The 56,856-nt window shown below is 61.4% G+C and carries 53 protein-coding genes and 1 pseudogene (1 of these 54 only partly in view); 33 read left to right on the top strand and 21 right to left on the bottom strand.

The window, feature by feature from the left end:
- Positions 1-394 carry the 5' portion of a LysR family transcriptional regulator gene (locus AKL28_RS14075; protein ID WP_050468786.1) on the bottom strand. Its footprint begins 563 nt before the window's first position, so 394 of the gene's 957 nt are visible here — the first part of the coding sequence; the start codon lies at positions 392-394; the stop codon falls past the left edge of the window.
- Between the two features lie 207 nt (positions 395-601).
- Between AKL28_RS14075 and AKL28_RS14070 the strand changes: the two genes are divergently transcribed.
- From AKL28_RS14070 to AKL28_RS14025, 10 genes are all read left to right on the top strand, one after another.
- Positions 602-847, top strand: coding sequence for a FeoA family protein (locus AKL28_RS14070; protein ID WP_050468785.1), 246 nt, complete (start codon positions 602-604; stop codon positions 845-847).
- Entirely contained in the window at positions 844-2,670 is a 1,827-nt protein-coding gene (gene feoB, locus AKL28_RS14065; RefSeq protein WP_050468784.1) for a ferrous iron transporter B, read from the top strand. The genes AKL28_RS14070 and feoB overlap by 4 nt, the downstream gene beginning before the upstream one ends.
- Entirely contained in the window at positions 2,667-2,951 is a 285-nt protein-coding gene (locus tag AKL28_RS14060) for a DUF6587 family protein (protein WP_050468783.1), read from the top strand. Before feoB ends, AKL28_RS14060 begins: the two co-directional genes overlap by 4 nt.
- A 265-nt stretch (positions 2,952-3,216) precedes the next feature.
- Positions 3,217-3,900, top strand: a complete 684-nt coding sequence (locus tag AKL28_RS14055) for an RraA family protein (RefSeq protein ID WP_050468782.1) — start codon at positions 3,217-3,219, stop codon at positions 3,898-3,900.
- A gap of 81 nt (positions 3,901-3,981) precedes the next feature.
- On the top strand, positions 3,982-5,136 hold the full coding sequence (locus tag AKL28_RS14050) for a pyridoxal phosphate-dependent aminotransferase (protein ID WP_082221496.1): 1,155 nt from the start codon (positions 3,982-3,984) through the stop codon (positions 5,134-5,136).
- 119 nt (positions 5,137-5,255) lie between these two features.
- Entirely contained in the window at positions 5,256-6,071 is an 816-nt protein-coding gene (locus AKL28_RS14045; protein ID WP_050468781.1) for an ABC transporter substrate-binding protein, read from the top strand.
- 118 nt (positions 6,072-6,189) lie between these two features.
- Positions 6,190-6,882: an amino acid ABC transporter permease gene (locus AKL28_RS14040; protein ID WP_050468780.1), complete on the top strand. Its 693-nt coding sequence runs from the start codon at positions 6,190-6,192 to the stop codon at positions 6,880-6,882.
- Between the two features lie 10 nt (positions 6,883-6,892).
- Positions 6,893-7,633, top strand: coding sequence for an amino acid ABC transporter permease (locus AKL28_RS14035; RefSeq protein WP_050468779.1), 741 nt, complete (start codon positions 6,893-6,895; stop codon positions 7,631-7,633).
- Between the two features lie 57 nt (positions 7,634-7,690).
- Complete coding sequence (locus AKL28_RS14030) at positions 7,691-8,419, top strand: amino acid ABC transporter ATP-binding protein (RefSeq protein WP_050468813.1); 729 nt, start codon at positions 7,691-7,693, stop codon at positions 8,417-8,419.
- A gap of 39 nt (positions 8,420-8,458) precedes the next feature.
- Positions 8,459-10,096, top strand: a complete 1,638-nt coding sequence (locus AKL28_RS14025) for a methyl-accepting chemotaxis protein (protein WP_050468778.1) — start codon at positions 8,459-8,461, stop codon at positions 10,094-10,096.
- A 62-nt stretch (positions 10,097-10,158) separates the two neighbouring features.
- Here the strand turns inward: AKL28_RS14025 and AKL28_RS14020 are convergent, their stop codons facing one another.
- Complete coding sequence (locus AKL28_RS14020) at positions 10,159-10,656, bottom strand: winged helix-turn-helix transcriptional regulator (protein ID WP_050468777.1); 498 nt, start codon at positions 10,654-10,656, stop codon at positions 10,159-10,161.
- A gap of 137 nt (positions 10,657-10,793) precedes the next feature.
- Here AKL28_RS14020 and AKL28_RS14015 point away from each other — a divergent pair, with 137 nt between their 5' ends.
- Positions 10,794-12,020 carry an MFS transporter gene (locus AKL28_RS14015; protein WP_050468776.1) on the top strand — a complete coding sequence of 409 codons (1,227 nt, stop codon included), beginning with the start codon at positions 10,794-10,796 and terminating at the stop codon, positions 12,018-12,020.
- A 27-nt stretch (positions 12,021-12,047) separates the two neighbouring features.
- Here AKL28_RS14015 and AKL28_RS14010 read toward each other — a convergent pair whose 3' ends face one another.
- Positions 12,048-13,253: a threonine ammonia-lyase gene (locus AKL28_RS14010; RefSeq protein ID WP_050468812.1), complete on the bottom strand. Its 1,206-nt coding sequence runs from the start codon at positions 13,251-13,253 to the stop codon at positions 12,048-12,050.
- Between the two features lie 413 nt (positions 13,254-13,666).
- On the opposite strand from AKL28_RS14010, the gene AKL28_RS14005 reads away from it, so the two are divergent.
- From AKL28_RS14005 to AKL28_RS13995, 3 genes are all read left to right on the top strand, one after another.
- The gene (locus tag AKL28_RS14005) at positions 13,667-14,023 is read left to right on the top strand and encodes a hypothetical protein (protein WP_050468775.1); all 357 of its coding nucleotides are present in this window, start codon (positions 13,667-13,669) and stop codon (positions 14,021-14,023) included.
- 208 nt (positions 14,024-14,231) lie between these two features.
- A complete protein-coding gene (locus tag AKL28_RS14000) occupies positions 14,232-14,801 on the top strand; it encodes a flavin reductase family protein (RefSeq protein WP_050468774.1) in 570 nt (189 codons plus the stop codon).
- A gap of 94 nt (positions 14,802-14,895) precedes the next feature.
- Positions 14,896-15,468: a methylated-DNA--[protein]-cysteine S-methyltransferase gene (locus AKL28_RS13995; RefSeq protein ID WP_050468773.1), complete on the top strand. Its 573-nt coding sequence runs from the start codon at positions 14,896-14,898 to the stop codon at positions 15,466-15,468.
- 51 nt (positions 15,469-15,519) lie between these two features.
- Here AKL28_RS13995 and AKL28_RS13990 read toward each other — a convergent pair whose 3' ends face one another.
- From AKL28_RS13990 to AKL28_RS13970, 5 genes are all read right to left on the bottom strand, one after another.
- The gene (locus AKL28_RS13990; protein WP_050468772.1) at positions 15,520-16,386 is read right to left on the bottom strand and encodes an ABC transporter permease; all 867 of its coding nucleotides are present in this window, start codon (positions 16,384-16,386) and stop codon (positions 15,520-15,522) included.
- Positions 16,387-16,413: 27 nt separating this feature from the next.
- Positions 16,414-17,280, bottom strand: coding sequence for an ABC transporter ATP-binding protein (locus tag AKL28_RS13985; protein ID WP_050468771.1), 867 nt, complete (start codon positions 17,278-17,280; stop codon positions 16,414-16,416).
- Positions 17,261-18,268, bottom strand: a complete 1,008-nt coding sequence (locus AKL28_RS13980) for an ABC transporter substrate-binding protein (RefSeq protein WP_050468770.1) — start codon at positions 18,266-18,268, stop codon at positions 17,261-17,263. The genes AKL28_RS13985 and AKL28_RS13980 overlap by 20 nt, the downstream gene beginning before the upstream one ends.
- 1 nt (position 18,269) lies before the next feature.
- Positions 18,270-19,322, bottom strand: coding sequence for an ABC transporter substrate-binding protein (locus tag AKL28_RS13975; protein WP_050468769.1), 1,053 nt, complete (start codon positions 19,320-19,322; stop codon positions 18,270-18,272).
- Positions 19,323-19,403: 81 nt separating this feature from the next.
- On the bottom strand, positions 19,404-19,790 hold the full coding sequence (locus tag AKL28_RS13970; protein WP_050468768.1) for a hypothetical protein: 387 nt from the start codon (positions 19,788-19,790) through the stop codon (positions 19,404-19,406).
- Here AKL28_RS13970 and AKL28_RS13965 point away from each other — a divergent pair.
- From AKL28_RS13965 to AKL28_RS13915, 11 genes are all read left to right on the top strand, one after another.
- Positions 19,781-21,682: a potassium transporter Kup gene (locus AKL28_RS13965; RefSeq protein WP_050468767.1), complete on the top strand. Its 1,902-nt coding sequence runs from the start codon at positions 19,781-19,783 to the stop codon at positions 21,680-21,682. The two genes, AKL28_RS13970 and AKL28_RS13965, sit on opposite strands and share 10 nt — an antisense overlap.
- Before the next feature lie 120 nt (positions 21,683-21,802).
- On the top strand, positions 21,803-22,786 hold the full coding sequence (locus AKL28_RS13960; protein WP_050468766.1) for a LysR family transcriptional regulator: 984 nt from the start codon (positions 21,803-21,805) through the stop codon (positions 22,784-22,786).
- A gap of 49 nt (positions 22,787-22,835) precedes the next feature.
- Positions 22,836-23,351: a YbaK/EbsC family protein gene (locus tag AKL28_RS13955; RefSeq protein ID WP_050468765.1), complete on the top strand. Its 516-nt coding sequence runs from the start codon at positions 22,836-22,838 to the stop codon at positions 23,349-23,351.
- Positions 23,352-23,492: 141 nt separating this feature from the next.
- Positions 23,493-24,629, top strand: coding sequence for a LysR family transcriptional regulator (locus AKL28_RS13950; RefSeq protein ID WP_156226344.1), 1,137 nt, complete (start codon positions 23,493-23,495; stop codon positions 24,627-24,629).
- A gap of 1 nt (position 24,630) precedes the next feature.
- Positions 24,631-26,031 (top strand): aspartate ammonia-lyase, encoded by a 1,401-nt coding sequence (locus tag AKL28_RS13945; RefSeq protein ID WP_050468763.1) that lies wholly within the window; start codon positions 24,631-24,633, stop codon positions 26,029-26,031.
- A gap of 44 nt (positions 26,032-26,075) precedes the next feature.
- On the top strand, positions 26,076-26,900 hold the full coding sequence (locus AKL28_RS13940; RefSeq protein ID WP_050468762.1) for a transporter substrate-binding domain-containing protein: 825 nt from the start codon (positions 26,076-26,078) through the stop codon (positions 26,898-26,900).
- The gene (locus AKL28_RS13935) at positions 26,897-28,285 is read left to right on the top strand and encodes an MmgE/PrpD family protein (protein WP_050468761.1); all 1,389 of its coding nucleotides are present in this window, start codon (positions 26,897-26,899) and stop codon (positions 28,283-28,285) included. Before AKL28_RS13940 ends, AKL28_RS13935 begins: the two co-directional genes overlap by 4 nt.
- Positions 28,285-29,022 (top strand): amino acid ABC transporter permease, encoded by a 738-nt coding sequence (locus tag AKL28_RS13930; RefSeq protein ID WP_050468760.1) that lies wholly within the window; start codon positions 28,285-28,287, stop codon positions 29,020-29,022. The genes AKL28_RS13935 and AKL28_RS13930 overlap by 1 nt, the downstream gene beginning before the upstream one ends.
- Positions 29,019-29,783, top strand: coding sequence for an amino acid ABC transporter permease (locus AKL28_RS13925; RefSeq protein ID WP_050468811.1), 765 nt, complete (start codon positions 29,019-29,021; stop codon positions 29,781-29,783). Before AKL28_RS13930 ends, AKL28_RS13925 begins: the two co-directional genes overlap by 4 nt.
- 51 nt (positions 29,784-29,834) lie before the next feature.
- Positions 29,835-30,587: an amino acid ABC transporter ATP-binding protein gene (locus AKL28_RS13920; protein WP_269432189.1), complete on the top strand. Its 753-nt coding sequence runs from the start codon at positions 29,835-29,837 to the stop codon at positions 30,585-30,587.
- A gap of 75 nt (positions 30,588-30,662) precedes the next feature.
- Positions 30,663-32,252 carry a methyl-accepting chemotaxis protein gene (locus AKL28_RS13915; RefSeq protein ID WP_082221495.1) on the top strand — a complete coding sequence of 530 codons (1,590 nt, stop codon included), beginning with the start codon at positions 30,663-30,665 and terminating at the stop codon, positions 32,250-32,252.
- A gap of 46 nt (positions 32,253-32,298) precedes the next feature.
- On the opposite strand, the gene AKL28_RS13910 is transcribed toward AKL28_RS13915, so the two are convergent.
- The 8 genes from AKL28_RS13910 to AKL28_RS13875 all read right to left on the bottom strand — a co-directional run bounded on the left by AKL28_RS13910 (position 32,299) and on the right by AKL28_RS13875 (position 40,789).
- Positions 32,299-33,144: a DMT family transporter gene (locus AKL28_RS13910; protein ID WP_050468759.1), complete on the bottom strand. Its 846-nt coding sequence runs from the start codon at positions 33,142-33,144 to the stop codon at positions 32,299-32,301.
- 145 nt (positions 33,145-33,289) lie between these two features.
- Complete coding sequence (gene trmB, locus AKL28_RS13905) at positions 33,290-33,988, bottom strand: tRNA (guanine(46)-N(7))-methyltransferase TrmB (RefSeq protein WP_050468758.1); 699 nt, start codon at positions 33,986-33,988, stop codon at positions 33,290-33,292.
- A 127-nt stretch (positions 33,989-34,115) separates the two neighbouring features.
- The gene (locus tag AKL28_RS13900; protein ID WP_050468757.1) at positions 34,116-34,373 is read right to left on the bottom strand and encodes a BTH_I0359 family protein; all 258 of its coding nucleotides are present in this window, start codon (positions 34,371-34,373) and stop codon (positions 34,116-34,118) included.
- 641 nt (positions 34,374-35,014) lie between these two features.
- On the bottom strand, positions 35,015-35,764 hold the full coding sequence (locus tag AKL28_RS13895) for a response regulator (RefSeq protein WP_050468756.1): 750 nt from the start codon (positions 35,762-35,764) through the stop codon (positions 35,015-35,017).
- 112 nt (positions 35,765-35,876) lie between these two features.
- Positions 35,877-38,165 carry a sensor histidine kinase gene (locus AKL28_RS13890; RefSeq protein ID WP_050468755.1) on the bottom strand — a complete coding sequence of 763 codons (2,289 nt, stop codon included), beginning with the start codon at positions 38,163-38,165 and terminating at the stop codon, positions 35,877-35,879.
- Entirely contained in the window at positions 38,162-38,683 is a 522-nt protein-coding gene (locus tag AKL28_RS13885) for a DUF4390 domain-containing protein (RefSeq protein WP_156226345.1), read from the bottom strand. Before AKL28_RS13885 ends, AKL28_RS13890 begins: the two co-directional genes overlap by 4 nt.
- A 134-nt stretch (positions 38,684-38,817) precedes the next feature.
- Positions 38,818-40,149 carry a 16S rRNA (cytosine(967)-C(5))-methyltransferase RsmB gene (gene rsmB, locus AKL28_RS13880; protein ID WP_050468754.1) on the bottom strand — a complete coding sequence of 444 codons (1,332 nt, stop codon included), beginning with the start codon at positions 40,147-40,149 and terminating at the stop codon, positions 38,818-38,820.
- A gap of 1 nt (position 40,150) precedes the next feature.
- Positions 40,151-40,789, bottom strand: a complete 639-nt coding sequence (locus tag AKL28_RS13875) for a LysE family translocator (protein ID WP_050468753.1) — start codon at positions 40,787-40,789, stop codon at positions 40,151-40,153.
- A 157-nt stretch (positions 40,790-40,946) separates the two neighbouring features.
- Here AKL28_RS13875 and AKL28_RS13870 point away from each other — a divergent pair, with 157 nt between their 5' ends.
- Complete coding sequence (locus AKL28_RS13870) at positions 40,947-42,152, top strand: MFS transporter (RefSeq protein ID WP_050468752.1); 1,206 nt, start codon at positions 40,947-40,949, stop codon at positions 42,150-42,152.
- A gap of 117 nt (positions 42,153-42,269) precedes the next feature.
- On the opposite strand, the gene AKL28_RS13865 is transcribed toward AKL28_RS13870, so the two are convergent.
- The 3 genes from AKL28_RS13865 to AKL28_RS13855 all read right to left on the bottom strand — a co-directional run bounded on the left by AKL28_RS13865 (position 42,270) and on the right by AKL28_RS13855 (position 43,826).
- Entirely contained in the window at positions 42,270-42,614 is a 345-nt protein-coding gene (locus tag AKL28_RS13865) for a DUF1840 domain-containing protein (RefSeq protein ID WP_050468751.1), read from the bottom strand.
- 256 nt (positions 42,615-42,870) lie between these two features.
- Positions 42,871-43,398, bottom strand: a complete 528-nt coding sequence (locus tag AKL28_RS13860; protein WP_050468808.1) for a hypothetical protein — start codon at positions 43,396-43,398, stop codon at positions 42,871-42,873.
- Positions 43,398-43,826 carry a hypothetical protein gene (locus AKL28_RS13855; RefSeq protein WP_050468750.1) on the bottom strand — a complete coding sequence of 143 codons (429 nt, stop codon included), beginning with the start codon at positions 43,824-43,826 and terminating at the stop codon, positions 43,398-43,400. The genes AKL28_RS13860 and AKL28_RS13855 overlap by 1 nt, the downstream gene beginning before the upstream one ends.
- Positions 43,827-44,004: 178 nt before the next feature.
- Here AKL28_RS13855 and AKL28_RS13850 point away from each other — a divergent pair, with 178 nt between their 5' ends.
- Entirely contained in the window at positions 44,005-46,011 is a 2,007-nt protein-coding gene (locus AKL28_RS13850) for an OPT family oligopeptide transporter (RefSeq protein WP_050468749.1), read from the top strand.
- Between the two features lie 53 nt (positions 46,012-46,064).
- Here AKL28_RS13850 and AKL28_RS13845 read toward each other — a convergent pair whose 3' ends face one another.
- Positions 46,065-47,864 (bottom strand): methyl-accepting chemotaxis protein, encoded by a 1,800-nt coding sequence (locus tag AKL28_RS13845; protein WP_050468748.1) that lies wholly within the window; start codon positions 47,862-47,864, stop codon positions 46,065-46,067.
- Positions 47,865-48,087: 223 nt separating this feature from the next.
- Positions 48,088-48,774 (bottom strand): annotated as a pseudogene (locus AKL28_RS13840) (ATP-binding protein); the annotation flags it as partial.
- 81 nt (positions 48,775-48,855) lie between these two features.
- Here AKL28_RS13840 and AKL28_RS13835 point away from each other — a divergent pair.
- The 6 genes from AKL28_RS13835 to AKL28_RS13815 all read left to right on the top strand — a co-directional run bounded on the left by AKL28_RS13835 (position 48,856) and on the right by AKL28_RS13815 (position 56,116).
- Positions 48,856-49,539, top strand: a complete 684-nt coding sequence (locus AKL28_RS13835; protein ID WP_197091059.1) for a TnsA endonuclease N-terminal domain-containing protein — start codon at positions 48,856-48,858, stop codon at positions 49,537-49,539.
- 1 nt (position 49,540) lies between these two features.
- Positions 49,541-51,463, top strand: a complete 1,923-nt coding sequence (locus tag AKL28_RS13830; RefSeq protein WP_050468746.1) for a Mu transposase C-terminal domain-containing protein — start codon at positions 49,541-49,543, stop codon at positions 51,461-51,463.
- On the top strand, positions 51,460-52,368 hold the full coding sequence (locus AKL28_RS13825; RefSeq protein WP_050468745.1) for a TniB family NTP-binding protein: 909 nt from the start codon (positions 51,460-51,462) through the stop codon (positions 52,366-52,368). The genes AKL28_RS13830 and AKL28_RS13825 overlap by 4 nt, the downstream gene beginning before the upstream one ends.
- Entirely contained in the window at positions 52,365-53,453 is a 1,089-nt protein-coding gene (locus tag AKL28_RS25380; RefSeq protein ID WP_082221492.1) for a TniQ family protein, read from the top strand. Before AKL28_RS13825 ends, AKL28_RS25380 begins: the two co-directional genes overlap by 4 nt.
- A 608-nt stretch (positions 53,454-54,061) precedes the next feature.
- Positions 54,062-54,934, top strand: coding sequence for a hypothetical protein (locus AKL28_RS13820; RefSeq protein WP_050468744.1), 873 nt, complete (start codon positions 54,062-54,064; stop codon positions 54,932-54,934).
- A gap of 306 nt (positions 54,935-55,240) precedes the next feature.
- A complete protein-coding gene (locus AKL28_RS13815) occupies positions 55,241-56,116 on the top strand; it encodes a hypothetical protein (RefSeq protein WP_050468743.1) in 876 nt (291 codons plus the stop codon).
- Positions 56,117-56,856: the final 740 nt, after the last annotated feature.

Genomic DNA, 56,856 nt, shown 5'->3' with positions numbered 1-56,856 from the left:
GGTGCACGCTCAAGTCCACGTCGGGCTCGATCACCACACGCGGGTAGTGCTGGTGGATGCGCCTGACCAGGCGCGGCAGCCAGGTCATCGCGGTCAGTTCGGTCACGCCGATGCGCAGGCGGCGCTCGATCACTTCGGGCTTGCTGAACTGTTCGACGGCGATATCGCGCTGTTCCAGCAGGCGCCGGGCGATCAGCAGCATTTCCTCGCCTTTTTCCGTCAGGCGCGCCTGGCGCTGTTCGCGGTCGAACAGCGGGGTATCGAAACTGGTTTCCAGTTCCTTGATGCGTTTGGACACCGCCGATTGCGTGGTGTTGAGTTTGCGCGCGGCTGGCGCGAAACCGCCGAGGGTGGCGATCCAGTAGAGGGCTTCGAGTTGCTTGAACGAGAACATGGGTATTTCCTGGCTGGCCGCCGTGGCGCCACGGCGGATGGCGCATTGTAGTGCAAGCGGCGGCGGCTCCCGTGATTGGCGGCGGCGCGTTGCATTTTGCTGCGTCATATCGCCGCAGCTGGGCTCGATTCCGGTATTAAGCCCGGCGCGATCGGGGCGCGGCTTATATAATGAGAATGCTTATCGATTCATTATTTTCCTGAAGCCATGCGATTGACCGAATTAGCCAGGGGCGCCTCCGCCATCGTAGACCATGTCGCAGACAGCCACGCCGCCGATGCGGTGGCCGGGCGCCTGCGCGACCTTGGATTCGTCGATGGCGAACCGGTGCGCATCGTTGCCGTCGCGCCCTGGGGCGCCGACCCTATCCTGGTACAGATCGGTTCCACCCGCTTCGCCTTGCGCCGTGCCGAGGCCGACCGGGTCCGCATACGCGCTGAGGGCGCGCAATGAGCGCCGGGGCACTCAACATCGCCCTGGTCGGCAATCCCAATTGCGGCAAGACCGCACTGTTCAACCAGTTGACCGGCGCGCGCCAGAAGGTCGCCAACTATGCCGGCGTCACCGTCGAGCGCAAGTCCGGCAGCTTTACCGCGCCGTCCGGCCGCGCCATCCGCGTGGTCGACTTGCCCGGCGCCTACAGCTTTCGCTCGGTCAGTCCCGATGAGCGCGTGACCCAGGCCGTGCTGCAGGGGCGCTATCCGGGTGAAGCGGTGCCCGACCTGATCGTGTGCGTGGCCGATGCCACCAACCTGCGGCTGCACCTTCGCTTCGTACTGGAAGTGCGGCACCTCGGACGGCCGATGGTGCTGGCGCTGAACATGATGGATGCGGCCGCGCGCCGCGGCATCGCCATCGATATCGCCGGCCTGGCGCGCCGGCTCGGCATGCCGGTGATCGAAACCGTCGCCGTCAAACGCGGCGGCGCCCAGGCGCTGGTGGCCGCAATCGACCAGTCGGCACTGCCGGCCGTGGCCGGCGATATCGCGATCGAGGACTTGCACGCCGAAGTACGCGCCATCCTGGCCGACACGGTTTCCATGCCCACGCCCACCGACCGCCGCGACGACGCGCTCGACCGCGTGGCATTGCATCCGGTGCTCGGTGTGGTGCTGCTGGCCGTGGTGATGTTCCTGGTGTTCCAGGCGGTCTATGTAATCGGCAAGCCGCTCACCGATGCCATCGCCGACGGTTTCGGCGCGCTCGCCGGCGTGGTGTCCGAATGGCTGCCCGACGGTCCGTTGCGCGGCCTGGTCACCGACGGCCTGCTGTCGGGGCTGGGGACGGTGCTGGGTTTCCTGCCGCAGATCCTGGTGCTGTTCTTCTTCATCCTGGTGCTGGAAGAGTCCGGCTACCTGCCGCGCGCGGCCTTCCTGCTCGACCGCCTGATGGTCTCGGTCGGCCTCTCCGGGCGTTCCTTCATCCCGCTGCTTTCCAGCTTCGCCTGTGCCATTCCGGGCATCATGGGCACGCGCAGCATTACCGACCCGCGCGACCGCCTGGCCACCATTCTGGTGGCGCCGCTGATGACCTGTTCGGCGCGCCTGCCGGTGTATGCGCTGCTGATCGGTGCCTTCATTCCGCATCGGCTGGTGCTGGGTGTTTTCAACCTGCAGGGGCTAGCGCTGTTTTGTCTCTACTTCGCCGGCATCGCTGCCGCCATGCTGGTGGCGTGGGTCGCCAAACGCTTGCGCCGCAGCCAGCAGGAGCGCGCGCTGCTCATGGAATTGCCGGCCTACCGCCTGCCCAAATGGCGCGATGTCGGCATCGGCCTGTGGGAACGCGGCAGTATTTTCCTCAAGCGCCTGACCGGCGTGATGCTGGCGCTGACCGTGCTGATGTGGGCCATCTGCACCTTTCCCTCGCCGCCGGCGGGCGCCACCGAAGCGGCCATCGATTACTCCCTGGCAGGCTACATCGGCCACACGCTGCAATACGTCTTCGCGCCGCTGGGCTTCAACTGGCAGATCAGCCTGTCGCTGATTCCGGCCTTTGCCGCGCGCGAGACCGCCGTCGCCACGTTGGCCACCGTCTATGCGGTGGGTGGCGATGAAGGCATGGCGCTGCAGCAGGCGCTGGCCAGCCACATTTCGCTGGCCAGCGCGTTGTCGCTGATGGTGTGGTTCGCCTTCGCGCCGCAATGCATGTCGACGCTGGCCATCATCCGCCGCGAGACGCAGTCATGGCGCATGGTGGTGCTGTCGTTCAGTTATATGTTCGTGCTGGCCTATGCCGCATCGTTCGTCACTTACCAGGTAGCGAGGTGGCTGGCATGAGCGCGCTGTGGTGGCAATACGCGGTCATCGCCGTGCTGGTCGCGGCCAGCACGCTCTATATGTTGCGCAAGCTGGCGCCGTCGGCGGCCTGGCGCTGGCAGGCGCTCCTGGCGGCATGGGTGCTGCGGCGCGGCTCCGCCCGCTGGCAAGCGCTCGGCCGCCGCCTGTTGCCGCCGCGCGCATCAGGCGGTTGCGCTGGCGGCGCCTGCGATGGCTGCGGCGATTCGGGCGATGCCCAGCCGCCGCTGGAGCAGAAAGTCACCTTCCATCGCCGCCGCTGAAGCGGCGCAGCGTTTTTCTTTTCACCTGCCGGTGATCGCCGGCTCTGCCGCACTTCCTTCCGTTTTTCTCCATTTTCCTTAATGCATGAGAAGCCTCTCCCGGTAGCCGGGAGAGTGCGCGCGCTATAAAAGCCGTTTCATGCCGGACATGCAATACATGCTTAAAAGCGATGATTTCTCATCATTAAATATCGCTTTTTTTACGTTTTTATCGCTCCTATGATGCGGCCATTAACCAAAACAACATGCATCCGAGGAGATCAACATGGCGACAACCGCCCCTGTTCCCGCTTTGCCTTTCCAGATCAATCCCGTTTCCGCACCGGCCTCGGCCGACGTCGTCGCCGCGTTGCAGGACATCGTCGTTTCGCACCTCTCCGATAACCTCCAGCGCCTGTGCGGCATGGGTGGCCTGCGCCGTATCCACGGCAGCAAGAAGCTGGTCGGCACGGCCGTCACGGTCAAGACCCGTCCCGGCGACAACCTGCTGATCTACAAGGCGCTGATGATGATGCAGCCGGGCCACGTGCTGGTGGTCGACGGCGGCGGCGAGACCAGCAATGCGCTGGTCGGCGAACTGATCATGCTGTACGCGCAACAGCGCGGCTGCGCCGGCTTCGTGCTGGACTCGGCGGTGCGCGACACCGCTGCTTTCCTCGAGGCCGATTTCCCGTGCTATGCGCGTGCCGTCTCGCACCGCGGTCCCTACAAGAATGGCCCCGGCCACATCAACGTGCCAGTCACCATCGGCGGCCAGGTGGTCAACCCCGGCGACATCGTGGTCGGCGACGAAGATGGCCTGGTGTCCTTCCCGCAGGCGCAGGCCGAGTCGCTGATCGCCGCCGCCCGCAAGACCCAGGCGTACGAAGATGCCATCAAGGCTGAAATCGCGAACGGCCGCGTCGAGCAGGAATGGCTGGCCCGCGTGCTGACGCCGTTCGGCCTTTGAGAATCCGTTTTCACCACATTGGAGTTTGCATTGGATTTCCTGCCTGCCCACCGGCTTGACAGCGTCAAGCCATCCCCCAGCATGGCTGCAAAAGCTCGCGTCGACGCCTTGCGCGCCGAAGGGCGCAGCATCATCGATTTCACCATCGGCGAGCCTGACTTCCCGACGCCGCAACACATCGTCGAAGCCGGCATCGCCGCGCTCAGCGCCGGCCACACCCGTTACACCGCAGCGACCGGTACCCCGGCGCTGCGCCGTGCGATCGCCGACAAGCTGCAGCGCGAGAACTCGCTTTCCTACGGCGTCGACCAGATCGTGGTCGGCATCGGCGCCAAGCACATCATTTACAATGCCTTCGCTGCAACCTTGAACGAAGGCGACGAAGTCATCATTCCGACACCATTCTGGGTGTCTTATCCGGACATGGTGGCGCTCAACGGCGGCACGCCGGTCATCGTCGGCTGCGACGAAAGCTCCGGCTTCAAACTGACTGCCGCCGCACTCGAAAAAAGCATCACGCCGCGTACCCGCTGGCTGGTGCTCAATACGCCCAACAATCCCAGTGGCGCGGTCTACACCGCAAGCGAACTGAAGGCGCTGTGCGAGGTACTCATGCGCCATCCGCAGGTGTGGGTGATGACCGACGAGATCTACGAGCATTTCGTCTACGCAGGCGCGCAGCACGTATCGCCGCTGCAGGTGCAGCCCGAGCTGGCCGACCGCACGCTGGTGATCAATGGCGTTTCCAAGGCCTACGCGATGACCGGCTGGCGCATCGGTTACGGCGCCGGTCCGCGTCCGCTGATGCAGGCGCTGGGCTTGCTGATTACGCAGAGCACCACCTGCGCCACCGGCGTCAGCCAGGCGGCTGTCGTGGCAGCGTTGTCCGGTTCGCAGCAATGCGTGGCCGAAGGCGCCGCGCTGTTTGCGCAGCGCCGCGAGCGCATCGTCGCGCTGGTCAATGCCATCGACGGCATCCGCTGCCTGGCGCCGGACGGCGCCTTCTACATCTTCCCAAGCGTGCAGGGTCTGCTGGGCAAGAGCACGCCGCAAGGCAAGCAGTTGGCCAACGATGTCGACGTGATGATGTACTTCCTCGAACAAGCCGGGGTAGCCACCATTGACGGCACGTCCTATGGCCAGCCGGGTTACCTGCGGTTTTCGTTCGCGACTTCGCTGGAGCAGATCGAACAGGGATGCGCCCAACTCGCCGCAGCGGTTGCGGCGTTGAAGTAAGCGCGGGTTCAGCAAAACTTGCCGGCCGGTCTTTACCGGCCGGCTTCACACAGCGGTCATTCAAAGGCCGCGAATAAACCGGGAGCGTACATCACGCGCTCCACCTAACCGGAGGGATCATGATGAACTTCAAGAAAACCGTTCTGGCCGTCGCACTGCTGGCGGCGAGCTTCTCCGCTGCAGCTGACCAGCTGGCCGACATCAAGCAAAAGGGCACCCTGGTGTGCGGCACCTTGGGTACCGCTGAGCCGTTCAGCTTCCCCAATCAGCAAACGCGCGAGATCCAGGGCTATGACGTCGACTTCTGCAAGGCCATCGCCAAGAACCTTGGCGTGAAGCTGGAGCTGAAGATGATTTCGGTCGCGGCCCGCATTCCCGAGCTGCAGCAAAACCGTGTCGACATCGTGATCGCCAACCTCGGCTGGACCGCTGAGCGCGCTGAGCAGATCGCTTATTCCGACTCCTATTACGCCAGCCCGCAAAAGGTCGCCGTCAAGCGTACCTCCGGCTACAAGTCGCCAGCCGACCTGGGCGGCAAGCGCGTTTCCGCGACCAAGGGTTCCACTTCGGAACTGGCCGTGCGCAAAGCCATCCCGACCGCTTCCGTGACCACCTTCCAGGACCCGCCGGCGGCTTTCCTGGCGATGCAGCAGGGCAAGGTCGAAGGTTTCGCCGTGTCCGAACTGATGCTGTCGAAGTTCCAGGCGCAAGTCGAAAGCAGCTCGCCGATCGACATCCTGAACCCGCCGCTGATCAATGAGCTGTGGGGCGTAGGCATGCGCAAGGAAGAGGGCGGCCTGATCAAGCAAGTCAACACCACGCTGGAAGGCATGGAAAAGTCGGGCGAAGCGCAACAGATCTTCGACAAGTGGTTCGGCCCATCGACCCAGTACAAGCTCAAGCGCGACTTCAAGATCGAGCCCATCAAGGGCTGATGCCATTGAAGGCACGGCGCCGGCTTAGTCCGGGCGCCGGCATCACCGGACCGCGCAAGGCGGTCCCGACAGCACCGGGCCGAATCAGGTCCGGCGCAGCGCATTGCAGGAGTACTCCATGAAACTGGATTTTTCGGTGCTGCTGCGGGATGACTACCCGCGCATGATCATCGAGGGCGTGATCACCATGCTCAAGCTGACCGCCTATTCGTGGCTGCTGGCCATGGTGGTCGGTATCGTGCTGGCCGTGATCCGCATGACCAACAACCGCGTCGCCACCGGCTTCGTTGCCGGCTATGTCGAATACCACCAGAACGTGCCGATGCTGGTGCAGATCTTCCTCTGGTATTTCGGCGTGCCCACGCTGTTGCCCGATTCCGTACAGCTGTGGTTCAACATGCACCGCAGCGATTTCCTGTTCGCCGCCATCGCGGTCGGCCTGGCCATGGGCGCGTATATGTCCGAAGGCCTGCGCGCCGGCATCCGTTCGATCCCGCGCTCGCAAATGGAAGCGGCCCGCGCGCTGGGGCTGTCGTATCTCAAGGCCTCGCGCCTGGTGATCCTGCCGCAGGCGCTGCGGCTGGCGCTGCCCACGCTGGTCAGCTACAGCGTGCTGCTATTCAAGAACACCAGCCTGGCGATGGTGATCGGGGTGGCCGAACTGACCTACGCCACCCGCGAGATCGAGAGCCAGTCTTTCCACACGGTGGAAATCTACTTGCTGTCCACCACGATCTATCTCGGCATTTCGCTGCTGATCATGGCCATCGGCGCGGTGCTGGAAAACCGCTACCGCATCAAGACGCGCTGAAGGGAATGCCATGAACGATATCTTCGACATCATCCGCGACAACTGGATGTTGCTGCTGGTGGGCCAATATCCGCACGGCCCGCTGGGCGGCCTGGCGATCACGCTGCTGCTCTCGGTGCTGGGTTTGCTGCTGGCCTTTCCGGTCAGCCTGCTGCTGGCGCTGGGGCGTGTCTCGCCGCTACGCGTGTTCCGCGTGCCGGCCACCGTCATCGTCTACCTCGCCCGCGGCGTGCCGCTGGTGATGTTCATCTTCTGGGTGTACTTCTTTGTCCCCATCCTGATCGGGCGCACGGTTTCCGGTTTCACCACCATGCTCATCACGCTGGTGATCTATGAGGCGGCTTACCTGGCCGAAGTGATCCGCGCCGGCATCGAGGGGCTGCCCCGCGGCCAGATCGAGGCTTCGCGCGCGCTGGGCATGAGCTATCTGCAGACCATGTTCAAGGTGGTGCTGCCGCAGGCCTTGTACAACATGCTGCCGGCAATGATCAGCCAGTTCGTCTCCAACATCAAGGAAACCTCGCTGGGCTATGTGATCAGCGTCAATGAACTGACCTTCGCCGCCAACCAGATCAACAGCATGCTGCTGACCAAGCCGTTCCCGGTCTTCATCCTGCTGGCGCTGATGTACTTCGTGCTGTGCTTCATGTTGACGCGCATGGCGCGCGTCCTGGAAAAGCGCATCGCCGCCAAGCGCGCGGCCAACCCCGTGAACTCGGCGGCGCAGGCAGCGCCACCGGTCGCGGCCTGAACCTAACGAGGAGCAACGCATATGGCGAGCAACAACCCGTCCGCAACCAACACGGCCATGATTTCCTTCGAAGGCGTCAACAAGTGGTACGACAGCTACCACGCGCTGGCCGACGTCAACGCCGAAGTCGCCAAGGGCGAAGTGGTAGTGATCTGCGGCCCATCCGGTTCGGGCAAGTCGACCCTGATCCGTACCGTCAACCGCCTGGAAGAGATCCAGAAGGGGCGCATCGTATTTGACGGGCAAGACGTCCACGCGCCCAAGCTGGACGTGAACCACTTCCGCAGCCGCGTCGGCTTCGTGTTCCAGAGCTTCAACCTGTTCCCGCACCTGTCGGTGGCGGAAAACATCATGATGGCGCCCATCAACGTGCTCAAGAAAAAGCGCGCCGACGCCCGCGTGCGTGCGCTGGAGCTGCTTGAACGCGTCGGCCTGGCCGCCAAGGCGGAGGCTTTTCCGGGGCAGCTTTCCGGCGGCCAGCAGCAGCGCGTGGCGATCGCCCGCGCGCTGGCGATGGACCCGCCCGCGATGCTGTTCGATGAGCCGACATCGGCACTCGACCCCGAGATGGTGGGCGAGGTGCTGCAGGTGATGAAGGGGCTGGCGCGCGAAGGCATGACCATGATGTGCGTCACCCACGAGATGAACTTCGCCCGCGAAGTGGCCGACCGCGTCTGGTTCATGGACCACGGCAAGCTGGTGGAGACCGGTACGCCGGAAGAATTCTTCACGCGTGCGCAGAGCGAACGCGCGCGCAAGTTCCTGGCCGAGCTGCGTGACCACTGAGGCTTGCGCCGACCACAAGGATAAAGAAGGGGGAAGTCAATGAAATGGAATGACGTGCGCGTGTCCACGCGCCTGTCGGCCTGCATTACCGGCCTGATGGTGGCGATGCTGTCGGTGGCGGCCGCCACCCAGTACACCACGGTGCTGACCATGGAGCAGGCGCAGGAGTCGGTGCGCGACTATGACCAGCGCATCATCACCGCGGTACGCTGGCTGGGTACTGCCGAATTGACCAGCGAACGCATGGTGGGTGCGCTCAACACTTCCGACGGCGACCTGGCGATGCGCTACGAACAGGAGGTGCAAGCCGGCCGCGAGCAGATGGCCAAGCTGGAAAAAGAGCTTGCTTCGCATGCGTTGAGCGACGGCGACCGCGCTTCGCTGGCTGTCATCGAGGCGGAGAGCGCCAAGCTGGCCGGTATCTCGAAGGCGGCCTCCGAACTTTCCTACAAGGGCGATATCGGTGGCGTGCAGACCATGATCGACAACGAGCTCAAGCCGGCCATTGCCGCTTATCTCGGCGCGCTCAAGAAATTCGTCGCGCTGGAAGAGCAGCAGCGCGACCAGGTAGTGACCGATGTCAGCGCGCAAAGCCGCCAACTGATGAGTGCGGGCCTCATTGGCGCCGCCTTGCTGTTGGCCATCGGTTTTGCCACCGCGCGCCTGATCGCGCGTTCCATCACGCGTCCGCTGGCGCGCGCCGTCGAGCAGGCCGAGCGTATCGCGCACGGCAACCTGTTGCGCGGGCGGGATGACGGTGGCGAAGACCGGCGTGACGAATTCGGCCAACTGCAGCAGGCGCTGGAACGCATGGCCGATGGCCTGCGCACCTTGGTAGCGCAAGTGCGCAGCGGCGTCGGTTCGGTCTCGACCGCGACCTCGGAAATCGCCAGCGGCAACCAGGAACTGGCGCATCGCACCGAGCAGACGGTGGGCAATTTGCAAGTCACCGCCGCTTCCATGGAGGAATTCGCCGGCACCATCGGGCAGTCGGCCGACACTGCGCGCCAAGCCAGCCTGCTGGCCACCCAGGCAGCGCAATCGGCCACTCGCGGCGGCAGCGTGATGAACGACGTGGTCGAGCGCATGGCGCAGATTTCCGGCTCTTCGCACAAGATTGCCGAGATCACCAGCGTGATCGACGGTATCGCTTTCCAGACCAATATTCTGGCGTTGAATGCGGCGGTGGAAGCCGCGCGTGCGGGCGAGCAGGGCCGTGGGTTCGCGGTGGTGGCTTCCGAAGTGCGTTCGCTGGCACAACGTTCGGCCCAGGCCGCGCGTGAAATCAAGGAACTGATCGGCAGTTCGCTGTCCACGGTGGCGGCGGGCTCGGAACAGGTCGGCCAGGCCGGCGCCGCCATGCAGGAGATCGTCGGCGACGTCCACCGCGTGAGCGACCTGATCGCTGAAATTACGGCTGCTGCTGCCGAGCAGAACAGCGGCATCAGCCAGGTCAATGTCGCCTTGTCGGATCTCGACGCCATGACCCAGCAGAACGCAGCCTTGGTCGAACAGGCATCGGCCGCCGCCGAGTCGCTGCGCGAGCAGGCGGCCGGTTTGGCGCAGCTGGTCAGCGTGTTCGAGGTCGAAGGGGATTACCAGCGATCCGCCTTGCGCCAGGTGCGGACCCAGCCAGAACCTCTGGAAGCGCCGGCGACGCGAGCCATCGGCGTATAGGTTGTTCCGGGCTCGACCATGCCCGGGATGTTTTGTCGGGCCGGGTATCCCCCGGCCCGTTTTTATTGGGCGTTAGTTTTCGGTGTGCGTTTGACCGGCGTCTTTTTCACTTCCACCTGATGCGCCGCGATCGGTTTGCCGTCGCATCCCACCGGCTGCATGCGCGGCACGGCCTTGCCGCTTTTCTTTTCCACCAGCTGTGAATGTTTTTCACCCGGCGCGAACAGGTGCTGTTCGCCCCACTGGCGCAGGCCGATCACCACCGGCAGCAATGCCTCGCCTTTCTTTGTCAGCACGTATTCCTGGTAAGCGCTGCCATCCGAGGCCGGCACGCTGTCGAGGATGCCAGCCTCGGTCAACTTCTTCAGGCGGTCGGTGAGGATGTTGCGCGCCACGCCCAGGTTGTCGCGGAACTCGCCGAAGCGGCGCAGGCCGTCGAAGGCATCGCGCACGATCAGGAGCACCCAGCGGTCGCCGACGATGTCGAGCGAACGTCCTACCGGGCAGTGTTCGGCATAAGCCGCATGGGCCTCGATGGCGGGTTTTTTGCTGGCTGGCATGGGAAGGTCGGCGTCGGTGGCGGGCGTGTTGTCAAAGCGGCAGGCTAAAACCTTGCCATTAGTCTAGTTGCATTTTAAAACCATAATCGCTTACACTCCAAACGGTTTTGAAATGCAACCAGATTGAAAGGCCTGCCATGCCATCCGCCGCACCGGATTCAACTACTACGTCTTGCCTCCCATGCCGGCAGCCGGTCATCAGCCGGACTCTGGTGCTGTTGTTCGCCATTGCTGCCGGCATCAGCGTGGCCAACGTCTACTATGCCCAGCCGCTGCTGGACGCGTTGGCCGCCGATTTCGGCATCGCCACTGCTTCGGTGGGCATGGTGGTCAGCGCAACCCAGGCCGGTTCCACACTGGCGTTGCTGCTGCTGGTGCCGCTGGGCGATCTGCTGTCGCGACGGCGGCTGATGCTGTGGCAGGCGGCAGCGCTGGCCGTGTTCTTGCTCGCGGTGGCCGCCAGCGATTCGGTGTGGATGCTGCTGGCCGGCATGCTGGCGGTGGGCATGCTGGGCACGGCGATGACGCAGGGACTGATTTCCTATGCGGCCACGCTGGCGCCGCCGCAGGAGCGCGGCGCGGTGGTGGGAACGGTGCAGGCCGGCGTGGTGATCGGTTTGCTGCTGGCCCGCGTGGTCGCGGGGGCGTTGGCCGATGTCGGTGGCTGGAGGCTGGTCTACCTGTGCTCGGCGGCGATGATCGTCGCGACTGCCGCCGGCCTCGCGCGCATGCTGCCGCCGGCACCCGTATCGGCGCCATCGATGCGCTATGCGCAACTGCTGCGTTCGATGGCAGGCCTGTTGCTGCGCGAACGGGTGCTGCAGGTGCGCGGCGTGCTTGCGCTGCTGATGTTCGCCGCCTTCAATATCTTCTGGAGCGCGCTGGTGCTGCCGCTGTCGGCGCCGCCGCATGCGATGTCGCATGGCGCTATCGGGGCCTTCGGCCTGGTCGGGGTGGTTGGCGTGCTGGGTGCTGCCCGCGCCGGCAGATGGGCCGACCGCGGCCTGGCCCAGCATGCCACGGGCGGTGCTCTGCTTCTGCTGCTGCTGTCGTGGCTGCCGCTGGCCTTCACCAATACCAGCCTGTGGGCGCTGGTGGCGGGCATCTTGTTGCTGGACCTGGGCGGCCAGATGATCCATGTCACCAACCAAAGCCTGATCCTGCGCGCACATCCGCAAGCGCACAGCCGCATGATCGGCTGCTACATGATGTTCTATGCGGTGGGCAGCGGTGGCGGTGCGCTGGCGGCCACGCACATGTATGCGTATGCCGGCTGGGATGGCGTCTGTCTGCTGGGGGCGGCAGTCAGCCTGGCGGCTGTGTTGTGGTGGTGGGTGACGCTGCGCCTGATGCCGCGTAACTGAATGCCGGCATCAGGCTGGCTTGCTTTGTCAGTGCAATTCTTCCGCCTCGAACCCGGCCCCGCGCAGCGCTTGCAGCACTTGCGCCAGATGCGGCCGGCCGCGTGTTTGCAGCACCAGTTCGATGTCGACGTTTTGCGCCGCCAGCAGGGTGAATGCGCGCTGGTGGTGGACCTCGTCGATGTTGGCGCCGGCTTCGGCGACGATGCCGGTGATCTTCGCCAGGGTGCCGGGGACGTCGCGCGAGCTGACCTTCACGCGCGCCAGGCGGCCGGCGCGCACCATGCCGCGTTCGATGATGGCCGTCAGCAGCAGCGGGTCGATATTGCCGCCTGACAGCACCAGGCCCACGCGCTTGCCGCGGAAGCGGTCGGGGTGGCGCAGCAGCGCCGCCAGGCCGGCCGCACCGGCGCCTTCGACCAGGGTCTTCTCGATTTCCAGCAACATCAGTACGGCTTGTTCGATATCGCCTTCGTCCACCAGCAGCAGCTCGTTGGCTTCGCGGGCGATGATGGCGCGCGTGAGCGTGCCTGGCGTGCCGACCGCGATGCCTTCGGCGATGGTGCTGGTGCCCATCGGATGCTCGGTGCCCTTGACCGCGTTGATCATGCTCGGGAAGCGCCGCGTCTGTACGCCGACGATTTCAAGCTCAGGCTTGATGGCGCGCGCCGCCACCGCCATCCCGGCCAGCAGGCCGCCGCCGCCGATGGCGACCACCAGCGTGTCGAGGTCGGGCACCGCGTGGAGCATCTCCAGCGCGACCGTACCCTGGCCGGCGATGATGGCTTCGTCGTCGTAGGGATGGACGAAGGTCAGGTTCTCTTTTTCCGCCAGTTCATAGGCATGGGCGCGCGCCGCTTCCAGCGTATCGCCATGCAGCACGACATTGGCGCCGAAGCCGCGTGTGCGTTCGATCTTCACGCCGGGAGTGAAGCGCGGCATGACGATGGTGGCCGGCAAGCCCAGGCGCTGCGCATGGTAGGCCACGCCCTGGGCATGGTTGCCTGCCGACATGGCGATCACCCCGCGCGTGCCGTCGCCGCTCTGGGCGACGTCGACCAGCTTGTTGCAGGCGCCGCGTTCCTTGAAGGACGCAGTGAACTGCAGGTTCTCGAACTTGAGGAACACCTGGGCGCCGACGATCTGCGACAGCGTGCGCGATTCGACGCAGGGTGTTTCCAGGATCTGGCCTTGCAGCCGGCGGGCGGCGGCTTCGATGTCTTTAAGTGTAGTCATGGTGGGATTGTAGAGGCATTGCACCGCTTTGTAGCATTTGCTCCAGGCGTTCGTGTGAGATGGCGGAAAATCGACACGCAGAGCGGGGTGATTTTCATTCGTCAAAAAAACAAGACCAGAAATTCGCAGACTATCGCCGGCGGTAGGAGGATAGCCATGGTGGGGCGCACATTTGCATCGATTTACCTGTTAGCGCATAGGTATATGCATCTCTCCCGCGATTGAAAAATTCTTTCGCCGGCGCCATTGAAGTCAGGTGATGCGCCGACTAGAGTGAAGACTCCGTCGCATCACGGACTGATTCACATCAGCTCGGAAAGCAGCATCCAGGATTGCCAATCTGATCAGGCATCGGCAGACCTTCTCGGCAGTTCCTCAATTCAAGCTTCTGCGTTCCACCCAAGGAGACATCAATGAGCATCGCAACCCGGCACCCGGATGTCAGGCCGTCCCCGCCACCGCTGTTCCCGCCCGAAGGCGGGACGCGCGTCACATCGCGCTTCGAACAGCGCAGCTCCCCATTGTTGCTGTCGCTGGTCGAACTCGACCCGCGCGAAGTCGTGGACGGCGAGATGACCGCACAAGGTTTTCTTGCCGCCGACATCGTTCCGGTCGGCCCCATGCGCGAAGCATGCCCGCATTGCCAGGGCGTGGCGCTGCAACTGGTGTTGCGTCATCGGCATGTCAAACGCTCCCATCTGTTCTGCCGCGTTTGCACGCGTTGTTATGATGCCATGAACGAAAGCGGCCATTCGGTGTTGACCATCTGACAGGATCCGTACCAAGGTTTCAATGCGGCATCACGTGCAGGGCGCTGTCCGGAAAGGGGCCGCGCCCTGTGGTGTTTACCGGGACGAAATCGTTGCCGTTGGCGGATGGGAGCAAAAGAGGCGATCTTTCGTTACGCTGCAGGATGCAAAGGCGCCCAAGACAAACGGCGCGCGCCGACTTCCCCCAGAACAATCATCAGGAGCCGTCATGCCTCGTCCCCCCAGATTGCCCGCCAAGCAGGATTTCCCGGTCCACCAGATACGCCGCTACCTTGAACCCGGCCCGATTGTGCTGGTGTCGTCGGCACACAAGAAACAGTGCAACATCATGACCATGGGGTGGCATACCGTCATGGAATTCGCTCCCTCATTACTGGGTTGCATCATCGCCGGCGGCAACCACAGTTTCGAACTCATCCGCAAAAGCCGGGAATGCGTGATCAACCTGCCCACGATCGAACTGATCGACCAGGTGGTGGGCATCGGCAATTGCTCGGGCGCGGAGGTCGACAAGTTCGAGCGCTTTGGCCTGACGCCGCTGCCTGCGGCCGAGGTCGGCGCGCCGCTGGTCGGCGAATGCCACGCCAACTTCGAATGCCGCCTGCATGACGGCAAGCTCATCGGAAAATACAACTATTTCATTTTCGAAGTGGTGAAGGCGCACGTGGCGCGCACGCCGAAAAATCCGAAGACGGTGCATTACAAAGGCAATGGAGAATTCATGGTGGCCGGGGAGGTGATCAGCCGGCGTTCAGGTTTTCGCAGCGAATATCTCTGAGTGGTTTCCGTGGGCGCGGCGTGGAGTTTGCGGCATGTCCGGGCAAGCCGGATCTTAAGGCAGTAGAATCGGTTTCCGATTCAGGAGGCCGCATATGGACTACGCATACAAGCTCATCGATTCGCCGGTCGGCCAGCTCACGCTGGTGGCCAAGGGCGACAAACTGACTGCCATCCTGTGGGAGAACGACCGCGCCGGCCGCGTGCGCCTGGGTGACATGGCACAGGACGATGCGTGCCCGGTACTGGTCGAGACGGCGCGCCAGCTGGCCGATTATTTCGCCGACAAGCGCACCAGCTTCGATGTCCCATTGGCATTCGATGGCACCGATTTCCAGAAGCAGGTATGGGCCGCGTTGCTCACTATTCCCTATGGCCAGACCCGCACCTATCTGGAGATTGCGCGCCAGCTCGGCAACGAAAAGGCGGTGCGTGCGGTAGGCGCTGCCAACGGACGCAATCCGATTTCCATTATCGCGCCCTGCCACCGCGTGATCGGCTCGGGCGGCGAGCTGACCGGTTTCGCCGGCGGCTTGCATGCCAAGAAGCTGCTGCTGGCGATCGAAGGCATCTCCACCGAAGGGCGCGATGCGGGTGAGAAGATCGACCCGAGAAGAAAAGCGCAGCACCGGCGTGTGGTGGATCCCAACCAGCTTTCGTTGCTGTGACGATAGTCAGGATGCCAGTGGCGTTTCTCTCCCTGCCGGAGAATGCCGCTGTTACCGCTGCATCCCCCAGCGCTTCACCGTCACCCGCTCCAGCGTATTGAACACCAGGTTCTCCACCAGCAAGCCGATCAGGATCACCATCGCCAGTCCGGCGAACACCTTGTCCGTATAAAGCTCGTTGCGGTTCTGGAAGATGTACCAGCCCAGACCGCCCTTGCCGCTGGTGGCGCCGAACACCAGTTCGGCAGCGATCAGCGTGCGCCAGGCGAACGCCCAGCCGATGCGCAGGCCGGCCAGGATCGACGGCAGCGCGGCCGGCACCAGCACCTGCAGCACAAAGGACAGGCCATGCAAGCCGTAGTTGCGGCCTGCCATGCGCAAGGTGTCGGACACGCCCAGGAAGCCGGCATAGGTATTGACCGCCAGCGCCCACAGCACCGAATGCACCAATACGAAGATCAGGCTGCCCTGGCCCAGGCCGAACCATAGCAGGGCGATGGGCAGCAGGGCGATGGCCGGCAATGGGTTGAACATCGAGGTCAGCGTGCTCAGCAGGTCGCGGCCGAACTGGGTGGAGACGGCCAGCGTGGTCAGCACGAAGGCGGCAGCGATGCCCAGCACATAGGCTTTCAGCAGTACCTGCAGCGACAGCCAGGTCTTGTTGAACAGTTCGCCGCTGGCGATGCCGTCGACAAAGGCTTGCGCGGTCTGCAGGAACGTCGGCAGCAGCAGGTCGTTGTCCTGCCAGCGGCCGATGGCTTCCCAGAGGATGGCCAGCAGCAGCAGGATCGCGCCCTTGCGGATCCAGGTTTGCTGCCAGATGCGGTGGGGCAGCGAGAAGCGGCGTTCCAGTACCACGCCGGACAAGGGCGTCAGCGGCAGTTCATATTCTTCCCGCACGGGGGGCGTCAGGTTCATGGTGTGTACCTCGGTGGGCACGGCGCTTCAGTAGGAGAAACGCACGTCGCCGAAATTGATCGGTTTCTCCGGCGCGGCAGGGGCCGCGCCTTCATCGAACAGCAGACGGTGGATACGCTGCGCGGTCTGCTGGAAACCGGCGCCGCCCAGGCTGGCGAGGTCGTACTGGTGGCTGTTGATCTCGGCGCGCACGCGGCCCGGATGGGGCGAGAGCAGCAGGATGCGGTTGCCGACCACCAGCGCCTCTTCGATCGAGTGGGTGACGAACAGCAGCGTGAAGCGCACTTCGTCCCACAGCATCAGCAGCTCTTCCTGCATCTTGCGGCGGGTCAGTGCGTCGAGTGCGGCGAAAGGCTCGTCCATCAGTAGCATCTTGGGCTGCATGGCCAGTGCCCGGGCGATCGCTACGCGCGCCTTCATGCCGCCCGAGAGCGTGTGCGGATAGGCATCGGCGAAGCGCGCCAGGCCGACTTTCTCAAGGTAGTGGCGGGCGCGTTCGGCGGCTTCGCGCTTCTTCAGCGTCTTCGAGGCCAGCAGCGGGAACATCACGTTCTGCAGCACCGTCTTCCACGGCGGCAGCTGGTCGAATTCCTGGAACACCACGATACGGTCCGGTCCCGGATGGCGCACCACCTGGCCATCCAGCCGGATCTCGCCGGACGCCGGCGGCAGGAAGCCCGCCACCGATTTCAGCAGGCTCGATTTGCCGCAGCCGGAAGGGCCGAGCAGCACGAAGCGGTCGGCCGGATAGACGCCGAAGCTGACATCATGCGTGGCCTGCACCACTGCCGAGGAGGTACGGTACTGCAGGCTGACCTGGTCTACCTGCAGCAGCGGCGTGGACGCCTGGACGGCGGCCGATACGCTGGCCGCTTCAGCTGCCGGGTTGTGCATAGGCTTCCTCGAAGAAGTAGTCTTTCCATGACGCCGCGCGGTTCTTCAGCACGCCGATCTCATACAGCTTTTCGGCATAGACGAAGCTGCGCTCGGGCGAGACCGTGAAATTGATTTCCGGATCTTCCACGATCTTGCGCACGAACTCCGGCGCCAGCCTGGATTTCTGCACGCGGATGAAGGTATCGGCGGCACGGGCCTTGTTGTTGCGGATGAATTCGGCCGCTTCCACCAGTGCGTTGTAGAAGGCGCGATAAGTCTTCGGGTTCTCGTCGTGGAACTTCTGCGTGGTGTACAGGAAGTTGAAGGAGGCCGGGCCGCCAAGGATGTCGTAGGAGCTGATCACCTTGTGCACGTTCTTGTTCTCCAGCGCCTGGTACTGGAACGGCGGGCTGGAGAAGTGGGCGTTGATTTCCGAGCCGCCGGCCAGCAGCGCGGCGGTGGCGTCCGGGTGCGACAGGCTCACCGAGATGTCATCGAAACGCTTGTAGTTGTCCTTGCCATACAGCCTGGCGGTCTCGATCTGCAGCGTGCGCGACTGGAAGCCTACGCCCGCGGCCGGTACCGCGATGCGGTCCTTGCTGCTGAAATCCTTGACGGTCTTCACGTTCGGATTGGTCGACAGCAGGTAGTTGGGCATGGAGCCCAGCGAGGCAATCGCCTTGACGTTCTGGCGGCCGCGCGTGCGGTCCCACAGCACCAGCGCCGGCGGGGCGCCGGCCGAGACCACGTCCAGCGCACCGGCCAGCAGCGCTTCGTTCATGCCGGTGGAACCGGACAGGCTGTTCCACTCGACCTTGATATCGAGGCCTTCCTTCTTGCCCTGCTTTTCGATCAGCTTCTGGTCCTGTACCACGTCCAGGATCAGGTAGCCGATGCCGAATTGCTGGGCAATACGGATTTGGCCTTCGGCGTGCGCATTGGCCGCCAGGCCGAAGGCGATCAGGCCGACCGTCAGGGCCGGGAAGAATGTGCGTGTCAACAGCATGTCAGCTGCCTCCCTGGATATGGGTGTCGTCGAAGAAGTAATCCTTCACCGAAGCCGGCTTGTTCTTGATGGCGCCCACGCGGTGCATGAACTCGGCCAGCGGGTAAGTGTTCTGCGGCCCGATCTTGAACTGCACTTCCGGGTTCTTGATGATCTGCAGCAGCAGCTTGCGGTCGGTACTGCCCTTGTTGACCTTGAGGTAAATGTCGGCGGCTTTCTCAGGATTGGCGGCGATGAACTTCGCGGCTTCATCCAGCGCGTCGACGAAGGCGCTGTAGGTCTTGGGGTTGTCCTTGCGGAATTTCTCGGTCGCGTACAACACCGTGGCCGACGATGGGCCGCCCAGCACCTGGTAGGAGTTCAGCACGATATGCGCCTTGGGATTGCCGGCCAGTTCCTGTTCCTGGAACGGCGGATTGCCGAAGTGGCCGGTGATCTCGGTGCCGCCGCTGATGATGGCGGCGGTGGCATCCGGGTGCGGTACGGCGATGCTGATCTTGTCCAGCTTGTTGTACTGGGCGTCGCCCCACAGCTTGGCCGAGGCGAACTGCAGCACGCGCGACTGCACCGATACACCGACTGCCGGCAGCGCGATGCGGTCCTTCTCGGTGAAGTCGGCGATGGTCTTCACGTTCGGGTTGTTGCTCACCAGGTAGTAGGGGAAGTTGCCCAGCGATGCGACCCCGCGCACGTTTTGCTTGCCGTAGGTGCGGTCCCAGATGGTCAGCAGCGGGCCCACGCCGGCGCCGGCGATATCCACCGAACCGGACAGCAGCGCGTCGTTGACGGCCGAGCCGCCGGAGAGCTTCAGCCAGTCGACCTTGATGTCCACGCCGGCAGCCTTGCCGTGCTTCTCGATCAGTTGCTGGTCCTGCGCGACATTGAGCAACAGGTAGACGATGCCGAACTGCTCGGCGATGCGCAGCTGCCCTTCGGCATGCGCCGCCATCGGCGCGCCCAGCAGCGACAGCGCCAATGCGCCGGTGGCCGAAGCGGCCAGGGTGTTGGAAATGAGACGCCGGAGACGTCCCGGCGCGGGGCGAGCTGGTTTCATGATGTCCTGTCGTTGTGGAGGAGGGCCGGGTGGCCATCGGAAATTTGGCTTAGAACCATCTCGCAGAAAAATCGTGGTTCTTTATTCGATTGGAGTATATAAAGGGTGCAGAAGAAAGAAAAACTCGATTACCGCATATCCATATAAGGCCACGGTATAGGCCGTGAAGCCTTGCTGTTGGCGGCCTTTCGATGCCGGCCTGCCATGCGGCAGGGGAGACGGGAAGATGCCCGATGCGAGGCGCCGGTCGGCAAATCCCGAACTGCTGTATTGCAGCGCTGTCAAGTTCCGGATGCCCGGGCAGAGGCAGCGGCGCAACGTCCTGCTTGCGGCCCGGGCAATTTGCGCGCACCACAGGTAGAGTGCGATAAAGTACGCCTCCTGCCCGGCCGGATGCCCTGATTTCCACTTTTTGAGCAAGGCCTGCGGCGACAATTTGAAGAAGCAAAGGGAGCCCGATGAGTTCATCTCACACCAATCCAAATCTTTCCTTCCGTTCGCAGAAGCTGCATCTGGTCACACTGGCCGCGCTCGGCGTGGTGTTCGGCGATATCGGCACCAGTCCGCTGTATGCGCTCAAGGAATGTTTCAGCCCCGACCACGGCATCGCCTTTTCTCCCGACGCGGTGCTGGGCATCATCTCCATGCTGTTCTGGGCCATCACCATCGTGGTGAGCATCAAATATGTGCTGTTCGTGCTGCGCGCCGACAATAACGGCGAAGGCGGCGTGCTGGCCTTGATGGCGCTGTCGCTGCGTTCGGCCGTGTCAGGCTCGCCGCGCGCCAAGCTGCTGATGATGCTGGGGGTATTCGGCGCCTGCATGTTTTACGGCGACGTGGTGATTACGCCGGCCATCTCGGTGCTGTCGGCGGTGGAAGGGCTGGAGATCGCCGCGCCGCAGACTTCGCATGTGGTGATTCCGCTGACGATCGTCATCGTGGTGGTGCTGTTCCTGATCCAGCGCCACGGCACCAGCGTGGTGGGCCGTTTCTTCGGGCCGGTGATGTTCGCCTGGTTCCTGTCGCTGGCGCTCCTGGGGTTGTACAACATCGTCAAGGCGCCGGAAGTGCTGGTGGCGATCAATCCCTACTACGCCGTCCGTTTCATGGCCGATCATTCGCTGCAGGCCTTCATCGTGCTGGGCTCGGTGGTGCTGGTGCTGACCGGCGCCGAGGCGCTGTATGCCGACATGGGCCACTTCGGCATCAAGCCGATCCGCTTCGCCTGGATTTTCACGGTCATGCCCGCGCTGCTGATCAACTACTTCGGCCAGGGCGCCAACCTGATCGCCAACCCGGCGGCGATCAAGAACCCCTTTTACCTGATGGTGCCCGAGGCGCTGGTGCTGCCCATGGTGCTGCTGTCGACCTGTGCCACCGTGATCGCTTCGCAGGCGGTGATTTCGGGCGCCTTCTCGCTGACCAGCCAGGCCATCCTGCTGGGCTTCGTGCCGCGCATGCGCATCCTGCACACTTCCGAAGACGAGCAGGGCCAGATCTATATCCCGCTGATCAACTGGATGCTGCTGGTGCTGGTGGTGGCCGTGGTGCTGGCCTTCAAGAAATCGGACAACCTGGCCGCCGCATATGGCGTGGCGGTGACCACTACCATGGTGATCACCACCATGCTGCTGGGCGTGGTGATGCGCCATATCTGGAAGTGGCGGCTGCCGGCGGTGGTGGTGGTCATCAGCTGCTTCATGGTGGTGGACGTCGCATTCTTCGCCGCCAACCTGCTCAAGCTCACCGAGGGCGGCTGGTTCCCGCTGGTGATCGGCGGCGCAGCGTTCTTCCTGCTGATGACGTGGTATTCCGGCCGCATGCTGCTGCGCATGCGCATCAAGGACGACGGCATCCCGCTGGAGCCTTTCGTCGAAGGCCTGCTGGCGCATCCGCCGCACCGCGTGGGCGGCACCGCCGTCTTCATGACCGGCAACATCAACACCGTGCCGGTGGCGCTGCTGCACAACCTCAAGCACAACCGCATCCTGCACGAGCGGGTGTTCTTCCTGAAGATCAGCATCTGGGACGTGCCTTACGTGGCCGACAGCGAGCGCCTGACCATGAAGGACCTGGGCGGCCAGGTCTACCTGCTGCGCGCTTCCTTCGGCTTCAAGGAGACGCCCGAGGTGAACCGGGTGATGGCGCTGGCCGAGCAGCAGTTCGGCCACCATTTCGACCTGATGGACACCTCGTTTTTCCTGGCGCGCGACACGGTGGTGCCGAGCAAGCTGCTGGGCATGTCGCTGTGGCGCGAGCGGCTGTTCGCCTGGATGTACCAGAACGGCGCCAAGCCTTCGGACTTCTTCAACATTCCCGCCAACCGGGTGGTGGAGCTGGGCACCAAGATAGAAATTTGATCGCTGTCTGACCGCGGGGCGGCATCATGCATTCCTTGAGGCGGCGTAAGAAACTCCGTGCGTCGCAAGACGGGTTTGATGAATAATCGCGATATTTATCAACCCGTTTGAGGAAAGAGCATGATGCCCAACAAGCCGCTCGATATGCACGCCGTCCAGGTATTCGTTGCGGTTGCCGAAGAGGGCAGTATGTCGGCCGCAGCATCCCGCATGGGCATATCGCAGTCCGCCGTATCGCAGATCATGCGGCAGCTTGAGGATGACCTGGGCGTCGTTTTGATTAACCGGACGACCCGTCCATTGGCCCTGACGCCGTACGGCATAGCGCTTCGCAACAGAGGCGCGATCCTCAGCGAGGAAATTGCCAACCTCAAGGCCCAAGTGATTGAAGCAGGGCAAGGCATCAAGCCCGACGTGCGAATCGGACTTGTGGATTCATTCGCATCGACTTGCGGACCCGGTTTCACAAAGAGCCTGCTGGATAAGGCGACGCAACTGACCATTCGCACGGGCCTTAGTCCCCAGCAGGGAGAGGCGCTGCTACGCCGTGACCTCGACCTCATCGTCACTAGCGATCCGTTGATGGATGCCAACGAAGTGGTTCGCTACCGCCTTTTCTCGGAGCGTTACCTCGTTATCACGCCAAAGGGCATGAGGCGGCAGTTGGATACGCTGGAGGATCTGCGTTCGCTGGCAAACGTTCTCCCCATTGTCAAATTCAACCGCAACTCCCAGGTCGGGCTCCAGATTGATCGCTACCTTCGCCGGATCGAAGTGCGTTCTCCAAACCGGTTGGAGCTGGACAACGCGGATGCATTGACCTCGATGGTGGCGGAAGGAATTGGCTGGGCCATTACATCGCCCATGTGCCTGCTGCAAGGGATCGCGTATGCATCGCATGTGGAAGTGCACGTCATCAGCCAACTGGCGCTGGAGCGTTCGCTGTTTCTGGTCGGGCGCCGCGATGAGTACAATGCCTTCTTTGACGACGCCTGCGAAACCGCGCGCACCGTCATCGAGACTTCATTCCTGCCGCGTTTGAGGGCGGTCAACGAAGGTCTCGCCCAGCTCATTTCCGTGGGCGAGCGAAGCACCCATGAATAATTTCCCGGCCGCGTGGATGCAGCTGCCTTTTTCTTTTTGATTCATTACCATGCTTGGCAAGACCGAACTGCTGGCGCGACTCGACGCGCAACATCTCCCCTATGAATGCGAAGAGCACGATGCCGTGCTCAACATGGGCGAGTCGGAAAAACTCACCTTGTCGCTCACTGGGGCGCGCTGCAAGAACCTGCTGTTGCAGGACAAATCGGGGGCCTGTTTCCTCGTGATGACCACTGCCGCGAAGGCGCTGGATTTGAAGGCAGCGGCCAAGGCATTCGGTTCCAAACGCCTGTCGTTCGCTTCTGCAGAATTGCTGTACGACGCACTGGGTTTGCGGCCCGGTTCGCTCAGTCCATTGGCATTGGTCAATGACCAGGCCGGCAAAGTGCGCCTCATCATCGATGCCGACCTGGCGGGGGAGGCCGCCTTCCTGTTGCATCCGCTGCAGAACTCCGCCACGCTCGCCATTTCCCGTGAGGCGCTGGAACAGTTCCTGGACAGCGTGAACCATGTGCCGTCATGGATCTCACTTGAAGCACGGGCGTCACTCGATCCTGCCAAATAATTGACGCAGGTCGCGGAAGTCGCACCTCATCCTGATGATGGTTTCGGCCGTCACGCATGATCCTGCACGAATCCAAGGGAGACTCGGGCAGTTCTATCCCGTGCATTTTTGCGCCGCACAACGGCCTCCACGCCCCATACGGTGGGCCTGGAGGCTTTTTTACGTGCAAATTCTTCTTCGCCCGCTGCGCCATTTTTGGGATTTGCGCATCTAATTATTAGAGTTGCTAATAGTACGGCTCAGACTATATCTACAGCTTCTAATCCTGCCTACACTCCCTGCATTGAAATTCGGGACAACACCATGCAGGACAGCCGGCTCATCGATATGCAGGCGCTTCGCATCTTTGTGGCGACGGCACAGGACTGCAACATGTCGCGCACGGCGAAGAAACTCGGTATCTCGCAATCGGCGGTATCCCAGACCATCCGCATGCTGGAAGACAGTGTTGGCGCGCCATTGTTGAACCGCACGGTACGGCCATTGACGCTCACGCCTGCGGGCATTGCCTTGTTCAACCGCGGACGTGCGCTGCTTGACGATGCGTGCAACATCCGCAGCGCCGTGCTCGATGCCAGCCGCGAGGCCAAGCCAAGCCTGCGCATCGGCCTGGTGGATTCGTTCGCTGCGACATGCGGTACGCATCTGGTGCAGCAATTGCTGCAAGTGACCAACCAGTTGGCAGTGCGCACCGGCTTGACGCCCAACCTCGGCGAAGCGCTGGCGCGGCGTGAGCTGGATCTGGTGATTTCATCGCGGCAGCTGGACTTGGAAGAGATCCAGAGCCAGCCGCTGATGTCGGAACGGTTCATGCTGATTGCACCGCCGTCCGCGCCGAAGTGCCGTGTTGCGGCCGACATCGCAACGCTGGAAAAAGCGCTGCCCATTATCCGTTTCAACCGGCAGTCGCATCTGGGGGAACAGGCCGAACGTGCGTTGCGCAGGATCGATGTGAATCCCTCGCACCGGCTGGAAGTCGATACCGCCGACACGCTGACCGCGATGGTCGCAGGCGGCCTCGGCTGGGCGGTGACCACTCCGCTGTGCCTGCTGCAAGGTGCCCGCTCGGCCGCCGCAGTGCGAGTAGACGTGATCGAGGATTTGAACGAGGAAAGAACGCTGTACCTGCATACAAGGCAGGGCCAGGGCGAATACGGCGTTTTGGGAAAAGAAATATTCGGGTTGGTGCAAGCCATCCTCGACAGCCAGGTCACCGGGGAGTTGAGGGAGATTGATCCCGCGCTGCCCGCAATGACAACAATTCATTCATGGAGATAACATGTCGGCGACATCCACACATCGCTCAGAAGCAGATTACCTGGGCACGGTCCAGATTCCATCCGATGCGCTATACGGCGTCAATACCATTCGCGGTGTAGAAAACCTGACGGTATCCACCAATGCCATCGGCGCCGAGCGCGAATTCGTGCGCGCCTTTGCCCAGTGCAAATGGGCTGCCGCACTGGCCAACCGCGACATGGGGGTCATCGACGATGCGCAAGCCACCGCTATCGTCCAGGCCTGCCGCGAGATCGCCGACGGCCAGCACGACCGGTTCATGGTGGTCGATTTCATGGAAGGCTCGGGCGGCACTTCCACCAACATGAACATCAATGAAGTCGTCGCCAACCGTGCGCAGCAATTGCTGGGCGGCCAGCCCGGCAGCTACGACCGGGTCCATCCGAACGACCACGTCAACCGTTCGCAGTCGACCAACGATGTCTATCCCGCTGCGATGAAGATCGCCGCCTATGCCTTGCTGGCACCCCTGGCCGACGAACTCGACGCATTTGCCGCCAGCCTGCAAGCCAAGGCGGAGCAATTCAAGGACGTGCTGCATCTGGGCCGCACCTGCTTCCAGGATGCGCAGCCGATGCTGCTTGGACAAACGTTCGGCGGCTATGCCGCACTGGCTGCCCGCCTGGGCGAAAAGGTCAGGGCCGTACGCGATGAGCTGCGCGTGCTGCCGCTGGGCGGCACCGCCATCGGCACCGGCTTTGGCGCGCCGCGTGGCTACAAGGCCAGCGTGTATGCACACCTGTCCGGCGTCACCGGCGTGCCGTTCGTGCCGGCCGATGATGCCTTCGACGCCATGCAGAACCTCGACACCTTCACGCGCGTCTCGGGCGAGCTACGCACTTGCGCGACCTCCATCGCCAAGATTGCCTCCGACCTGATCCTGTTATCCTCCGGCCCCAACGGCGGTCTCGGCGAACTGGAGCTGCCGGCGGTGCAGGCGGGTTCCTCCATCATGCCGGGCAAGATCAACCCGGTGCTGCCCATGAGCATGATGCAGATCGGCTATGCCGTGGTCGGCAACGACGTTTGTATCGCCCAGGCCAACCAGGGCGGCCAGCTGGAGATCAACCACTTCGAGCCGGTCGTGGCGGATCGCCTGTACGACTCGATCCATCTGCTGACCAATGGCATCCGCCTGTTCCGCGAAAAATGCATCAGCGGCCTGCAGGCCAGCGAACAGGTCAACGAGCGCCATTTGCTGGACTCGACGGCGATTGCCACCGCGCTGATTCCGAAACTGGGCTATGCGCAGGTCAGCAAGATCGTGCGCCAGGCTGCCAGCGAAGGCCGCACGCTGATCGACGTTTTCGAAGAGCGCGGCATCCTGAGCCGGGATGAAGCGATCAGGCTGACAAGGGAGTCAACCGCGTTAGACGCCTGAGCAGCCAGACCTATAAAGACCAACAACCACTTGAGGAGACGAACATGAAAAAACTGATACTGAGCGTGATCACGGCAGCGGCCGGACTGGCCATGATGGCAGGCGTCCAGGCACAGACGCCGACGCTGGACCGCATCAAGTCCGAAGGCTTGCTGCGTGTAGGCGTCAAGACCGACTACCGTCCATTCGGCCATCTGGATCCGAGCGGCAAGGTTGTCGGTCTGGAGCCGGATCTGGCCGCGGACCTGGCCAAGCGCCTGAAGGTCAAGCTGGAGCTGGTGCCGGTGCAGACGGCCAACCGGATTGAATTCCTGCAGCAGGGGCGCATCGACCTGATGATCGCCACCATGTCGGTCAATGACCAGCGCCGCAAGGTGGTCGGCGTCATCGAGCCGTTCTACTACGCCGGCGGTACCAGCCTGCTGGTGCGCAAGAGCGCCAACATCAAGAAGTGGACTGACCTGAAGGACAAGGAAATCTGCGGTACGCAGGGCGCCTACTACAACCGCCCCGTGGCGCAAAAGTACGGCGCCAGGATTGTTGCCTTCCCTGGCAATGTGGAAGCGCTCAACGCGCTGCTGACCGGATCGTGTATCGGCTTCGTGCAAGACAGCACGCTGCTGGCCTCCATTACCGCCAGTGGCGACGCCAAGTGGGCCGACTATGAAGCCCCGTTGCCGGTGGAAGACCTGCAACTGTGGGCCATTGCCGTACCGCTCAATGAACTCAACGGCGCCTACGGCGACTTCGTACGCCAGACCGTCAATGAGTGGCACCGCACCGGCTTCCTGGTCGCCGAAGAGAAGAAATGGAACCTGCCGCAAACCGATTTCCTGAAGGAGATGCAAACCAAGGCAGGCGCTAAATGAGTATCGCAGTCAATGATGCAAGGGATGCCGGGCAGGCGCTGGCGCAGTGGGTAGCTGCGCTGTCGCTGGCCGGTATCCCGGCGGATGCACGGCGCGTGGCGCGCGACTGCATTGCCGATGGCATCGGTGTGATGCTGGCCGGCACGCGCAGCGCAGTGGCGCAAGCGGTGGCAAGGTTGCCGCAACATGCCGGCGCCTGTGGCGTCGCAGGCGATACTGCGCATGTGGATGCGGCATCGGCCGCATTGCGTAACGGCGCCGCCTGCCATGCCTGGGATTTTGATGACACCAGCTATGCCGGCATCGTCCACGGTACCGCTGTGGTTTTGCCGGCCGTGCTGGCAGTGGCGCAGGAAGTGGGCGCTACCGGCGCGCAATTTCTGGAAGCATTCGTCGCCGGCGTGGAAGTTGAATATGCGCTCGGCCTTGCCTTGACTGACAGCCTGTACGAGCGAGGCCACTGGACCACGACGACGCTGGGCGTCATCGGTGCAGCTGCCGGCGTGGCCAAGCTGCGCAAACTGTCCGCCGCGCAGATTGCCGACGCCATCAGCCTGGCGGCCAACATGCCGCTGGGCTTGCGCGCTATCCATGGCAGTACCGGCAAGCCGTATCTCTGCGGCATGGCGGCCAAACTGGGAATTGAGGCCGTCGATGCAGTGGCGGCAGGTGTGGACGTGCAACCGAATATCTTCGGCCGCCGCCGCGGCTTTGCCGACACGCTCAATGGCGGCGTACTGAAGCTGGATGCCATCGATGCGCTGGGCAAACGTTTTTCGCTGGTCGATCCCGGTATCGCCTACAAATTGCATCCGCTGTGTTCGGCCACGCAAGCCGCCATCGATGCAACCGGCATGCTGATGGAAGAACATGGCTTCACCGCTGCCGATGTCGCATCGGTGCAATGTGACGGTACGGGCCTGGTGGCGGCTTGCCTGCCATACACCGCACCGGTGATGCCAAACCAGGCGCAGTTCTCGATGTCCTTTGCCATCGGCTGCAAGCTGCTGCATGGCGACGTGGGCAGGCAGCACCTCAGCGCAGCGGCGCTTGCCGATCCGGCGCTTGTGCAGCTGATGCAGCGCATCCGGCTGCAGGCCGATGCGAACCTTGTGCCGGCCGCTGAAGCGGAGGCTTGCCCGGAGGCGTCGCGCGTGGAAATCTGTCTGCATGATGGCCGCATTGTCGTCAAGACGGTGCTGGCCGCACTCGGAATGCCGCAAAACCCCGCCGGCGACGTGCGCCTGTTGCAGAAGTTCATCGACTGCACCGCGCCGCTGCTGGCAGAGGACGCCGCCAGAGCGTTGTGGGAGACGATTCACCAGGTTGACCAGTTACAGGACGTACATGGCCTGCTGGGACAACCCGCATTGCAGGAGACGTAATGGATGTCGCCGAATTCTTCAGGCAATTGAATGCCACGCACCACCTCAATTTTTCCATCTTCTACGACAGTTACGACCAGGCGCAATTCCTGCAAGGGATCCAGTACACCGTCTGGCTGTCGCTGGCATCGATCATCGGCAGCCTGGCGGTAGGCGCCATTGGCGCCTATCTGCAGTTCGTGGGCGGGAAGGCCACGCGGCGCATCGTGGATGGCTATGTGCAGTTGTTCCGCAATACGCCGCCGCTGGTGCAGCTGTATTTCTTCTACTTCGCACTCGGCCCAGCGCTGGGATCATTGGCCGGCCAGTCGCAGCCGCTGCTGGGCAACGTCACCTGGGCGATTGCTTCGCTCACGCTGTACGCCGGCGCGTTCAATGTGGAGATTTTTCGTTCCGGCATCGAAGCGGTGCCCAGATCGACGATCGAAGCAGCCGATGCGCTGGGCATGAACCAGCGCCAGATCTTCCGCATGGTGGTGTTGCCGCTGGCGGTGCGTATCAGCCTGGCGGGCCTCAACAACAATCTGGTCAACCTGATCAAGACCACCACCAATGCCTTTGCGATCGCCGTACCCGAGCTGCTTTATGCCTCGTCGCAAATCTGGTCGGAAAGCCTGAACGCCATGGAAATGATGGTGGTGCTTCTGGTGTTTTACATGGTGGTCATCGGTGCCTTCACCTGGATGATGCACAAGATCGAACAAGTCACCGCAGTGCCGGGATGGGGGCGAGCATGAAATCTGCCAATTCTTTGAAATCGACATGGCTCCTCGCGGCCATTGGCATGGCGGCTTGTGCACCGGCACTGGCCAGCACCGGCGAAGCCTCGGTGACCGCACTGGTGAAGTGGATTCCGCTGCTGCTCAAGGGGTTTGCCGTAGACGTGGGCATCAGCTTTGCGTCGATGGCGCTGGGCACGGTACTCGGCGCCGTATTGGGTATCGGCCAGATCGCACAGGCGGGCCTGACGCGCAAGTTCTCCAGCTGGACGACGCAGTTCTTCCGCAATGCGCCCTGGCTGGTGCTGCTGTTCTTCTGCGTGATGCTGTTGCCCAACCAGTTCAGCGTATTCGGTATTTCGGTGCCGTTCCCGGGCTGGGTCAAGGGCATCATCGGCCTGACCTTGCCGGTCATGGGCAATGTCTCGGAAGTGGTGCGCGGCGGTATCCAGTCCTTGCAGTCGGGACAATGGGAGGCCGCCGATGCGCTGGCGCTGAGCCGTTGGCAGACCTTGAAGCTGGTCATCCTGCCGCAAGCCGTCAAGCGCATGGTGCCGCCGTGGATGAACGCCTATGCCGTGCTGATGATGGCGACGCCCCTGGTATCGATCGTCGGCGTGGAAGACAGCGTGACCGTGGCGCGCTCGGTGCTGTCGGCGGAAAACAGCCCGGCCTTGCTGATGCCGGTGTATGGGTTGCTGCTGGTGCTTTTCTTTGCCTACTGCGCGCCGATTGCCAAGTGGACGCGGTCGCTGGAAAAGCGCTACGCCATTGTCTGATCCCGAGGATGGCGCCGGTACGGACAAGATACAGATAACAGGAGACAAATAATGAACATGAATCTACAAGGCCCGATCGTCCAGGTCAGCGACGTTACCAAGGCATTCGGCGACAACCAGGTGCTGCGCGGCGTGTCGATGACCGTCAACAAGGGCGAGGCGGTGGCGCTGATCGGCCCGTCGGGCTCGGGCAAGTCCACGCTCTTGCGCTGCATCAACGGCCTGGTGGCGGCAGACGGCGGCAAGATCGAGGCCGCCGGCCACGCCGTGCACGCCCTGCGCACCAACGAAGACCGCATCGCCTTGCGCAAGGATGTCTGCATGGTGTTCCAGCAATACAACCTCTTCCCGCACATGACGGTACTGGAAAACATCATGCTGGCGCCCACGCAGGTGCTCAAGCAGGATGCGGAAGAGGTGCGCGAGCGCGCCAACAAGCTGCTGGAAAAAGTCCGCCTGACCGGCAAGGAGAAGGCCTATCCCGGCCATCTCTCCGGCGGCCAGCAGCAGCGTGTGGCGATTGCCCGTGCGCTGGCCATGCGCCCCAGCGTGATGCTGTTCGACGAAGTGACGGCAGCGCTCGATCCGGAAACGGTGAAGGAAGTGCTGGCGACCATCCGCGAGCTGGTTGAAGAGGGCATGACTTGTATCCTCGTCACGCACGAAATGCGCTTTGCCCGCGAAGTGGCCCATCAGGTCTACTTCACCGACAAGGGGCTCATCGTCGAGCACGGTGCGCCGGCTGAATTCTTCGATTCGCCGAAGGATGCGCGTACCCGGGAATTCCTGGGGCACGTTCTCTAAGCAGTTTTCAAACCAGAAACCATCCGCAATAAGGTGGTTCTGCCGTATTCCGCACAATCATCGGAGGAGACAGCCATGCCATCACGGGCAAAGGTCGGCGTACGCCTGGGCCTTGGATTTGCCTGGGTCATCGCGCTGCTGGCGCTGGTCACCGCGTTCGGTATCTACAACATGCACCAGGTGCAGTCGCGTTTCAATACCGTGGTCGAGGTGAAGAACCCGCAAAGCGCGCTGGTCAAGACCATGCTCGACACCGTCGCCGAGCGCTCCATTTCGTTGCGCAACCTGATGTTGCCGGCATCAAACGAAGACGTCGAGCGCGAGACCGCCTACATCGTCGAACAAGCCGGTCAATACCAGAAAGCCGCAGCGGATCTGCAGCAGTTGTTCGATGCTTTTCCTGGCACCACTGCCGAAGAAAAGGCAGCGTTCGCCAGGATTGCCAAACTGGCGGATAACGCCCGCAAGGTGATCGCGGAAGGTATCGATATCCGCCAGCAGAGCGAGTCCTATGAGCTGGTGGAATTCTTGAAGTCGCAATATCTGCCGGTGCAGAAGGCATGGCAAGCCGAACTCAAGGCATTGGCTCTGCTCGAAGACAAGCTCAACCAGGAGGCGGCGGCAACCAGCGCCAGGGCTTACGCCGAGGCGCGTTTGCTGATGCTGGTCATCAGCGCCATGGGTGTTGTCACGGCCGGTTTGGCGGCTTTCTGGATCACCCGCCATCTGCTGCGCAAACTGGGCGGCGAGCCCGATGACGCTGCACGTATTGCCAGCCGGATTGCAGAGGGCGACTTGGCCATGGAGATTGCCTTGCGGGAGGGCGACCAGGGCAGCCTGATGGCCGCCATGAAAGCCATGCGCGACAAGCTGGCGGCGATCGTATCGCAGGTGCGCACAGGCGCAGATACCATCACAACCGCTTCAACCGAGATTGCCCGCGGCAACCTCGATTTGTCTTCGCGCACCGAGCAGCAGGCCGGCGCGCTGGAAGAGACTGCCTCGTCGATGGAACAGTTGAACGCCACTGTCAAGCACAACGCCGAAAATGCCCAGCAGGCCAACGCGCTGGCATCGGCAGCGTCCAGCGTGGCGGTGCAGGGCGGCGAGATCGTGTCGCAAGTGGTGGACACCATGCAGTCGATCAATGCCTCTTCGCAAAAGGTGGCCGACATCGTCAGCGTGATCGACGGCATCGCCTTCCAGACCAATATCCTGGCCTTGAATGCGGCGGTGGAAGCCGCGCGTGCGGGTGAGCAGGGGCGCGGTTTTGCGGTGGTCGCATCCGAGGTGAGAACGCTTGCCCAGCGCTCGGCGTCCGCCGCGAAAGAAATCAAGGTGCTGATCGGCGACTCTGTCGGCAAGGTCGAGAACGGCAGCAGGCTGGTCGGGCAGGCCGGCAGCACCATGCAGGATATCGTCGCCAGCATCAGACGTGTGACGGAGGTAATGACCGAAATCACCCATGCCAATCGCGAGCAGAGTGGCGGCATCGAGCAGGTCAATGAAGCGATCATCCAGATCGACGATATGACCCAGCGGAATGCGGCGCTGGTGGAGCAAGCCGCTGCCGCCGCGCATTCGCTGCAGGAGCAGGCTTCCGGCCTTCAGGGGTTGGTCAGCATCTTTCGTCTTGATGCTCCCCGGGCTCTACCGGTGGAGTAAATCCCTCGGGCCAACTGCATTCGTGCCGGGCGGCAGCAAGCCGCTTTTAATGCCGCATGCCCAGCACCACCGCGCCTGCCGCGATCACCACGCAAGACAGGACCCGCCGCAGCGTCAATTTTTCGCCCAGGAAGATCCAGCCGATCAGCAGCGCGAACAGCACCGAGGTTTCGCGCAGCGCCGAGACCATGCCCATCGGCGCCAGCGTGACGGCCCAGATGACGATGCCGTAGGCCAGCAGCGACATCACGCCGCCGAACAGGCTGAGCCAGGTGTCGCGCTCGCCCAGGGCGATGGGCGAACGGCGATGCTTGTAGAGGTAGATCAGCGCCAGCGGAATGCTGTCGAGCACGAACAGCCAGCCGGCATAGGAAATCGAGTCGCCGGCCTGGCGCGCGCCGATGCCGTCGGTGACGGTGTAGGCCGCGATGAAGGCGCCGGTGGCGAAGGCGGCTGCCGGTGCGGACAGGTGTTCGCGGTTGCCGATGCTGCGCAGGTTGGCCAGGCTGACGATGCCCACGGAGACCAGCGCGATGCCGATCGCGGTATAGATGCCCAATTGCTCGCCGGCGAAAACCGCCGCGCCCAGCGCCACCAGCAGCGGCGAGGAGCCGCGCGCGATGGGGTAGGACTGGCCGAAGTCGCCGATCTTGTAGGCACGGATCAGGAACAGGTTGTAGCCGGTATGCAGGATGCCGGAGAGGATGATGCAGAACCAGCTGGCCGGATCGGGCAGGGGGCGCCACAGCACCAGCGGGATGGCGGCGATGCCGGCGCCGATGGTCATCAGCGACAGCGATGCCAGGCGGTCGGCGCTGCTCTTGAGCAAGGCATTCCACGATGCATGCAACAGGGCTGCGGCCAGCACCAGGCCGATCACGATGAGGCTCATGGCCGGGCGGTGCGGCGTTGTGGAAAAGGGAATGTGTGCAGGGCGGACGTTGGCGGGTTGGTCGTTGTTGTCATGGGTAATCGCATTGCGCCGGAATCGTCCGATGCGGCACGGCCGACGGCTGGGAAAACGAGATGATACCGCGTCAGGCCGATGCGGCCCTGGCCTTGCTCAGGCCGTCCATGCCGAGGTCGGCGCGGCAGCGCCACAGCGTATGGCCGGAGGCGAGGTACTTGCGTTCGAAGGGCGTGATGGGGGCGTCGGTGGCGTAGGGTTCGGCGGCGGCGTCCAGGCCGCTCAACTGGTTCAGCGCGGCGGCGAATTCCTCGACGTAGATGCGCCAGTTGCTGCGGCACTCGATATGGCCGCCCAGCTGGAGGATGGACGGGAATACGGCGTGGCCGTGCCAGCGTCGCGCGAGGTGGCCGATCTTGGGCCAGGGGTTGGGATAGAGCAGGTAGTGGCGTGCGGGGCGCCAGCCGGCATCCATCGCCAGGCGCCAGTAGTCGACCAGGTCGGCCCGCACGAAACACAGGTTGCCGGGTTCCGGGCCTTCCCAATGCGTGTTGCGCGCCAGGCGGTCGGCCGACTGGTCGATGCCGATCACGAAGTGGTCGGGGTATTGCACGGCCAGGTTCAGCGTTGATAGTCCCACGCCGCAGCCGGTATCGAGGATCAGCGGCGGTTCGCCGGCCGCCCGCCAGGCGGCCATGCTGTGGTCGAAGGCGCGGCGGTTGTAGTCGGTCACAGGTTTGCGGAATGGGTGCGAGGCATGGCGCGTAACGAGATCGGCAAGTTGTTCGTGCACGCCGGTTTGCGCGCTGCTGATGGGGGAGGAGTTCACGGACTGCGGAAAAGAAGATGAAAGCGCAATTCTAGGGCCTGTTCGGCATTATTTCAGCCGACGGTAGCGGAAGAAAAAACGCCGCGCTGGAGGGCGCGGCGTTCTTATCCTGCTGGGGACGGAGGGCTTAATGCAGCGTCATCGGGTGGCGCATCATCACGTCGTAGCGGCTCAGGAAGGTGTCGATGTCTTCCATCGTCGGTTCGCTGGCGATGAGCTCTTGCACATCCTTGCGGAACAGTTCTGCGGCGGGGCCGTCGATGTAGATTTCCCGCTGGCCCGATTTGTCCATGATCTCGTAGCCGCCAAAACGCAGGGCTTCATGGTCGGTATCGGCACCGAATTCGACGACGCTGTACTGTTCACTGTTGTAGATGAGATTCATAGTGACTCCTTATGCTGGAATACTGCTTCGAAAAGGAAGTGGCGTCTTCACTGGGAATTTCAAGAGCAAGCCCTGAGGGCGGTGATGCATTATTGCTATCTTGCTGCGTACCTCCGGGAGCAACGTTTTCGCGCACCCCTGAGTCTGGTTACGGCATTTTTGCCTAAAACTTTGATGCCCCGGCTGCACCCCTTGTCTGTTGCAGCAACCGTGCGGCCGTTGCGGACGACGGAATTACATGAGTAGATGTAACCGTTTGGCGGAAGTTCATCGCCGGAATGACGTTGCCGGAACGCAAACAAATTCGTGAACCTGCCGCCCCTCGCCATTGCAGAACGCTTCCGGCCCAGCCAGGCCATCCCCTTCAGGTTCGATGACCGGGAGATACCGTAAAACTACCGTCCTTTTTCACGCGATGCATTCGTGACCCCGGTGCAACTCGCAAGGTGCTTGTTTGCAGGATGCAACCAGCCAGGGGAAATGGAAATCAGGAAAATTCTGAGTCCTGAAAAGAAACTTGCGGAGTGGCTGAAATGGATATGGGGAGGGGAGTGTCTTCGAATAGCACGCCATGAAAGCAAACAGGACCGCCAAGCGGTCCTGTTTGCTGGTGCCGGACCTCTCGGACGGCAGGGCCGCGTTCAATGGTTCTTCTTGGCCAGCTTGCCGGGTTCCACGCCCAGTTGTTTCAACTTACGGTAGAGGTGGGTGCGTTCCAGCCCGGTGCGTTCGGCCACGCGCGTCATGCTGCCGTTTTCGCGGACCAGGTGGTATTCGAAATAGGCGCGTTCGAAGGCATCGCGCGCTTCGCGCAGCGGCAGGTCGAAAGAGATGTTGGCGGCATTGTCGGCTACCTGGTTGTAAGGCGAAGCGGCCGGCATGCCATGGTGCAGCGAGTCGCCGCCCAGGGCAGGGGCGTAGCTGGCGATCGGGGCGGCGTGGTCGGCTGCGTGCAGGCTCTCGGTGCTGCCGTTGGCGACAGTGGCGACCGGGGCCGGACGGTAGCTGGCCGGGCGCACCGGTTCGCGGCTGTGCGAAAGCCCCTGCTGGACTGCCTTGAGCAGCTTTTGCAGCGCGATCGGCTTTTCCAGGAAGTTGAGTGCGCCGATGCGGGTGGCCTCGACGGCGGTGTCGATGGTGGCGTGCCCGGACATCATGATCACGGGCATCGTCAGCAGTCCGTCGCGCTGCCACTCCTTCAGGAGGGTGACGCCATCGGTGTCGGGCATCCAGATATCCAGCAGCACGAGGTCGGGCACGCTGTTTTGGCGCAGCTCACGCGCTTGCTGCGCGTTCTCCGCGGTGGCCACGACATGTCCCTCATCGCCCAGAATTTCTGAGAGCAATTCGCGGATACCCATTTCGTCATCGACGACCAGGATGTTTGCCATGTGCTGCTTTCCTCGTTGCTAGTTCATTGTCCAAGTTATCGATCTTGTTCCCGGCGGGCAGGCTGCGATGAATTGCCGATTCCCCCGGGGCGCCGCATTCGAATCTTGAGTCTTAATCAATAGGTGCTAACTTTACCAGCAAAATTACTATTTTTGCGCCCCTGCTGTCAGTGCGATTCTGGATATCGATTCTTCCGCCGTGTTCCTCGACGATTTTCTTGACCATGGCGAGTCCCAGACCGGTGCCTTTTGGTTTGGACGTGACGTAAGGTTCGAAGGCGCGCGCCAGGATCTTGGGTGAAAAGCCGGGGCCATTGTCCATGATGGACAGGCGCACTGCCGGTCGGCGCGCACCGTCGGCGCCGGCGATCTCGATCTGCTCGGTGACCAGGTCGATGCGCGGCGCCTGCTGGTCATCGTCGCCCACCGCATCCTGCGCGTTTTGCAGCAGGTTATGGATGACCTGGCGCAGTTGGGTGGCGTCGCCCATTACCTTGGCCATGTCCGGCGCCAGGCGCGGATGGATCGCGTCGCGGCCGTCGCCGGCAAGGTAGAGGTTGAGGATTTCCTCGATCAGTTCGTTCAGGTCCAGCGCCACCGGTTTGGCGGGCGGCGTCTTGGCGTAGTCGCGGAAGTCGTCGACCATGCGCTTCATGGCGGTGACCTGGTTGACGATGGTGGTGGTGCCTTTTTCCAGGATCGCGGCGTCGTTGGGCATGAGCTTGTCCGACAGGCGGTGCTGCAGGCGCTCGGCCGAGAGCTGGATCGGCGTCAGCGGGTTCTTGATCTCGTGCGCCAGGCGGCGCGCCACCTCGCCCCACGCGATCGAGCGCTGGGCCGAGATCACGTTGCTGATATCGTCGAACACCACCACGTAGCCCACGCCGTTTTCCACCGGCAGGTGCGAGCCGCGCGCGAACAGCGTGATCTTGTCCTGGTCCGGCTTGCCGGCGTTGCCCGGGTCGTTCTCGCCGTCGAACGCGGTACCGGGCTGGCGCGGCAGTTCGATCTGGCGCTGCCAGTGCAGGGCGTCGTGCGGTGCTTCGGTGCTTTGCTGGGCGCGTTGCTCGGAGAAGGCGCGGATGATGGCCTGGGCGAACAGCGCCTGGCCTTCGATGGTCTGCAGCGGAGTGCCGATATCGCCCGAGAAATCGTAGCCCAGGATGCGCGGCACCGAGTCGTTGCTGCTGACGATGTTGAACTGGCCGTCCAGCACGATCACGCCGGCCGACATGTTGGCCAGCACCGATTCCAGGTAGGCCTTGGCGTTTTCGAGCTCGGCGCGGTTCTGTTCCACCGAGGTGCGCGCTTCCAGCAGCTGGCGCGTCATGGTGTTGAACGATTGCGTGAGCGTGCCCAGTTCGTCGGACGTACTGACGATGGGCCGCGGCGACAGGTTGCCTTCGGCCACCGCCTTGGTGCCTTCGGCCAGCAGCAGCAGCGGTTTGGCCAGGTCGCTGGCGATCAGGAAGGCGCTGGCGATGGCCGCGAAGATGGCCAGCAGCAGCGTGAGCGTGAGCGTCACCAGGTAGATCTTGCGCAGGCCGGAGCGGGAGACCGAACGCTGCTGATATTCGCTGTAGGCTACGCGCAGGGTTTCGGCGTTGGTCGCCAGGTAATCCGGCACCGGTTGCAGGATCTGCAGGTAGCGGGTGTCGTTCTGCAGTGAAAGCCCCTTGCTGGAGCCGGGAATCAGCACCACCACATGCAGCCGCAGGTTGGCGTCGGAATCGGATTCGCCGCTGGGCGGACGCGAGTCGTCGCTTTCCACTGCGGCGAAGCCGCGCGAGATGCGGGCCTGGCGCATCGCCTGGGCGCTGGGCAGCACCGGCGTGAGCGAACCGATGGCGCCGCCGACCGTGCTGACCACCTGCCCGCTGCCGTTGACGATGGTGATCTCGATGTTCTGGTCGCGCAGGCGCGAAAAGTAGGTCACTTGCTCGGACTCGCTCATGTCCGACAGCTCCTGCGCCATGCTGCGCGCCCGCGAGGACAGGTCCGACAGCGATGAGTCGAGCGCGTTGCGGCCCAGGTTGAGGCCGGACTCCAGCGCCGCTTCCATGCGCACGTCGAACCAGGATTCGATCGAACGCGACACGAATTGCACCGACATCAGGTAGATCACCGCGCCGGGCAGGATGCCGATCAGCGCGAACATCAGCACCAGCCGCGCCAACAGTTTGGAGCCGAATTTGCCGCGCCGGTAGCGCTTGTAAAGACGGGTCAGCAGCAGCAGTACCAGGCCCAGCAGCGAGATCGCGGCCAGGCCGTTCAGGAACAGCAGCCACGGGTAGTGCTGCTCGAACAGGGCGGAGTTTTCGGAAGCCGAAGCCAGCAGGAACAGCAGGATGCTGATGACGCCCCCGCCGACCACCAGCAGATAGCGTAAGGTGCGGCTCATTCGGGTTTGTAGGTGAATTCGATCCAGTCGGAAGACAGGCGCCAGTCGCTGTTGTTGAGCGCGTTCACCTGGAACGGCTTGGGCAGCTGCGCCACGTCCAGCCGCATGCGCACGCCCACGTTGTAGATATCGCCGGACTTGAGCGTATCGCTGTCGGCGATGATCCAGCGCGGCGGCCGGCGGATCAGCGCCATGGCGTCTTCCAGGTTGGAAAAGCTTTGCTGCAGCTGGCCGCTGATGGCGGTGTGGTACTGGCGGGTCAGGACATTATAGGAGATGCGCACGGTGCGGGTGGCCGAGACGTTGGTCTCGTCGAACCAATACCAGCGGCGGCGCGTTATCTGCACTTCGGTCGTGAAATACAGCGGCACGCCGCGCGTGAGCGCATCTTCCAGGCCGCGGTTCAATTCGAACGAATAGGCCAGCGACAGCCGGTGGCCTTCGGCGCTGGGTTCGATCGAGGCTTGCGTAATGGTGATTTCGGCGGCCCGGGCCGGCATCGTGGCCAGCAGCATCATCACCGCCGCCAGTGCTGCCAGCGCCAGCCGCAGCCAGCGGCCGAGCGGGCGAGGCGATTGCGGATGCGCGCCGCCACAGACCCGGCGCAGGCCGCATTGCGAGCTAAAGAGAAGAAGGGCCGATTGCGTCAAATTCATGCACCAGTTTTTTGGAACAGCGCGTAAAACAGGCCATCGTGGTCGGTTTCTGCGCTGGCAGTCGGCAACAGTTGGCCTGGGGCTGGCAGTCGTATGGCATTGTTTCTTTGCGCGAAGGCAAGTGCCTGCTGCTCCGATTCTTGCGGCCACAGCGAGCATGTTACGAGCAGCAATTTACCATCCGGCCCAAGCATCTGCCAAAGGTTGTCTAAAATTTGCGCAGAAAGTGTTGCAAGCTGTGCGGTGTCGGTCTTGCGGCGCAGCCAGCGGATATCGGGGTGGCGCCGTACGATGCCCGAGGCGGTGCAAGGCACGTCGGCCAGGATGCGGTCGAAAGGCCGGCCATCCCACCAGCCGCCGCCTTGTGCGCCCTGGCGGGCGTCGCCGGCGATGAGCTTGGCGCGCAGGCCCAGGCGTTGCAGGTTCTCATCAATGCGAGTCAGGCGGCGCGGATCGTGGTCCAGCGCTTCCAGTTCGATGTCGGCCAGCTCCAGCAGATGGCCGGTCTTGCCGCCGGGGGCGGCGCAGGCGTCCAGCACGCGCATGCCGTCGGCCACTTCCAGCAGTGGCGCAGCCAGCTGAGCAGCGGCATCCTGCACCGACACCACGCCCTCGGCGAAGCCGGGGATCTGTTGTACCGGCACCGGCTTGTCCAGGCGCACTGCCGATGGGCCGACCTGACGGCCGGGCATGCCGGCCGCGGCCAGCGACGCGAGATATTGTTCAACCGTGGATTGGCGGCGGTTCACGCGCAGCGTCAGCGGCGGCGCCTGGTTGCCGGTATGCAGGATGCGCTGCCAGTCCTCGGGATAGGCAGCTTTCATGCGGTCGATCCACCAGGTCGGGTAATTCCAGGTGCCGGGCGGGGTCTTGACGGCCAGCGGCATCAGGTTCGCACGCTCGCGCAGGAAGCGGCGCAGGATGGCGTTGACTACGCCCTTGGCGAAGCTCATGTCCGGGCTGATGGCTGCCGCTTCGACCGCCTGGTCGACCACGGTGAAGCTGTCGTAGCCGGCCTCGTCTTCATCCACCAGCAGCGCCAGCGCGCAATCGAGCAGGCCACGCAATACCTCTGGCTGCGGCGGCTTGTTGGCCAGCAGCGCCAGCAGGGCATCGCTGATGCCGAGGCGGCGCATGGCGCGGTAGCTGATGTCCTGGATCGCGCCGCGCGCCTGCGGCTGCTTGTCGATGCGGGCAAAAATCTGGGCCAGCGCCTGCGGCAGCGCGGTGCCGGCACGCACGCCGGCGACTGCCTGGGCGGCGTAGGCCAACTGGTAAGCCAGCGAATCGGCCTTGGCCGACGGGGAAATAAGGGAAATTTGGATCACGTCAACTCTTGCTGAGGGCCAGGCGGATGCCCAAGGCCACGAAAGCGCTACCGACGATACGTTCGGCCCAGCGTTTGAACTGTGGCCGGCGGCCGGCGCGGGCCGCCAGTGTACCAGCGACCAGCGCGGTGAAGCTATTCCATAGCGTGGACAGCGTGATGAACGCCATGCCCAGCACCAGGAAGGCCAGTGCCTGGCGCGGCGCATCGCGGGCCACGAATTGCGGGAAAAAGGACAGGAAAAACAGGATGACCTTGGGATTGGTCACATTGGTCAGGGTGGCCTGCCAGAAAACGGCGGGCAGGGACAGCGGCGCCGGACGCGGCACACTGGTGTTGCCGGCCGTCTCTTTTTGCCAGACCAGTCTGATGCCGAGGTAGATCAGGTAAAGGCCGCCGGCCAGCTTGATCGCCAGGAAAGCGGTGGCGGAGGCCGCCAGCAGCGCCGACAGGCCGAATGCCGAGGCCAGCGTGTGAAAGCAGCAGCCGAAAGAGATCCCCAGCGCCGACACTACTCCGGCGGCGCGGCCCTGCGCCACGCTGCGGCCGATGATGTAGGCGGTGTCGGGCCCAGGCGTCAGGTTCAGCAGGAAAACGGCCAGGCAGAACAGGCTGAAGTCGGTGATGCCGAGTGCATTCATGGCGGGCAGGCGGGATTCGGAAGACCTGCATTGTAGCGGGTGCGGTGGCGGCAAGCGTGAGAACCGTTCGGGATCTCTCCGGCAGGAATGTACGAGTTCCGCTAAAGTGGCTGCCTCCCGGAAACCCGGACGCCACACGCCAAGGAAATCAGACAATATGCAAGCCGCCACGGCAGATACCGCGCCGCAACAGGATATTCCCCGCTGGATGGTGATACTGCTGGCCGCCGCCTGCGGCATCATCGTCGCCAACCTTTATTACGCCCAGCCGCTGATCGGCCCGATCAGCCGCGCGACCGGGATCTCGCCCGCCGCTGCCGGCCTGATCGTGACGCTGACGCAGATCGGATACGGCCTGGGCCTGCTGTTCATCGTACCGATGGGCGACCTGTTCGAGAACCGCAAGCTGGTTCTGACCGGGCTGGTGGCGACCTGCCTTGGTTTGGTGGGAGCGGCCTTCGCGCAGAGCGCCACGCAGTTGCTGGTGTCGGTGCTGGTCATCGGCTTGTCGTCGGTGGGCGCCCAGGTGCTGGTGCCCTATGCGGCCCACTTCTCGCTGCCGCATACCCGCGGGCGTGCGGTGGGCAGTGTCATGAGCGGCTTGTTGCTCGGTATTTTGCTGGCCCGCCCATTGGCCAGCCTGGTGGCCGACTTGTTCGGATGGCATACCATCTTTGGCCTGTCGGCAGCCCTGGTGGCCATGCTGACCGTGGTGCTGTCGCGCTACCTGCCGCAGCGCCGCCCGCCTGCCGGCATGCACTACGGCGCCCTGCTGGGTTCGATGTGGACGCTGGTGAAGACAACGCCGATATTGCGCCGCCGCGCCCTCTACCATGCCATGCTGTTCGCATCGTTCAGCCTGTTCTGGACCGCTTCGCCATTGTGGCTGGCCAGCCCTGAATTCGGCATGTCGCAAAAGGGCATCGCCCTGTTCGCCTTCGCCGGCGTGATTGGCGTGATCGCCGCACCGGTTGCCGGGCGCATGGCCGACCGCGGCTGGAGCCGTCCGGCCACTGGCGTGGCCTTGCTGTGCGGGGCGCTGTCTTTTTTGCTGCCGCTCCTGATGCATGGCGGACGCGATTTTTCGCTGGCCATGTTGCTGCTGGCGGCGATCCTGCTGGACTTTGCGGTATCGGCCAATCTGGTCCTGAGCCAGCGCGCCATCTATGCGCTTGGCGGCGAGATCCGCAGCCGGCTGAACGGCTTGTTCATGGCTACCTTCTTCGCCGGCGGCGCGGTTGGTTCCGCACTGGGCGGCTGGATGTATGCGCAAACCGGCTGGACCGGCGTGGCCTGGATGGGGTTTGCCTTCCCGTTTGTGGCGCTGCTGTATTACCTCACCGAATTGCGCGGGCGGAAATAAAGCCGGCGGGAAATCCCGGTTCCAAATGCAAAACGGCTGTCGCAGTGGATGACTGCGGCAGCCGTTTGTTTTTGCGCCGGCGAAACCGTCGGCGCATCGTCGCTCAAGACGGAAAGCTCAGACGCCCCACAGGATGTCGTAATCGCCCTTCTTGGCTTCGCGCAGCATGTCCAGCAGCGGGTAGGCGCGCGCCGAGAAGCTCACCGGCTCGATCTTTTCGTGATTGTGGTCGTCGGTATTGGCGTTGTGATGGGCGTTGATGTCGCGCTCCAGCATTTCGACCGCTTCATGCGCCTTGCTGGCGGTGATTTGCCTTTCCAGCAGGGCGATGGCGTCGCCGGATTCGGCTGCCGTGATCACGCCGCGGGCGACGTCCTTGTGCAGCATGTCCAGGATGGGTTTGGCATGCGACTCGTACATCACTACATCGGCGGCCGCTTTTGATTTGAATGTGATCAGCATATTTCCTCTGAAGTCTTTGATTTAAAACGATTTTGTCAATGTGGCCAAGCGCGCTGTCAGGCCGCGCCGGGCCATCGGGAAATGGGCTGCGGACAATGTCGCCGTCCGGATCAGTTCCTAGAATACTACCCAGTTTGGGCCTTTGTCATCCGAACGTAGGGGCTGAAATAGTTCGTAACACTTTGTGGCCACCTTCATCCGGATCGGGAGGCATTACGCATACTTGCCCGGCTGGCAGGATACACGTCGTTGTGCGTCATATTGGTTTGAAAGAAGAGAAAAAGGTTTCGATATTCTCTTCAGTGACGGCATGCTGGTCGCCCAGGATCAACACCTGATAGATGCGCCTGTCTTTCGAGGCCAGCCGCGCCACCAGCCGTAGCGGGCGGCCGCGTGCCATGCCTTGCGCATCCAACTCCAATGTGCGGGAGAAGCCCTCGGTCTTGCCCGGCAGAGGTGCCCTGTCGATGGCCTTGCCGCCGATGTTGTTGAGCAGGGCCGTGCCCATCGCGTCCAGCGCGCGGCTGGCGGCGGCATTGTCGGCCAGCTCGGCCGTGCCGACCGCGAAAGTGGTGCCGTCGATTTCGGTAGCGATCATGCTCATCTCGACCTTGGGGCCGTCGAGGTCGACCGTACGCGTCGCGCTGGTGGGTTTGCCGGGCAGCAGCACCACGAAGTGCGCGCCGTTGTCGCTGCTTTCACGCCAGTTGTATTTGGGCGAGCAGGCGCCCAGCGTCAGGGTTGCCAATACCGGCAGGAGAATTGTGTGGCGCAGTTGGTTCATCAGCGGCATTCGTTGATATAGCGCGTTTCCAGTTGGCCGAGCTGGCCATAGTCATTGCCGCCGGGCTTGAGGAAGGTACCGCGCGAGGTGGAGGCGGTGACGCTGCCCGGGATCGGGAGCGGTACAGAATTGGAGTCGCGCCGGCCATCGCGCAGCGGCGCTTCGGGATAAACGTCGTATTGTGGCGGCGGGGTACTGCGTGCGCGTTCGATCTTCAGGCGCAATTCGCGGCAGGCGGCGTTTTCGTTGCCATTGGTGTCCAGGCCGGGGCGTGGATTCTCTCCCGGCAACGGCGCCAATGCCTTCTTGACATCGGAAGAATAGGGATTGAGTGCTTTGCTGGTGTCGTCCTGCGCCAGGGCAGGCAGGGCGAGCAGCGAGAAGGCAAGCAGCGCGCCGGCGCGCTGAGCGATGTGGAATCTGCGCATGGTTGTATGAAGTTGTGGCCGCGGGACCGGAACAGGGGATCATAGCAAAACTCCAGCGTGGTTCCGGTGGGTGTCGGGGAAGGCATGGCATCACCATGAAAAAATCGGATTTTGTCTGACAGTGATAGGTCGATTCTTGCGGTATAAGAATCGATTCACATCGATAAAGGATCGCGACATGTCTCATGACAATGGAACTGGCCTGCCCGAACTGACCTTGCGCGGCATGGTGCTGGGGGCCCTGATCACGGTGGTGTTCACGGCATCGAACGTCTATCTCGGGCTCAAGGTCGGGTTGACCTTTTCTTCGGCGATCCCCGCGGCAGTGATCTCGATGGCGGTGCTGCGCCTTTTCAGCGGCGCCAACATCCTTGAAAACAATATGGTGCAAACCCAGGCATCGGCCGCGGGCACGCTTTCCGCCATCATCTTCATCCTGCCTGGACTGGTGATGATGGGACACTGGCATGGCTTCCCGTTCTGGCAGACGCTGGGGATCTGCGCCGCCGGCGGCATGCTGGGCGTGATGTTTTCGATCCCGCTGCGTCGCGTGATGGTGGTGCAAGGCGATTTGCCTTACCCCGAAGGCGTGGCGGCAGCCGAGATCCTGCGCGTGGGCAGTGCCGATGCCGATGGCGGCGAGGAAACCCGGCGCGGCCTGCGCGATATCCTGTTCGGCGGCGCGCTGTCGGCGGGTTTCAGCCTGGCGGCCAGCGGTTTCAGGGTATTTGCCGAGAACATGAACCTGTGGTTTTCGGCCGGCGCATCGGTGCTGCGTTTGCCGGTGGGATTTTCGCTGGCGCTGGTGGGAGCGGGTTACATGATCGGCATCGTCTCCGGTGTCGCTATTCTGATCGGCCTGGTGATCGCATGGGGCATCGCCGTGCCTTACCTGACCGCAGTCACGCCGCGCGACGCCGGCACGGCTTTGTCCGCTTTCGCCAACGGCATCTGGAGCAGCCAAGTGCGTTTCATGGGCGCCGGCATGATCGGCGTGGCGGCGGTATGGACGCTGGCGACGCTGTTCAAGCCGATGGTGGACGGCGTGAAGGTGTCGCTGTCGACCCTGTCGCGGCGCCAGCAGGGCAGCGGCGAACGGACCGACCGGGACATGCCGCCGGCCTGGATCATCGCCATCAGCCTGGCCATGATTGCCCTGCTGGCGGTGGTGTTCGCCTCGTTCCTGTCGGATGCGCCGGTGTCATCCGCGCTGTTCGTCGGGCTGATCGTGTATGCCGTGGTATTTGCCTTCATCTTCGGTTTCCTGGTGGCGGCGGCGTGCGGCTACATGGCGGGCCTGATCGGGTCGTCATCCAGCCCGATTTCCGGCATCGGCATTATCGCGGTGATCCTGGTGTCCCTGCTGCTGCTGGCGTCGGGGGCGGTCGACTCATTGCTGGCCACGCCGCAGGGCAGCAAGCTGGCGATTGCCATCGCACTGTTCGTCACCGCCGCCATCATCGCGGTAGCTGCGATCGCCAACGACAACCTGCAGGACCTCAAGACCGGCCAACTGGTCGGCGCCACTCCCTGGCGCCAGCAGGTGGCGCTGCTGGTCGGTTGCGCAGTGGGTGCGGCCATCATCCCGCCGGTATTGAACCTGCTCTACAACGCCTACGGTTTCACCGGCGCGCTGCCGCGCGAAGGCATGGACGCAGCGCAGGCCTTGGCTGCGCCGCAGGCCACGCTGATGACGGCCATCGCCACCGGCATCTTCACCCGTGAATTGAACTGGACCATGCTGGTGATCGGGGTGGCGCTGGGCATCGTGCTGATCGTGGTGGATTGGCTGCTGGCACGCCGTGGCGGCGTGGCGCGCCTGCCGGTATTGGCGGTCGGCATCGGCATCTACCTGCCGCCGACGGTGAGCATGGCGCTGTTTTTCGGTGCGGTGCTGGGATGGCTGATCGATGGACGCTTGCGCAAGCGCGCCGCCGTGGTTGGCAAGGAATTTGACGACTATGCGGAAAGGCCGCGCCAGCGCGGCATCCTGGTGGCGTCGGGGCTGATTGTGGGCGAGAGCCTGGTAGGCGTGCTGCTGGCGGCGGTGATCGGCTTCACCGGCAAGGATGCGCCGCTGGCATTGGCGGCGGGCGCTTTCGACGGCATCGGGCAGTGGCTCGGGCTGCTGGCCTTCCTGCTGATACTGTGGTCGGTGGCGCGGCGCGTGTTGCCGGCGCGCTGATCGGCGGGGGCCGGGGCAACCTTGCGGTTGCCCCTTGTGCATGGATTGTGGTTTCAGTGCATCTTGAAGCCGCCGACGATGGTGGCCAGGCGCGAGGCCTCGTCTTGCAGCGATTGCGCTGCCGCCGCCGCCTGTTCCACGAGGGCGGCATTTTGCTGTGTGCCTTCGTCGATGTGGGTGATGGCCAGGTTGACTTCGTCGATGCCGGCGCTTTGCTCGATGCTGGCATTGGCGATTTCGCCGACGATGGTGTTGACGCTGCGGATGCTGCTGACGATCTCGGTCATGGTCTGGCCGGCCTTGGCCACCAGTACGCCGCCGTCGGCTACCTTGGCGACCGAGGTGTCGATCAGGTCCTTGATCTCCTTGGCGGCCTGGGCGCTGCGCTGGGCCAGGCTGCGCACTTCCGATGCCACGACGGCGAAACCGCGCCCCTGCTCGCCGGCACGCGCCGCTTCCACGGCCGCATTGAGCGCCAGGATATTGGTCTGGAAGGCGATGCCGTCGATGACGCCGATGATGTCCGCGATCTTTTGCGAAGAGGCGTTGATGGCATCCATGGTCGCCACCACGTTGCCCACCACTTCCCCGCCCTGGGTGGCGATATTGGAGGCGGTTGCCGCCAGCTCGTTGGCGCGCCGCGCGTTGTCGGAATTCTGCTTGACGGTGGAGGTGAGCTGTTCCATCGCCGAGGCCGTCTCCTCCAGTGCGCCGGCTTGTTGCTCGGTGCGCGCCGACAAGTCCTGGTTGCCGGTAGCGATCTCGGCCGAAGACACCTTGACGGTATCGCTGCTGTTGCGGATGTCCAGCAGGATGGTCGTGATCTTGGTGACGAACTGGTTGAACGAGTGCGAGATCTGGGTCACTTCATCGGCGCCGTCTTCCGGCAGGCGCATGGTCAGGTCGCCATTGCCCGAGGCGACGCTGTCCATGGCATTGCGTACCCGCGACAGGCGTTTGAATACGGCGGTGGTGAGCACGCTCATGATGGCTGCCGCCGCCAGCGCCACAATCAGCAGCGCCACGATCGCCGATTGCATGGCGTTGCGCATGCCGGCGTTGGCGTCGGCTTCATCCATGGCCAGGATCAGGGTCCATTCGGTGCCCTTGATCGGTACCGGGCGCACCAGCTTGGTGGCGCCGTTCAATTGCATCTTGATCGACTTGTCTTCGCCTGAAATGGCGTTAAGCCTTTCGGTGGTCAGCTCGGGGTTCCATTCCTTGGCCGGCTTGTTGACCCATTGCGCCTCGGGGTGCGCCAGCATCAGGCCGTCACGGTCAACCAGAAAGGCGAAGCTGGCCGGGGTCGGGTGGATCGAGCGCACCACTTCGCTCACGCCGTCCAGGAACACCGCCGCCGCGACCACCCCGACCATGGCGCCATCCTTTTTCACCTGGGCGGTGAAGGACACCATCGGTTTCTTGGTCGCCACATCGGTATAGGGTTTGGTCACGACCGGCTTGCCGGCTTTCACCGACTGCAGATACCACGCGCGCTGGGTTGGATCGTAGCCGGGCGGCAGGCCATCGGCGCTGGAGGTGAAGGCAGTCTTGTCTTCCTTGCCGAAGGTGGTGACATAGAAGCCGCCGCTTTTTTGCAATTGCTGGATGACAAATACCGGATCGGCATTGAGCACGCCGTCGGCTGCTGCTGCGGTCATCGCGGCCTTGGAGGCGACCCATTCGTTGATGGCGGAAGCAAAGCCGTCTGTCACGGCATGCGCATTGCGGTCGACGGTGCGGTCATTGTCGATTTTGATGATGAAGAACGACACCGCGCCTACTACTGCCAGGCTGGCTACCAGCAAGGCGATACTGAAAAACATGATACGCGTCTTGATGGACTTGAACATGTGCTTCCCCCTTTACGATCGGTCGATCCAAACTTGGCGAAGGCGTGAGATGCCGTCTCCCCACAGAGCGGCGCATCCCCTCCAGATCCTGATGAGTATCGGGGCTATCTGAGCGATTCTAAGCGGGGAATAAGGGGCGTTTTTTCCCCACTTTTTAATGGGCGGGAAGACGGGGAAATTGCTGGGATGCAGTATGTTTGCTGTGTTGCAACCGGGAAACGGCTTAGTTATTGCGTAGCGCACGCCGATATTGGATGGCTTCCGCAATGTGCGGCTGCAGCACCTGCGCCGCTCCGGCCAGGTCGGCGATAGTGCGGGCCACCTTGAGCACGCGGTGATAGGCGCGGGCAGACCAGTTCAGCCTGGCCATGGCAGCGTATAGCAGTTCGTCGCCGGCTTGGTCCGGGCGGCAGTGCAGGTCGATTTCCTGGGGGGCGAGCCGGCTGTTGGGTTTGCATTGGCGCTGTTGCTGCAGGTTCAAGGCCAATGCGGTACGCGCGGCAATGGCCTTGGAGGTTTCTCCTGCCGTTGCGGCCGCGAGCTCGTGCGCAGGCAAGGCGCCGACCAATACTTGCAGATCGATGCGGTCGAGCAGCGGACCGGACAGGCGGCCCTGGTAGCGCGTGATGGCATCGGGCGAGCAGCGGCATTTGCCGCTCTCATGGCCGAAATAGCCGCACGGACAAGGGTTCATCGCCGCCAGCAGTTGAAAGCGCGCCGGAAACTCAGCCTGGCGCGCGGCACGGGAGATGGTGATGCATCCCGACTCCATCGGCTCGCGCAAGACTTCCAGCACATGCCTGTTGTATTCAGGCAATTCGTCGAGGAACAGCACCCCGTGATGGGCCAGCGAAATTTCTCCCGGACGCGGCGTGCTGCCGCTGTCATTTCTATTTATTGAGGCGACTGTAAATACTTGACTCTCCTCTTGCGGAAGGGCAATATTCACAAACTATACGGCGACTCAAAAATAGCTTTAGGGGCGACTGGATTGAAAACTGCAATAATTACGCGACTGGATTGCAAAGAGCCGGTTCGTGCGCTCAAGATGAGCTATCGCGGCATTACCGGGCGAGTTTCTATGCCTGCGGGAGGGCGAGCTCATCATGAGTCCGCTCTTGAACGTGACTGGCTTAAATGCTTAGCTTTCGATCCCGACGTCAAATCGGTCACGGTTCAGCCGTTCACCATGTCATATGAGTATGAGGGTGTAGTTCGAACCTATACGCCAGATGTGCTTGTTGAACGCGAAACGCCAGCGTACGGCGCGAAGATCGTCGTCTATGAGCTCAAATTCCGCAGTGAACTCAAAGAAATATGGAAAGAATTTCGACCACGCTTTCGTGCGGCAGTCGAGCTTTGCCGTGCGAATGATTGGCGCTTCAAAATTATGACCGAGCTGGAGGTGCGCACGCCTTACCTGGCAAATGCAATCTTCTTCCGCCGTTACGCCGCACTCGTACCTCAGAAAATTACTGAAGAGCAACTTCTGTTTTCGTTGAAAGCACTCGGGCCGACTACGCCTCAAGCGCTCCTTGCTGCTTCCTACAATACCCGCGAATCTCAGCAAATTGCGATGCCCTTCCTTTGGCGTTTGATCGCGCATCGCCGAATCGCGGCCATGCTAGATCGTCCAATGTCGATGCATTCCGCTATTTGGCTGCCAGGAGTCTGACATGGTCGGAATTTCCAGAAACTTCTTCCAAGTTGATGTTGGCACGTTGGTTCAGTGTGAGGGACGTGGTTACAGAGTGACGCACTTGATCTCCGCAAATAGCGTCGTCGCGGAGGATTTGGAAACGAAAGAATCCAAGCGTCTGTTCATTGATGCCCTCAAGATCCTGCAAGAAAAAGGTGAAAGCGACGAAAAGCACGAAGTCGCCGCCCCGGACAGCTTGCAATACTCCAACGAAGAATGGGCTGAAGCACAGCGGCGCCTCAAGGCAATTAAACCGCTTCTCCAGGAGCCCATTCGTACGCGCGCTCGCGTCGAGATCATTGCGAAAGAACATGGCGTTCATGCGGCCACGCTATACAAATGGCTGAACCTGTTTCAATCCGCTGGGCATGTTTCTGTGCTCATCCCAAGTAAGCGAGGGAGAAAAACAGGTACAACGTTCCTGGAAGAGCATCTGGAAACCATCATTTCCTCTGCTATCCAAGACGAATATCTGACCAAGCAGCGAGGCACTCCGCAAGATGTCGTCGATGAGGTTTTTCGCCGCTGTCGTCTGGCGAAAGTGGTGCCGCCGCATGCCAACACTGTTCGCAATCGTTTGGCGGCTCTTAAGCCAGCTTCCACTTTGCGTGCACGTGGCTTCAGAGACAAGGCGCGTGACAAATATGGCCCGATACAGGGGAATTTCTCCGATGGTACCTATCCCCTCGCCGCCGTTCAGATCGATCACACGCCGACCAACGTTGTGCTTGTCGACGAAAAATATCGCCAACCCATTGGACGCGCTTGGCTTACGCTGGCCATTGATACTTTCAGCCGAATGGTCGTCGGCCTTTTCATTTCCTTCGAGCGACCAGATGCTTCGGCAGTAGGAATATGCATGGCCCGCGGGATTTGCACAAAGCGCGAGTATCTAGCGCAACTTGATGTACCTGGCGACTGGGGTGTTTGGGGCGTGCCGGCGATTGTCTATGTTGATAACGCTAAGGAGTTCCGCTCTATGGCGTTGGAGCGAGGCGCCGACGAATACGGTATTGACGTGCAATGGCGCCCCGTTAAGACACCTAATTTCGGTGGGCACATTGAGCGAATGATGGGCAATGTCGGAAATCATGATCGAAAACTGCCAGGTGCCACATTCTCCAAACCGGAGCAGCGCGTAGGCTACGATTCAGACGCTGAGGCCGCATTGACCGTGCGAGAGTATGAGCAAAAGTTGGTAGATTTCATCGTCAATATCTATCACCAGCGCAGGCATAGTGCACTGGGTATGTCGCCTGCGAAGCGGTGGGAGCTTGGCGTCAATGGAGATGGCCAATCGATGGGAACTGGGTCTATGCCAATCCCTGAAAACCCTGTTCGTATCGAAATTGACTTTATGCCGTTTTTCGAGCGTACCGTCCAGCGTTACGGTATTCAGATCGACAACATCTTCTACTACAGTCGAGCCCTTGATCGCTATATCAATGCAGCGGATCCCGACGCGCCGGACAGAAAGCGCGATTTCCTCGTCCGACGACATCCATCGAACATCTCCAAGATCTATTTCCTCGACCCCGCTGACAATCGCTATATAGAGATTCCATATCGCAATATTGGACATCCCCCGATCACAATTTGGGAGCTGCGCCATGTCTTGGCAATTCTTAAGAAGCAGAGTGAAGACGATATTGACGAAGATCGTATTTTTGCGGCCATAGAGCGCATGCGGACTCGCGTGGAACAAGCGGTCGCGACCACCAAGGCGGCTCGACGACAGCAGGCGCGAAATCCTGCAAGCGAATCTCGACCCGCCAGCGCGGCTGTACCCGGCCATACGGCCGCCGCTGCGAAGCCTCAGAAAGAGCCGGCCAGTGCCGCCGCAGACGACCCATTCGCCATGGAAATTCTGCCATTCGATCAGGTCACCTCGCAGCGATGAATACTCAAGCCCAGAAAAACCCTCAATTTCCACATCTCTCAGCAGATACGGCTGATGCTATGTATCTAACGACAGCTGAGCGAATTGAATTTTGCCGACAAGACAAATGGATCGGTTATACGCGTGCGGAGTGGGTGCTCAACAAACTCGATGAGCTACTGATCTATCCCAGGACAATGCGCATGCCGAGCATCCTTGTTGTTGGCAGAGGCGGCAATGGCAAAAGCGCTATTCTTGAGCGCTTTCTTAATCGCTGTCCTGGACAGGTAACCGCGTCCGGTGACCCTGTGATGCCTGTACTTAGCTTCGATATGCCGGAGACGCCGGACGAGGGCGAGCTTTGGTCAACGATCTTATGGCAACTAGGCATTTCTCACCGGGAAAAAGACCCGCCACACTTGAAGAAGCGAGAAGCCAAATCTGCCCTGCAATATGCGCAAGTACGGATTCTGGTGATCGATGAATTCAATAATCTTCAAAACATGGGGAAGCGTGCTGCGGATATCCTGGCTGCTATTAAAGGTATAAGCAACGATCTCAAGCTATCCATTGTTGCAGCGGGCACCTCGGAGGCCATCAATGCGCTCAACACAGATCCGCAAATGAAGAATCGATTCGAACCTCTTGCGTTGCCACGTTGGCCATTAAATGCAGACTATTTACGATTTTTGGCAAGCTACGAAACCTTACTTCCGCTCGCCAAGCCGTCAGATTTGATCTCTCGTCCGATCGGCATGAAGATCTACGGCATGTGTGGTGACACTCTTGGCGCGACTGTGAAGCTACTTAAGAATGCGGGTGCTTATGCCATCGAAAACGGCATCGAGCAAATCACAGGAGACGTTCTTGATTCTGTAAAGTGGACTGGTCCGGAGGGCTGGGACGAGGTCGCCAGAACCATATGAGCGCTCCCCGGCCATGGGTGATTCGCACTCAACCAGGTCCCTCCGAGCTACTTAGCTCTTATTTAGTTCGAACTGCTCATGCTCATGGCATAAATCCATATCGCTTTTGCTCATTCCACTTCCCGCGTGTTTGTATCTGGAACCGTGATATCGATCGTTCCGCCGGCATCGACTTCTTGTTTCAACTATCCCAGCATGCATCCCTATCTCCTGAACAGGTCGGCGACCTGACGCTAAACCAATGGCGCCGTGTGGTATGCGGTACTGGCATGCAGCCACCAATCGCACCTGGAACTGATCCGTGGATTAGCTCGATCGGGATTTTTCATCGTATTCGCCATCGATTTGGTCTGCAATTTTGCCCTCAATGCCTTGCTGCTGATGGGATATTTAAAAAGGAGTGGCGCCTGTCATTTGTGACAACGTGCCTGGAACACGGTTGTTCACTAGCGGATTGTTGCGGACGATGCCTTGCCCCAGTGTGTTTTCATCGAAACGATGCATTGCTCTGCAATTGTTGGCAGTGCGGATATCCGCTGGTAAATTCAGCTAGTGGCTCTGATGCTGGTTTAGAGAAGCGGCAGCGTGGGCAGCTATATCTCATGAATGCGCTCCTCGCCGGAGTGACCTCTGTTGGAGGCGCTACAATTGAAAGCGCCTCATTTTTCCAAGGGCTCTCCTTGCTTTTCCGGACTATCAAACTAAAGTTGGCCTCTTCCGACCAAAAAATCAATTTTCCCGGCTTTGCCAGTTGTTGTAAGGGGGCTCGTTTCGAGCATGAGCGACTTGCCGTACGCGCAGAGCAGAGTCTTGCGATTTCGGGGCTGTTGGATCAATGGCCTGAGCAGCTATTGGAACTGGCGTCAGACATAAAACTGAATCAGAGCTCATTTGATAAACGGGAGGCCATTCCCGCGTGGCTCGCCCAAACTCTTTCCCTCCTCCCCACAGGCAGCCGTCGAACTCGATCACGAAAGACGGTGCCCGTCCGTCTCGCTCTTCAGCGTATCGCCCGACACAAGAATGAAGGATGGCGTGCAAATCGTGCTCGTATCCTTTTGGCAGCGGCCGGAGGTAGCGCATGAGTATCGATAAGAAGTACGGTCGCTACTGTGATGGATGTGGCGATACGATTCAGAAGGCGCATCGCATATGGGATGGCAAAGACTTTTGCGCAACCTGCTACAAGAGGCATTTCGTCTCGCGGGCGTGTCTCCGCTGTGGCGCATCCGCGCGTGTGCATAAAAATAGTCATGAAGACGCAATTTGTCGTAAATGCAGCCTGGAAGGCCGGACATGCCAGCGTTGTAGCAAGCCGATTATCGGAAAGTCCGGGATGATCAGCGCGGGCATGCCTGTGTGCCCCAGCTGTACTCCCTACTTCCGAGAACCTCGGCCTTGTGAGCAGTGCGGTCGACCGTCAACGCGGCTTTCGTCTATGCCCCAAATGGGCATTCACGCGAAGATCTGTGATCGATGCCGCAACAGCGCCAGTTGCAAGACGTGCTCCGTTTGTAGGAAATCCAGAAAGGTTGCCGGCTATACGGACGCAAATAGTCCCTACTGCGCTCAGTGTGTTCCAGGACAAGAGATCACTCACGCATGCCCTGGTTGCAATACCACTCTGCCAGGCGCCGGCAATGCAAAATGCCGGCCTTGCATCAATAAAGACCGGATACTGAAGGACGCAGCGATGCTGGCCGCAACGCTAGATCATGCATGGGCCAAGGATTTTTGCGTCAATTTCGCTCATTCGCTTTGGGAGCGGAAGAAAGATAGTCCGGGTCTCGCTAAGTTGTACCAGGCTCATCAACCCATGCTACAGCGCCTTGATGCCACATACGCAGAGATTGTGGAGATCTCTCCCGATACGTTGTTGCGTGATTTCGGAACCGCAACCCTGCGTAAGCACTTGCTTGTGAGACGCTATTTGGAAGAAGCGCTGTCAATTAAGGTCTCTCAATCTTCGCGGGAGGACGCGGCAGATCGAGATCGGATTAAAGTGAAGCTGGCGGAGCATGGCGGGAAACCTTGGGGGCCCTTACTGAAAGAATACGCCTCTTGGTTAGATGGGCTTGATATCTCAACACGGACCCGCCGGCTCTATATCGCAACGGCGGCAACCTTTTGTGCCGAGATTAAGATCGGTCCCTCGGGTTGGACAGAAAATCAGGCACAGCGCCACCTTTTGCGGCATCCGGGTGCGTACTCGAATCTACTCAGATTCGTTGGATTTTGCTCAGAGGTTCGTGGATGGAAGGCGGTGATACCACCTCAAAGCCGCATTCTCAATATCAGAACCAAGACACCCGCTACCGTGGTTCGGCTGCGCAAGCTATTGGATATGGTGAATGCGGAAGGACCGGAACACGTACAAGATAGCGTCTTGTGTCGCGTTCTCGCTTTGTCATTTGGACTGACTATTGCAAAAATGAGGTCCATTCCACGAGAGAACTTTACTTCAGACGGAAATGGCTTGAAATTTAAGGTTGGCAGCGATTCGGTTGAGATCCCAACGGGGCTGCTGGCTATTGCTCAGGCTTATTTACAACGCATGGCCGCTTAGGATCCATTTGCACTCGGCTAGCTATTGCATGTTTCGGTGGTCGTGGACACCCAGTTCGGCGACGTGGAGGATCCTGGTTCGGTCGAACTGGACAGCCGAAAGACCAAAAGATTACACAACGCAAATGACCTATCGGCTCGAGGAGGTTTTTTTGATACCAGGTTTTACACGGTAAGATTTCCGCTAGCGGCCAGAAACGGTCTTGCAATACAGGCTAATAATTTGGATGGAAACCATTTTCCTCCAGGCAGCAAGACTGCGGAATCATCCTAATTAGATTCGGCTCCCAACCATTAAAGGATCACTATGTCAGGCTTCGAATTTTCAAAGATTGCGATTATCCAATCACTTGAGGAGGATGAAGTAGAAACCGGAACTGAGTTAAAAAAATATATAGACGGACTGCGCGAAGATAATCTCGACGTCCCTGAGGCGGTCCTGATCAATGTGAAAGGAAGTGACGAGTTTCTGAAAGTGATTGAGCAGTTGACGGTTGAAGCCATCAAGAGCGAAGAGGTGCCGATTCTTCAGATTGAAATGCATGGATGGCAAGACAAAACTGGTCTTGCGTTTGCAGATGATTCCTCATTAACTTGGCAGGAAATTTCGACTCCCTTTGCTTCGCTTAACAGGGCGACGGGGTTCAATCTGCTAGTTTGCATGTCAGCATGTTTTGGCGGCCACTCTCTCAGTTTCGTTAAGCCTGACGGACCAAGCCCATGTTTCGGGTTGATAGGGCCGTCGCATTCAGTGGACTCTGCAGAGCTGCTGGGTGGATTTCGCGCCTTCTACAGAGAACTGATCACCAGCCGTGATGTGAATTCTGCCCTAAAGCACCTGCATGCGCATAAGTTAGAAGAAGGGGAATACCTCAATATTAGGGCGGAGGATTGGTACTTCCAGATCGCAGATCTTTACTTAAGAACCAAATGTACCAAAGAACGACTTCGCGCTAGAGCGGATACCGTCTTGGCACAAATGTCGCGTGAAGGGAACATCCTGAGCTCTGGACAAATAGCTAAAATTGTTGAAATAGGAACGGATCTGGCGAAAAGCTATGTTGAGCGGCGGTTCCCAACATTTTTCATGCTGGACTCGATTCCATCAAACGAAGATCGCTTTGGTCAATCTTTAGCTCGAGCGAAAGAGGAGGTAGAGCGTTTCATGGCGTCGCAAAAGTAAATGGGGCGGGCGGCCACCTCTCTCGATGGCTGACGCTATTCGATGGATTCCCATTCTTGGGATTTCTGCAATCGGCCAAAAGCCGACTTCTAACACCGTCGACATAGGCTCAGTTGCTGTCTTAGTTACGCATTACCAACGCGGCCACTAAGAATGCGGTCAATGAATTGACGCGCGTGATCTAGCCCAGTCGTTTCGGCAGCATGCTCGGTTTGAAAAAATCGGAAAGGATGGGATAGCTGGGGTAGAAGAACTGTGCCCTGCTTTTTTACCTTAACTTCCTCGATGGACCAGCCCTCGCGTATGTGCACGCATTTCACATATACCTCATGTTCTTTATAGTATGAGACTCGTTCGAATTGCTCCATGATGTACCTCTATTGAGTGAGATTTATCGTTTGCAAATAGGTGAAGTGCGTAAGCGCAAAAAAGCCGCTGACGCGCAGCGGCTTGGCACAAGCCATTAAATCGGGTGCAGGTGCAATACAACCGATGCTTTATTCTATTATGTTCTTTTTACGCAGATTGCTAGCAGCAACTTGAATTTGGCTTTGGGCTTTCCTATGCTGATTTTCATCGGAATGGAGGTGTGACTATGTCGCAACATTTTGGAGTGCGAATGCGGCCGCCAAGTGTTCTTCATCATCATCCTGGCCTGACTCATATTCCCTTCATTGTCGGCAGTCGATATGGTTACCACCGCCTAGCAAATTCCTATTTAATTGAATTGGGTCTAGGTG

The sequence above is a fragment of the Herbaspirillum chlorophenolicum genome, from assembly GCF_001189955.1.
Taxonomy (GTDB): Bacteria; Pseudomonadota; Gammaproteobacteria; order Burkholderiales; family Burkholderiaceae_D; genus Herbaspirillum; species Herbaspirillum chlorophenolicum.
The sequence above is the reverse complement of the archived record's forward strand: the minus strand, read 5'-3'. Positions and strand labels throughout refer to the sequence as shown.

Excerpts from the sequence above, each read along its gene's own strand:
- AKL28_RS14070 (WP_050468785.1), top strand. The coding sequence starts at position 602 with ATGCGATTGACCGAATTAGCCAGGGGCGCCTCCGCCATCGTAGACCAT.
- feoB (WP_050468784.1), top strand. The coding sequence starts at position 844 with ATGAGCGCCGGGGCACTCAACATCGCCCTGGTCGGCAATCCCAATTGC.
- AKL28_RS14060 (WP_050468783.1), top strand. The coding sequence starts at position 2,667 with ATGAGCGCGCTGTGGTGGCAATACGCGGTCATCGCCGTGCTGGTCGCG.
- AKL28_RS14055 (WP_050468782.1), top strand. The coding sequence starts at position 3,217 with ATGGCGACAACCGCCCCTGTTCCCGCTTTGCCTTTCCAGATCAATCCC.
- AKL28_RS14050 (WP_082221496.1), top strand. The coding sequence starts at position 3,982 with ATGGCTGCAAAAGCTCGCGTCGACGCCTTGCGCGCCGAAGGGCGCAGC.
- AKL28_RS14045 (WP_050468781.1), top strand. The coding sequence starts at position 5,256 with ATGATGAACTTCAAGAAAACCGTTCTGGCCGTCGCACTGCTGGCGGCG.
- AKL28_RS14040 (WP_050468780.1), top strand. The coding sequence starts at position 6,190 with ATGAAACTGGATTTTTCGGTGCTGCTGCGGGATGACTACCCGCGCATG.
- AKL28_RS14035 (WP_050468779.1), top strand. The coding sequence starts at position 6,893 with ATGAACGATATCTTCGACATCATCCGCGACAACTGGATGTTGCTGCTG.
- AKL28_RS14030 (WP_050468813.1), top strand. The coding sequence starts at position 7,691 with ATGATTTCCTTCGAAGGCGTCAACAAGTGGTACGACAGCTACCACGCG.
- AKL28_RS14025 (WP_050468778.1), top strand. The coding sequence starts at position 8,459 with ATGAAATGGAATGACGTGCGCGTGTCCACGCGCCTGTCGGCCTGCATT.
- AKL28_RS14020 (WP_050468777.1), bottom strand. The coding sequence starts at position 10,656 with ATGCCAGCCAGCAAAAAACCCGCCATCGAGGCCCATGCGGCTTATGCC.
- AKL28_RS14015 (WP_050468776.1), top strand. The coding sequence starts at position 10,794 with ATGCCATCCGCCGCACCGGATTCAACTACTACGTCTTGCCTCCCATGC.
- AKL28_RS14010 (WP_050468812.1), bottom strand. The coding sequence starts at position 13,253 with ATGACTACACTTAAAGACATCGAAGCCGCCGCCCGCCGGCTGCAAGGC.
- AKL28_RS14005 (WP_050468775.1), top strand. The coding sequence starts at position 13,667 with ATGAGCATCGCAACCCGGCACCCGGATGTCAGGCCGTCCCCGCCACCG.
- AKL28_RS14000 (WP_050468774.1), top strand. The coding sequence starts at position 14,232 with ATGCCTCGTCCCCCCAGATTGCCCGCCAAGCAGGATTTCCCGGTCCAC.
- AKL28_RS13995 (WP_050468773.1), top strand. The coding sequence starts at position 14,896 with ATGGACTACGCATACAAGCTCATCGATTCGCCGGTCGGCCAGCTCACG.
- AKL28_RS13990 (WP_050468772.1), bottom strand. The coding sequence starts at position 16,386 with ATGAACCTGACGCCCCCCGTGCGGGAAGAATATGAACTGCCGCTGACG.
- AKL28_RS13985 (WP_050468771.1), bottom strand. The coding sequence starts at position 17,280 with ATGCACAACCCGGCAGCTGAAGCGGCCAGCGTATCGGCCGCCGTCCAG.
- AKL28_RS13980 (WP_050468770.1), bottom strand. The coding sequence starts at position 18,268 with ATGCTGTTGACACGCACATTCTTCCCGGCCCTGACGGTCGGCCTGATC.
- AKL28_RS13975 (WP_050468769.1), bottom strand. The coding sequence starts at position 19,322 with ATGAAACCAGCTCGCCCCGCGCCGGGACGTCTCCGGCGTCTCATTTCC.
- AKL28_RS13965 (WP_050468767.1), top strand. The coding sequence starts at position 19,781 with ATGAGTTCATCTCACACCAATCCAAATCTTTCCTTCCGTTCGCAGAAG.
- AKL28_RS13970 (WP_050468768.1), bottom strand. The coding sequence starts at position 19,790 with ATGAACTCATCGGGCTCCCTTTGCTTCTTCAAATTGTCGCCGCAGGCC.
- AKL28_RS13960 (WP_050468766.1), top strand. The coding sequence starts at position 21,803 with ATGATGCCCAACAAGCCGCTCGATATGCACGCCGTCCAGGTATTCGTT.
- AKL28_RS13955 (WP_050468765.1), top strand. The coding sequence starts at position 22,836 with ATGCTTGGCAAGACCGAACTGCTGGCGCGACTCGACGCGCAACATCTC.
- AKL28_RS13945 (WP_050468763.1), top strand. The coding sequence starts at position 24,631 with ATGTCGGCGACATCCACACATCGCTCAGAAGCAGATTACCTGGGCACG.
- AKL28_RS13940 (WP_050468762.1), top strand. The coding sequence starts at position 26,076 with ATGAAAAAACTGATACTGAGCGTGATCACGGCAGCGGCCGGACTGGCC.
- AKL28_RS13935 (WP_050468761.1), top strand. The coding sequence starts at position 26,897 with ATGAGTATCGCAGTCAATGATGCAAGGGATGCCGGGCAGGCGCTGGCG.
- AKL28_RS13930 (WP_050468760.1), top strand. The coding sequence starts at position 28,285 with ATGGATGTCGCCGAATTCTTCAGGCAATTGAATGCCACGCACCACCTC.
- AKL28_RS13925 (WP_050468811.1), top strand. The coding sequence starts at position 29,019 with ATGAAATCTGCCAATTCTTTGAAATCGACATGGCTCCTCGCGGCCATT.
- AKL28_RS13920 (WP_269432189.1), top strand. The coding sequence starts at position 29,835 with ATGAACATGAATCTACAAGGCCCGATCGTCCAGGTCAGCGACGTTACC.
- AKL28_RS13915 (WP_082221495.1), top strand. The coding sequence starts at position 30,663 with ATGCCATCACGGGCAAAGGTCGGCGTACGCCTGGGCCTTGGATTTGCC.
- AKL28_RS13910 (WP_050468759.1), bottom strand. The coding sequence starts at position 33,144 with ATGAGCCTCATCGTGATCGGCCTGGTGCTGGCCGCAGCCCTGTTGCAT.
- AKL28_RS13900 (WP_050468757.1), bottom strand. The coding sequence starts at position 34,373 with ATGAATCTCATCTACAACAGTGAACAGTACAGCGTCGTCGAATTCGGT.
- AKL28_RS13895 (WP_050468756.1), bottom strand. The coding sequence starts at position 35,764 with ATGGCAAACATCCTGGTCGTCGATGACGAAATGGGTATCCGCGAATTG.
- AKL28_RS13890 (WP_050468755.1), bottom strand. The coding sequence starts at position 38,165 with ATGAGCCGCACCTTACGCTATCTGCTGGTGGTCGGCGGGGGCGTCATC.
- AKL28_RS13885 (WP_156226345.1), bottom strand. The coding sequence starts at position 38,683 with ATGATGCTGCTGGCCACGATGCCGGCCCGGGCCGCCGAAATCACCATT.
- AKL28_RS13875 (WP_050468753.1), bottom strand. The coding sequence starts at position 40,789 with ATGAATGCACTCGGCATCACCGACTTCAGCCTGTTCTGCCTGGCCGTT.
- AKL28_RS13870 (WP_050468752.1), top strand. The coding sequence starts at position 40,947 with ATGCAAGCCGCCACGGCAGATACCGCGCCGCAACAGGATATTCCCCGC.
- AKL28_RS13865 (WP_050468751.1), bottom strand. The coding sequence starts at position 42,614 with ATGCTGATCACATTCAAATCAAAAGCGGCCGCCGATGTAGTGATGTAC.
- AKL28_RS13860 (WP_050468808.1), bottom strand. The coding sequence starts at position 43,398 with ATGAACCAACTGCGCCACACAATTCTCCTGCCGGTATTGGCAACCCTG.
- AKL28_RS13855 (WP_050468750.1), bottom strand. The coding sequence starts at position 43,826 with ATGCGCAGATTCCACATCGCTCAGCGCGCCGGCGCGCTGCTTGCCTTC.
- AKL28_RS13850 (WP_050468749.1), top strand. The coding sequence starts at position 44,005 with ATGTCTCATGACAATGGAACTGGCCTGCCCGAACTGACCTTGCGCGGC.
- AKL28_RS13845 (WP_050468748.1), bottom strand. The coding sequence starts at position 47,864 with ATGTTCAAGTCCATCAAGACGCGTATCATGTTTTTCAGTATCGCCTTG.
- AKL28_RS13830 (WP_050468746.1), top strand. The coding sequence starts at position 49,541 with ATGGTCGGAATTTCCAGAAACTTCTTCCAAGTTGATGTTGGCACGTTG.
- AKL28_RS13825 (WP_050468745.1), top strand. The coding sequence starts at position 51,460 with ATGAATACTCAAGCCCAGAAAAACCCTCAATTTCCACATCTCTCAGCA.
- AKL28_RS25380 (WP_082221492.1), top strand. The coding sequence starts at position 52,365 with ATGAGCGCTCCCCGGCCATGGGTGATTCGCACTCAACCAGGTCCCTCC.
- AKL28_RS13820 (WP_050468744.1), top strand. The coding sequence starts at position 54,062 with ATGCTGGCCGCAACGCTAGATCATGCATGGGCCAAGGATTTTTGCGTC.
- AKL28_RS13815 (WP_050468743.1), top strand. The coding sequence starts at position 55,241 with ATGTCAGGCTTCGAATTTTCAAAGATTGCGATTATCCAATCACTTGAG.